This window comes from Natronococcus sp. CG52 (genome assembly GCF_023913515.1).
Lineage (GTDB): Archaea > Halobacteriota > Halobacteria > Halobacteriales > Natrialbaceae > Natronococcus > Natronococcus zhouii.
In genome coordinates this window covers 346,028-392,952 of record NZ_CP099392.1, presented here as the reverse complement: position 1 = coordinate 392,952, position 46,925 = coordinate 346,028, and the positions used below count along the sequence as shown (strand labels likewise).

Sequence of the window (46,925 nt, the reverse complement as noted above, 5' to 3'; positions counted from 1 at the left end):
TTCGCCCGTCGCGATCGGGATCGTCGTATGTTGAGCGATCTCCGGCAGCGCGTCGTTGTGTTCGGGGAGTACCGGTTCCTCGACGAACATCGGCTCGTACGGCTCGAGCGCGGCGACGAGGCGCTTCGCCATCGTTTTGCTCGCTCGGCCGTGAAAGTCGACGCCGATATCGATTTCGTCGCCGACGGTCTCGCGAACTTCGGCGAGCCGATCGCGGGCCGCGTCGACCGCTGCTGGAGTGTCGATCCGTTCCAGCTTGGGCGTCGCGTTCATTTTGAGCCCGGTAAAGCCCGCTTCGACCTTCTTTGCGGCCGCTTCCCCGACTTCGGCGGGCCGATCGCCGCCGATCCACTGGTAGACGCGGATGCGATCCCGGGCTGCTCCGCCGAGGAGTTCGTACACGGGTGCGCCGAACCGCTTGCCCTTGATGTCCCACAGCGCCTGATCGATCCCGGCGATGGCGCTCATCAGCACGGGGCCGCCGCGGTAGAAGCCGCCGCGGTACATCGTCTGCCAGTGATCTTCGATCCGGGCAGGGTCCTCGCCGAGCAGATAACCGTCCATCAGTTCTTCGACGGCGGTTCGGACGCTCTTCGCGCGTCCTTCGACGACCGGTTCGCCCCAGCCGACGGTGCCGTCGCTCGTCGTCACCTTGAGGAACAGCCAGCGCGGCGGGACCTCGAACAGTTCGTACTCGGTAATGACGGAATCTCCGGAGCCGTCGGGTTCTGCCGCCGATTCGCTCAGTTTCTCAGTCATACGCGTTATATCGTGATTTTGCTATAATAAGATACTGCATCGCGATCGACCGTCAGCGACCGATCGCGAGAGGTAATACTCGCGGCGTCAGACCCCCTTTCCACCGGTGTTCGACAGGCCCTCGACGAGCCACTTTCGAACCAGTGCGAACAACAGGACGACCGGAACCGCTGTTACGACGGCGGCCGCGGTAACCGCGCCCCAGTCAACCTGCTGTGCCGTCTGGAAGAGCTGCAGTCCGAGCGGCAAGGTTCGCGTCCCCGTCGATTGTGAGAGGATCGATACGAACAGATAGTCGTTCCACGAACCGACGAAGGCGTAGAAGCCCGCGACGGCGATCCCCGGCAGCGATAGCGGAACGATGATCCGGTACATGATTTCGAGATGCCCGCAGCCGTCCATCTTTGCGGCCTCGTCCAGCGCTTCGGGGATCGCGTCGAAGTACCCCTTCAACAGCCAGACGACGAACGGCAGCACGCCGACGGCGTGGGCGAAGACGAGTCCGACTCTGGTATCGACCAGTCCCATACGGAACATGACCGTAAAGAACGGGATCAACACCAGCACCAGCGGCAGCATCTGGCTCGAGATGAGTCCCAGTACGACGTAGTCGCGGCCCGGATAGTCGAATCGGCTCACCGAGTACGCCGCCGGGATGCCGACGCCGAGCGTCAACACCGTCGTGGCAACCGCGATCATCATGGAGTTGACGAAGTACATCCGGAACGTCCCGCTGGCCAGCACCGTCGCGTAGTTTTCGATCGTCACGTGTGCGAGCGGGAGGAGGTTGATTTCCCGCGCGCGCAGCATCTCGTCGGTGACGATCGAAGACCTGAGGAGCCAGAACAGCGGGATCAACAGGAACCCGTAGTACAGCAGGAGCATCGCGTAGACGAACGCCGCGCGCCGGACGGTCATCTCGTCGTCAAGGCGCATCTCGAATCGGGTGACGAGCGTGTTCAACATCAGTCGAGATCCTCCAGTTTAACGTAGACGACGGTAAACGTCATCATGATGATGAGCATCACGACGCCGATACTGGCCGCGTAGCCGAGCAGGTACTGGTCGAACGCCTGCTTGTACACGTACGTCGGCAGGACTTCGGTGGCTCGGAGCGGACCGCCGCCGGTCGAGAGCCAGACGAAGTCGAAGTTATTGAACGTGTACAGGACGTGTAGCACGATCATGATCATCGCGACGTACGAGATGTTCGGCAGGGTGATGTAGCGGAACTGCTGTACCGCGGATGCGCCGTCCATCCTCGCGGCTTCGTAGAGTTCGTCGGGAATCGACTGCATCGAGGCGAACAGCGCGATGGCGAAAAACGGGGCGTTCTTCCAGACGTGCATCAGAACGATCAGCGGGAGGGCCCACGTGGTGTTCGAGAACCAGTAGTCCGTCGGGAGTCCGAACTCCGCGAGGACGAGGTTAACGAGGCCGTATCCGGGCTGGACGAGCCAGTTAAAGACGATGACGATCACGATAACTGGCAGAACCCAGGTGACCATCGTGATGCTCCGGAAGATCGTGATCCCCGGGACCTTCTGTTTGAGTAACAGCGCTAGCCCGAGACCCAGCAGAAACTGCAGGGCGACCGATACGCCGGTCAGCACCGCCGAGTTCCACAGTGCGGTCCAGAACACGCCGTCCTGGACGAGCATCCGATAGTTCGACATGAAGACGAACTCGCGAGCCTCCGGCCGCAGGAACGACCGCATCTGGAAGCTCGTTAGAACGCCGTCGACGATGGGATAGAGGATGATGACGCCCATCAACAGTCCTGCCGGTAACAACAGTCCCCAGCCGAGCCACGTCTCCGTCGAGAGGGAGACGAACTGCTTTCGGTACGACGAGAGTCGGTCCGTGCTCACGGCCATATCGGACACCCTCCGGAATCCGCCTTCGGGCGCCGGTTCGGAACTTGTCCGTCCTTCATCGAATCACTCCGCGTCCGGATCGAGGTCCACGTCGGCCGCTTCGAGCGCCCGTTCCAGCTCGTCGGCGGCCTCCGCGGGCGTCTGCTCGTCGAAGATGACGTTCTCGATGGCGTCGTAGATGCCCTCGCGAACCGATCCCCACGCGATCGGCGCCGGGGCGACGCCGTTCTCGAACGCGTCGACGAACGCCGTGTAGTCCTCGTCTTCGAGCGTGGATTCGACGTCCTCGTGGACGGGTGTCGCGACCGCACCCGGGTTGATCTCGGCCATTCGCTCGAGCGCTTCCGGACTCGACCACGCCGACGCGACCGCCATCCCGCTGTCGAGATCGTCCGAGTGCGCGTTGAGCATCACCGGTTTGACCTCCATGTAGGTCGCGTCCGACGCATCCGCGTGCTTCGGCAGCAGCGACACTGCCGCGTTCTCCTCGACCATCTCCACTTGCGCGTCCGTGTCGCGGAACCCTTCGATCCACGGCCCGCAGTGGATCATCGCGTGCTCGCCCTCCGTGAAGCCGACGTCGTTGGTCTCCCAACCCGCGCTCTGATACTCGGAGCCGGCCGTCGGTTGGTCGCCGTGGAACAGCCGGTAGTAGATGTCGCCGAGGATCGCCTCGAACGCGTCCGAATCCGCCTGCAGCGCCCAGCCGTCGCCGTCCCACTCGTATAGCGATCCGTCGGTGTGCTGGTAGACGTGGGAGAGGAACTCCTGCGTGGCGCGCACCTCGCCGCGCTCCGTTGTCAGGTGAAACCCGTTCATATCGTCGCGATCCTCGTTGATCGTCCCCGCGAGTTCCATGAACTCGTCGATGTCCTCCGGCGGACCGTCCTCGTAGCCGTACTCGGCGAGGACCTCCTTGTTGTACACGAGTGCGCGGCCGTTCCCCGTGTAGGGGAGGGCCCAGAGCTCGTCCTGGAACCGGAACGCGTCGAGCGCGCTCTCGTGGAAGCCGTCGAAGTGGGGAATCTCGTCGGTTCGGTCCGTCAGCGGTTCGATGATGTCGGCCGCGACGTAGTCGCCGGGGTGCTCGATCACGCCCTCGATGACGTCCGGCGTTCCCTGCCGACCGCCGGTCAGGACGTTCTGGCGCAGGTCGCTGTAGGCGTAGCCGGTTATCTCCAGTTCTCGGTCGGTCTCCGACTCGACGGTCTCCGCGAGCCACTCGTTGTGATCCTCGTAATCGTCGCTGTCCCCGTCGATCCACCAGAAGGTCAGCTGATCGTCACCGCCGCTCCCGAGACAGCCGGCGACCGAGGCGGCTGCCGCCGCTCCGCCGGCTCTGAGAAGTTCACGTTTGCTAATCTCTCTCATCGCTATACTCCGTATGTTCGCAACGACTATTATAAAAGTTTCCATCCGGTAGCTCTCGCGGAAGCGATCGACGAGAGAACGGTGCAGCAGCTGGCCGAGCCGGATCGACGCCGCGGGACGCGTTCAGCTGAGGGCCGGCAGGTACGCTTCGTTAGCCGCGATGAGTTCCTCGGTCATCTCGTGAATCTCGTCGAGATCGAGTTCGGCCGCCGTCAGCGGATCGAGCTTGATCGCCTGGTGGACGGCGTCGCGGTTCCCTTCGAGCGCCCCCTTCACTGCGAGGCGCTGAACGTTCACGTTGGTGCGGTCGAGCGCGGCGAGCTGCGGCGGGAGCTTTCCGACCGAACACGGCCGGATACCCGTTCCGTCGACCAGACACGGGACCTCCACACACGCGTCGTTCTCCAGATTCCGGATGTGACCCGCGTCGTTTCGCACGTTCAGGTTGAGTCGTCTCGGCGTGTCCGTCTCGAGCGAGTGAATGAGCCGGGAGGCGTACTCCTCCGAGCGTTCGATCGAGACGTCCTCGGAATCGACGTCGGCGAGCGCGTTGTCCCGCTCCTCGGACCGCTTCTTCCAGCCCTCGAGGTACGTCGCGGTCGGCATGCGCTCGGCGTAGTTCGTCCCGGTCAACTCCTCGATTACCTTCTCGTCCGTGCGGAAGTAGGGGAGGTACTCCGAGTTGTGATGGCTCGACTCGGTGACGAAGGCTCCGAAGTGTTTCAACAGTTCGAACCGAACCGTGTCCTTCCGGTAGGTCGTTTCGTCCTCCATCGCTTCCTCGAGCAGCGGATAGACGTCCTGCCCGTCCCGCGTACACTCGAGGAACCACGCCATGTGGTTGATCCCGGCGACCCAGTAGTCGAGTTCCGCCTGGGGAACGTCGACGTACTCCGCGATCGCCTCCGCGGTGTGGGGGACGCTGTGACAGAGTCCGACGATCTCGACGTCCGTGGCCTCGTCCACGGCCCAGCAGACGATCGCCATCGGGTTCGTGTAGTTCATGAGCAGCGCGTCGGGACAGAGTTCCTCCATGTCTCGAGCGACGTCGAGCATCGTCGGGATCGTCCGGAGCCCCCGGAAGATGCCGCCCGGGCCAAGCGTGTCCCCGATCGATTGCTCGACGCCGTACTCCTCCGGAATCCGGATCTCGTTCTCGAACGGTTCCGTGCCGCCGACGTTGATCATGTTGAGCACGTAGTCGGCGCCGTCGAGCGCCTCCCGTCGGTCCGTCGTCGACTCTATCGTCGCCTCGACTCGACCGTTCTCGACCATCTTCTCGGCGACCTCGGTCGTCTGTGCGAGGCGGTGCTCGTCGATATCCATTAGCGCGATCGTGCTGTCCTCGAGCGCTTCGAACGACAGGATGTCCCCGACCAGGTTCTTGGCGAAGACCATACTCCCCGCTCCGATGAACGCGATCTTTGTCATACGAGTACTCGTGGCCGGCGAGGTTATAAAATTACCGAATAGTATGGGTAGAATAATACCGCGAGACGTCTCTCTCGGTGTGATCGTACGAGTTCCGGCTGCGTGGATTCCTAACTTGTGGCGTGCTCGGAGCGATTACGCGGGTACGTCCACCGACCGTTCTCCGGTCTCGATCGCTGCGTTCTTGACGGCCTCTCCGGTATCGGCCGCGAAGAGGTGCACATTCTTTTCGGGGAATTTGACGTGAATCTCCCGCCCGGGGTCCCAGCGCGGCGTTCCGTCGATCGACGCAGTGTACGATCGGTCTCCGATATCGACGTTGACGTGGGCGACATCGCCGAGCGGTTCCACGACGTTGACGGTCGCCTCGATCGCGTTCGGGGTATCCGCCGTGACGACTTCGATGTCCTCCGGACGAATTCCGAGCGCGTACTCCGTTCCGTCTACTTCCAGGGACTCGTCGGTCTCCGCAGACAGCTCGTAGGTGAATTCCTCGTGGACGAGCGTGCCGTCGCTGAGGCTCACGTCCAGAAAGTTCATGCTCGGCGAGCCGATAAATCCGGCGACGAACCTGTTAACGGGTGTATGATAGCATTCCAGGGGTGTCCCGATTTGCTGGAGTTCGCCGTCGTCGAGGATCGCGATTCGATCGCCCATCGTCATCGCCTCCGTTTGATCGTGCGTGACGTAGATCGTCGTCACGCCGAAGTCGTTTTGCAGGTTCTGGAGTTCCGTTCGCATCTCCCCGCGGAGTTTGGCGTCCAGATTCGAGAGCGGCTCGTCCATGAGGAACACTTCCGGATCACGAACGATGGCCCGACCTAACGCGACGCGCTGTTGTTGTCCGCCGGAGAGCTCTCCCGGCTTCTGGTCGAGGTTTTGCTCGATTCCAGTCATCTCGGCGACGTTCTCGACCCGTTCGTCGATCTCTTCCTCGGGAAGGTCGGTCGTCATCTTCAACCCGAAGCTCACGTTCTCTCGGGCGGTCATGTGCGGGTACAGCGCGTAGCTCTGGAATACCATCGCCATGTTCCTGTCTTTCGGTTTCGCGCGGGTGACGTCCTCGCCGTCGAGGACGATTTCCCCGTTCGTCGGCGTCTCCAGCCCGGCGATACAGCGCAGCGTCGTCGACTTGCCACAGCCGGAAGGACCGACGAGCACGAGAAACTCTCCGTCTTCGATGGTGAAATCGAGGTCCTCGACGGCGACGAGTTCGTCCTCGCCGGCGTCGAATACCTTTCTGAGATTTCGAACCTCTATACGACCCATGTGAACAGAGCTCGAGCCCTCCATTATTAAGCTTTTGGTCACCGGAGGAAGCCGCAGGGCGACGAGCGCTCCAGACCGGTGTCTCAGCCGAGAACCCCGATAAGGCACAGCCCAGCCGCTCAGGCTGGTAGCCGCGCATCGGCGATCGTCCGTAGGGGGACTGCGGGTCGTCGATCGGATCCGCCGATGCCGTTCACGACTCGTGAACGGAACCGTCGCGAAAAGATCGATCGGTTTCGGTTTAGGCGGGGAACCGTACGCGAGTTCGCACCCGACAGTGGCGATCGTTCGGCGGGCCCGATACCGCGTTCATGGTGTGTGAACAAGTTATTTGTAGGTGGCCTACGGCTACCCGTGTATGGGCTCGATGGATATTCCGGCGGCGGAAGATGGCGGCCCGACCGCGTCGACGACGGTTACGAGCTTTCGCGTGATCGAGGCGCTCAAGGACCGTGACGCCGCGGGAGTAAGCGAACTGGCCGACGAACTCGACCTCGCGAAGGGAACGGTTCACAAACACCTCAACACGCTTCGACGACTCAATTACGTCGTCAAAGACGGACGCGCCTACCGGTTGAGCGTGAGCTTTCTCGGACTCGGCACGAGCGCCCGCACTCGCCTCCCGATCTCCGACGCGGCGGCGCGACCGCTCGAGAATCTCGCGTCGGCGACCGGCGAAATCGCGAGCCTGATGGTTCCGGAACACGGGTACGGAATCTACATCAACCGCGAGAGCGAGCAAAAACGGCCGGAGACGGCGGCGAGAGTCGGTGATCGTCTCCCGATGCACGCGACCGCAGGTGGAAAGGCCATTCTCTCGTACACGCCTCTCGAAGAGCGCGAGCGCATCCTCGACCACCGCGGACTGTCGAAGCTGACCGAAAACACCGTGACGGACCGGGATGCGTTCGAGGACGAGCTCCAACTGACCCGGGATCGTCGGATGGCCTACGATCGGGGCGAGTACCGCGAAGATCGACACTGTATCGCCTATCCCATCACGAATCCGGACGGTCGAGCGATCGGGGCGGTCACCGTCTCCGGACCGGCCACCCGAATGAAGGAGAAGGACGCGAGCACCGACTTCGCGAGCATCGTCGGCAGCACCGTCAGTTCGATCCAAAACGCGTTCTTCCGCGATCGGTAGTCTATTACAGATGTACATCTGTAATTCTTCACTCGAGCGCGTCGGTCGAGCGTTCACGAACCACGAATAAGCCGCGTTCGAACCGATCCCCCGTCAGGAATGAGGGTAAATATAAGGCCCCGGGAGGGCGACAGGGAGTAATGACCGACGACGACCACGACCGGCCGAACGTCATCGCGGTGATGACCGATCAGCAGCGCTGGGACACGGTTGGCGTCTACGGGTGTCCGTTGGATCTCACTCCCGCGATCGATACGCTCGCGAGGCAGGGCACCGTCCTGACACAGGCGATTACGCCGCAACCGCTCTGCGGGCCGTTCCGGGCGACGTTCCAGAGCGGAAAGTACGCGAGCGAAGTTGACGCGTGGCGTGACACGATGGGGCTCTCGTCCGACGAGTTGGGCCTCTCTCAGCGGTTCAAGGGCGCCGGCTACGATGTCGGATACGTCGGGAACTGGCACGTCGCCGGCACCTTCGACAGTCCCGTGCCCGAGGAGCGTCGCGGCGGGTACGAGGACTTCTGGATCGCCGCGGACGTCCCGGAGTTCACCTCACACCCCACGGAAGGTCGCCTGTTCGATGCCGACGGAGAATCCGTCGAGTTCGAGCAGTATCGCGCGGACGCCTTCACCGAGTACGCGCGCGAGGCGATCGAATCCCTGTCGGAGCCGTTCTTCCTCGTGGTCGCGTACGTCGAACCCCACAATCAGAACGATATGTGGACCTACGTCGCGCCGGACGGGTACGCGGAACCGTACGAGAAGCGGCCGTACATTCCTGAGGACCTACAGGACCGACCCGGCGACTGGTACGAGGAACTGCCGGACTACTACGGGATGGTCAGGCGGATCGACGAGTGCGTCGACGACCTCCTAGGTGCGCTATCCGACCGCGGCGTACGGGATCGGACGATCGTCGCGTACACGTCCGACCACGGCTGTCACTTCCGGACGCGTCCGGGCGAGTACAAGCGCACTCCTCACGAGTCCGCCGTCCGGGTGCCTGCGGTCCTCGCCGGTCCCGGCTTCGACGACGGGTCCGACGTCGATCGACCGACGAGTCTCGTCGATCTCCCACCGACCCTGCTCGACGCCGCGGATATCGCCGTTCCCGACGAGATGCACGGCGAAAGTTTCCTGCCGATCGTCCGCGGAGACGCTCCCGATACCGACGGCGAGGCGTTCATCCAGGTCAGCGAGTCGCAGGTCGGCCGGGCGCTCCGAACCGATCGGTGGAAGTACGCCGTCGCCGCCTCGTCACCGACGGGATGGCGCGGCGGCAGCGCCGAAAAATCGAGCGACGTCTACGTCGAACGCTACCTCTACGACCTCGCACGGGATCCTCACGAGCAGGTCAACCTCGTCGGCCGGCCGGATTTCCGGACCGTCGCCGACGACCTTCGCGATCGGCTCGCGGCGCACGTTCAGGAAATCGAAGGTAAATCGCCCGAAATCAAGCCCTACGAGAACGGATACAGCGCGTTTTGAGATCTCAAACGAAATCGATAGTTCGTCCCGAATCGTCCGCCACTGATCTCGATCGAGGACTGACCTTGATCTGAATCGATCCCACGCCGCGCAGTGTCTCCGTTACGCACGATTCGACCGGCGGTGCTCTCGTGGCCGTTTACCCGCCGTCTCTTCGTACGAAATAGGTCGTGTCTTAATGAGAAACGGAGTCCGATTCGCCCTAAATTAGGGCTAGGCGATGAAAAATCGGTGGTAACCACCGTCTCGTCGCTCGATTGACGCGCTGATCTGTTCGTTCTCAGTAGGTAGCCGACTGATCCGGAAGTGGACTGGTATTTACAATAATATGGCTGTAATTGGTTGGCGGGACGGATCCGTCTTCTCCACGACACGGTCGTGTAAGGCGGGTCGCTGCTGGGCCAATCCCGTTGTCCTTCCGTTACCTCGCACCCAGCTTTGTTTCCTAATAAGATACAGAGCTACTGCGGATCGAATGCCACCCGAGTCATCGGGTTATCCGCGCAAAGTCGACTCAGAACGCGGAGCGGCAGCGTAACGGAACTGCTGGAGGCGCGAATAGTTCGGGACAGGTACCGTGTTCGCCGTCGCAATTCGACTGGTAGCCCCGATTTCCCGATTCGAAACGACGGGCGGGATCGAGTATCGGTACTCGAGGCGTCAGCGTTCGACGACCGGCGCGCCGGCCTCCTCGCTCGGAACGCCGTCTTCGATCGTCGGCCAGCCGTCCTCCCACCGGATTCGATCGATCAGTAGCGCCCGACGCGGCGTGTCGTTGATCCAGACGTCGTCGGCGTGATACGCGTGGTACACGAGCCAGTCGTCGCCGTCGTCGTCTCGGATGACCGCGTTGTGCCCCGGACCGAGAAACGCCTCGCCACCCTCGAGAATCGTCGTTCCCGGGTAGTTCTCGATCGAATCGCCGTTTCGGTTCACGTACGGACCGTCGAAGGATTCGGAGCGACCGACGACGACGTGGTAGGTGCTTCTCCCCCCGTCACAACAGGAGCCGTTCGAGCCGAAGAAGTAGTAGTAGCCGTCGCGCTCGATGATCCACGGCGCTTCGAAGTGATCGTCGGCGGCGATACGGAACGGTTCACCGGCGACCTCGAGACCATCGTCGGAGAGTTCGACGCCCCAGATACCGTACCAGCTCCCCCAGAAGAGGTACGGCGTCCCGTCTTCGAGCATGAAGAACGGATCGATGGAGTTCTCGACGCCGATTTCCTCGCTGTCGAACAATTTGCCGCGGGCGTCGAACGGCCCCGCGGGGTGATCGGCGGTGGCGACGCCGATCGCCGGATTCTCGTCGCCCCACTCCGAGTAGGCGTAGTACAGGTAGAACTGGTCGTTGTACTCGGCGATATCGGGTGCCCAGAGGCCGCCGCCCTCCTTCCAGTCGGGTTTCGTGTCGAACACTTCGCCGACGTACTCCCACTCGACGAGGTCGCGGGATTTGGCGATCGGAATCAGCTGTCGTCCGTGCGTATCGTGTCGATCCGACTCGTGATACCAGTGGTCTTCGGTGCCGTAGACGTAGAAGACGTCGCCGTCGTCCGCCGAGTACCGGATGATCGACGGGTCGGCCATCGTGGGTTCGAACACCGAGTTTTCGTACGTTTCCGTTTCGGCGATCGTCTCGAGGCATCCCGTAAGGCCGAAGATCGTGGTCGTCGCTAAGAATCGTCTCCGATCCATATCTTCCCTATTCACCTGCGGTAACTTTATCTCTTACTTGAAAATTTCAGCCAAACGCCCGTGAGCGCCGTTCACACCAAAGGAGATATATAGGGGGATAAGTCAATAGTAACAGTGTATGACACTGAATAACAGGTGTTGCGACGGTAGAGGTACCTCCGTAAACCGACGGCGGTTCCTGCAAACCACGGGTGCTATCGGAGCGGCCGGGATCGCTGGCTGTACCGGTCTCATGGGAGGCAGCCAGCAAGACGGCGTCGAGTACTGGACGCTCTTCACCGGCGGGGACGGCGATGCTATGGAGGGTATGGTGACCGAAATAAACGAGAGCGACGATCACGATGACCTCCACATCAATCGGCAGCGCGTTCCACACGGCGAGTACTACGATCGCCTCTATACGTCCTTGACGGGCGATGAGTATCCGGATGTGGCCGTCCTCCACGCGGATATGATCCGCGAGTACGAAGATCTGGTTACGCCGCTCACCGACGAAATCGGATCGGATCCGTACGTCGATGAAGTTGCGGAGGCCGTCGTCGTCGACGGAGAACAACTCGCCGCACCCCTCGATACCCACCCCTCGGGCTGTACTATAACAAGGAGATATTCGAGGAAGCGGGACTCGATCCGGAGGAGCCGCCGAGCAACTACGAGGAGTTCGAGGAGGCTGCAAACGCCATCACCGAAAATACGGACCACTGGGCGGTGAATATCTTCGAGGGGGGGCTCGTAACGATGAACTTTCGGATGGCACTCTCCAGCTTGGCGGGTGAACCGACGCCGGAACTGGACGAAAACTTCGAGCCGACGTTCGATAACGACGAGGGACTCGCGGTTCTGCAAGAACTCCACGACTGGGTTCACGAGCGCGAATGGATGCCGGAGGACGGCGACGTGGGAGACGACGCGTGGAACGCCGGCGAGTTAGGAATGGACATCAACGGAACGTGGCACGTCAGTCCCACCCGCCGGAACGACTTCGAGTTCGGTATGACCGAGCCGGCGGTTATGCCGAATTCGGAGGCCACGTTCACTAACCAATCCAGCCACGTACTGGTCATACCGAAGAACGAGGAGCGAGATACCGAACGTCACGAGGAAGCGGTCGAAACGGTCCGCCTGCTGACTCAGACCTACAATGACGCTTGGGGGTACGAAGCCGGACACATGCCGGCCAGTTTGGAGGCCCTGGAAAGCGACGAACTCCGCGAGAGCGATACGTGGAGCGATACGCTGGAAACGTTCACCGCGATGATCGACGATGGTCGCGGCGTAGCGCCGCCCGCGACGCCGAACAATACCGCCTACAAACAGCAGCTGTATCAACCGATAGATGATATGCGAAGCGGCAATCTGAGCCCCGAAGAAGCCTTGGACGACGCCGTGGAAGGTATTCGGGAAACCTTCGAGTAGTGTCCACTATGCCTCAAACAGACAACGAGTCGAGCACGAACGAGCGGGTGCTCGGTATCGATCCGACGTCGCGAGAAACGCGCGAGCAGATTGCGGGCATCGGTTTCGCGCTCCCGTACCTCGTTATCGCCGGCGGATTTCTTTTCGGCCCGTTGCTGTTGGGTCTGTACATGAGCTTTCACGACTGGAACGCGACGACTCCAGCTCGATCGGAGTTTATCGGGTTTCAGAACTACCAGTCGCTCTTGACCGACCCGCAGTTCTGGTCCGCGATGTGGAACACCGCGTACTTCGTCACACTCACGGTGCCGCTGCTCGTCATCGGGTCGCTCCTGCTTGCGCTCGGAGTCAATCGAGAAATAAAGGGGAAGTGGTTGTTACGAACGATCTTCTTTAGTCCGTACGTCCTCACCGTAGCCGTAATCGGTATCCTGTGGGGAGACCTCTTTGGCGGAAATGGACTGATCTCCTACTATACTACGGGTGGGAGCTGGTTGAATAGCCACACGCTCGCAATGCCGGCGATAGCCATCGCGACGGTTTGGTGGACGATCGCGTTCAACTTCATCATCTTGCTGGCAGCGCGCCAGAACGTCTCGAACAGGCTCTACGAGGCTGCGAAACTAGACGGGGCCAGTTCGTGGCGAATGATGCGAGATATCACGATTCCTCAGATGAAGAACCCCCTCATCTTCGTCGTAATCGTCTCGTTCATCACTTCGTTCCAGGTGTTCGGCCAGCCGTTCATCATGACCGACGGTGGACCGAGTTTCCAGACGACCACGATCGTCGTGTACCTGTACAACACGGCCTTTGCTGGTCGGGAGTTCGGTTACGCAGCCGCAATCGGGTACGTTCTGTTTCTCATCTTGGTCGCCGTATCGTCGGTCAGCTACTACCTGCTAGGAGGAACCAAAGAATGAGTACACGATCGCGACGGTTGATAGAGGGTGTATCGTTTGACGCGGATCTTCGAACGGTCGGCGTATACGCCGCCGTGTACGGAGCGGCGTTCCTGTTTGTTATCCCGTATTGGTGGATGTTCGCGACGTCGGTTATGCCCCGCGGACAAATTTACTCCAGTACGCCGCACTTGATTCCGAGAGACATCACGTTCCAGTGGTACGAAGTGCTCTTCGAGGGCACGCTGATCGTCCAGTGGACCATCAACACGTTCATTCTGGCGCTGGTAACTACTGTCATCGTGCTGTTGATCGACGCCATGATCGCCTACTCGCTCACCCGACTCGAGTGGCCGGGTCGCTCCGTTCTCTTTTCGCTGATCGTGGCGAGTTTCATGGTGCCCACAATCGTGAATCTCGTTCCCGTCTACGTGATCGTGAACGAACTCGGCCTCATCAACTCCTTGTGGGGTGTCGTTCTTCCGGCCGCGGCCGGTCCGCTGGGCGTGTTCATGCTCGTCCAGTTCTTCAAGGATATCCCCGTCGAGGTCGAGGAAGCAGCCCGACTCGACGGGTTTTCTCGAATCCGAACCTTCACGACTATCATCTTACCGATGATGCGTTCCGCACTCGCTTCACTCGGGCTGTTTATCTTCGTCTGGACGTGGAACGCATTTCTCTGGCCGCTCGTCATCCTTCAAAGCGAGGGGATGTACACGCTCCCGATCGGAATCGTGACGGTCCAGGAGGGAATGGGCACTACCGAACCGGGAATCGAAATGGCTTCGGCGGTCGTTGCATCGCTGCCGCTGCTCCTGGTCTTCCTGCTCATACAGAATCACCTCGTAAAAGCGGTCGAAATGCAGGGGACGACGAAATGAACGCTCCCGACGATATCGATCCCATGTACGCGACGCTCGAGCGAACGGTCCGCTTCGTCTGGGTCAACCTCGTCTCGATCGTCAAGATTAGCCTCGCGTGGTTCCTGGTATCGTTGCCGATCGTCACGATCGGCCCCGCCACCGTCGGCGCCTACCGTGCCGTGCTCTCGCTTCGAGAGGCGGGCGCTGAAGGCGTCGATTGGGGCGCCGTCAGCGGGATCTTCCGAGCGCAGTTCATCCATGCGACGCTCGTCGGACTCGTTCCGCCAATATTGCTAGCGGTTTCGGGAATGTACGCACTCGCGTACCTCGCCGACGGGACGGTTCTGGCGGGCCTGCTCACGCTCGGTGCGGCTTACGCCGGATTGTACGCCTGGCTCGTGTCAATCCCTGTTCTTCTGGGACTGGCCGAAGGAAAGCCCGCAGCGGACGCGATAACCGACGGGTATCTGTGGACCGCACGGCACGCCATCGGCGCCGTCGCGCTGGGAATCGTAACCACCGTGCTGTTGACGGTGACGTCGCTGCTGACCGTTGCTGTAGCACTTTTGTTCGCCGGCGTCGCCTTCACGCTTCACATCGAATTCATTACCGAAACCGACCAACTTACGACATCAGTTCCAGAACGATGATAGACAGTACGAGATTCGATCGATCACGCACCGCGCCCCCGGAGACGGGTGAGATGAGCCCCTCGGAAGCAATAGCTACGAAAGCGTGCGAGCACGCGCGGAGGGTACTATGACGAGTTCGAACGACGGAACGGCATCGATTACGTTCGATGACGCGAGAAAGGTGTACGGCGATGAGTTCGTTGCCATCGAGGGGGTTGACGCCCACATTGAACCCGGCGAGTTCATCACGATCGTCGGACCATCCGGATCGGGCAAGTCGACGTTGCTTCGGATGATCGCAGGTCTCGAGAAAATATCCGATGGCGACATCCAAATCGGTGGCGAGAGCGTCAAGGGCGTCGAACCGCAGCACCGTGGCATCGCTATGGTGTTCCAGAACTACGCGCTCTATCCGCATATGTCGGTCCGGAAAAACATGTCCTACGGGCTGAAGCTGACGACGGACCTTCCGGATAACGAGATCAAACAGCGAGTGCAAGAGACGGCTGAAATGATGGGTATCGAGGACCAGTTGAGCGCTAAGCCGAGCGAGCTCTCCGGCGGACAACAACAGCGCGTCGCGACGGGACGAGCCATCGTCCGCGACCCCGAGGTCTTCCTGATGGACGAGCCGCTGTCGAACCTCGACGCGAAGCTCAAAGTCCACATGCGGACCGAACTCCAGCGTCTGCAGGAGGATCTGGGAACGACGACGATCTACGTCACCCACGATCAGCACGAGGCGCTCACGATGAGCGACCGCATTATCGTTCTGAACGCGGGCGAACTCCAGCAGTTCGCGACACCGGACGAGATATACGACCGACCCGTGAACCGATTCGTCGCGGACTTTATCGGAAGTCCGTCGATGAACTTCTTCGACGTCGAGTTGAACGAGCGGACGCTCGTCGGCGACCACGTCGAGTACTCGGTTCCCGAACCGGTCGCTGAGGCGATCCGAGAGGGCCAGACGGGAGACGGTCTCGAGCTGGGGATCCGACCCGAGAACATCTCGCTCGGTTCCGACGGCGCCAACGCCATCTCCGCGACGGTCGAGGTGGTCGAGGTTGCGGGAAGCGACAACTTCGTCTACCTCGACGTCGGCGGGAACGAGTGTCGAGTTCGCGTCCCGAGCGACGTGAAACCGACGGTCGGCGAACCGGTTCAGTTCACGTTCGACCCGGCGGACATCCACGTCTTCGACAGACAGACCGGACGGAACGTCCTCAGAACGCTCGAGTCGAGACAACAGGTTTCCGAGGAAGCGTCTCCCTGATCCGACTCGATCGAAGCGGAGTACTCGTATTAACAGACGATCGCTACAAGATACACTATGGAACGACTGACGGAAGACTATCGACGGCAGAGAGCACTGAACGGACACTGGCAGTTCGTAACGGATCCCGAATACGACGGGCGGTCTGACGACTGGTACGACCCCGATGCGGACTGGCCGAATCGCACGCACGCGGTCGAGGTGCCGTGTGCGTGGCAGGAGGACGACGCATACCGGGAGTACACGGGCGCAGCGTGGTATCGACGGACGGAGACCCTCGAGCTACCGGCCGAGGAGCGCGTACTGCTCCGATTCGGCGCTGTCGACTACGAAGCGACAGTCTGGGTCAACGGCGAGCGCGTCGGCGAGAACCGCGGCGGCTACCTCCCGTTCGAGCTGACGTCACCGACGCGGTCGTGGAGGAGAGAACGCGATCGTCGTCGAGGTCGTCGACCCGGCGGACATCAGCGAAATCCCGCACGGCAAACAGGGCGCGCCGTGGTACCAGCGGATCAGCGGGATCTGGCAGGACGTCACGCTCGAGTTCGTCCCCGAGACCCGCGTCGAACGGCTCCGCGCGACGCCGGATCTGGACGACGACAGTGCGCGCATCGATTTCGACGTCGCGGGCGTCGACGACTCGTCGTCGGTGACGGCCGCGGTCCGGATCACTCGCGACGGCGACGACGCGGCTCGCGGCGAGACGGCGATCGACGCCGACGGCTCGGGGTCGCTGACGGTTTCGATCGAGGACCCGACGTACTGGACGCCCGAAACGCCGGCGCTGTACGACGTCACCGTCGACCTGCGCCGCGACGGGCAGGTCGTCGACCGGTACGAGGACTACTTCGGGATGCGTTCCGTCGAGGCTCGAGACGGACGGCTCTACCTGAACGGTGAGCCCTACTACATGCGGGGCGCGCTCGATCAGGGATACTATCCCGAGACGCTCTATCGACCGTTCGACGAATCGCTGTTCGAGGAGGAGGTTCGGACGGCCAAGGACCTCGGATTCAACCTGATCCGGAAGCACATCAAGCCCGCCCACCCGGACTTCCTCGAGTGCGCCGACCGGCTCGGCATCCTCGTCTGGGAGGAGCCCGCGAACCCGACCGTTCACACCGACCGCTCGAAACGCGAGGTTCGCGAGCAGATCGAGGGGCTCCTCGAGCGAGACTACAACCGGCCGAGCGTGATCGTCTGGAGTCTCTACAACGAGGAGTGGGGGATCGGGAACCCGCAAGGGCTCGACGAGGAGACGTCGCTCTGGGAGGACGAGGCGAAACAGGAGTACCTCGCGGATCTCTACGACGACATTTCGGCGCGAGATCCGACCCGGATCGTCTGCGACAACTCGGGCTGGGCACACGTCGCGACCGACGTCAACGACTACCACCGCTACTTCGTCAGTCCGGACCGCGCGGGCGCGTGGGAGACCGACATCGACGCGATGGCCGACGCCCCCGAGGAGAATTACGGCGCGACGGAGACCGATCCGGACGACGCGCCGATCATCGTCTCGGAGTTCGGGACCTGGGGGCTGTGCGATCTGCCCGCGGTCGAAGCCCACTACGACGGAACGCCGCCCTGGTTCGATTACGACTTCTTCGACGATCCGATCAAGCGTCCGGAAGGAGTCCACGACCGCCTCGAGGAGACGACGCTCCCGGACGTGTTCGACGATTGGGAGTCGCTCGCGGAAGCCTGGCAGTGGCGCGAGTTCCGCTCGATCAAGGACGTGATCGAGCGGATGCGCGCCCGCGAGGGGGTCGCCGGCTACGTCATCACGGAGTTCTCCGACATCGAGTGGGAGTTCAACGGCATGCTCGACTACCGGCGCGAGGAGAAGGTCTTCACGGACGATTTCGCCCGCATCAACGACGACGTCCTCGTGATGGTCGAACCCGACTCACACGCGGTCGGTGCGGGAGACACGCTAACCGCGGACGTCGTCGTCAGCAACCACACGAACGAACCTCTCGAGGGCGAGGTGACGTGGTCGTTCCGCGGGCGCGAGGGGGCGGTCGCGATCGATCGCGACGGGTTCGGCGTCACGCGCGTCGAGGACGCGATCTCGATAGCCGTCCCGGACGTCGATGACGCGACGACGGACGAACTGACCGTCTCGCTACCCGGCGCGAGTTCGAACGCCGAATCGATCACCGTCGTCCCCGATCCGTCGGTCGACACCGACCTCACCGTGGCCGTCGACGACGACGAACTGGCGTCGACCCTGACGGCGATCGGGTTCGACGTCGAGCCGTCGATTACGGACGCGACCGACGTCGCGCTGGTGGCGGATCCCGACGTCGACGCGAGAGCGTACGTCGAGGGCGGCGGCGCGCTCGTTCGGCTTCCGGACGCGACCGGTCACATGAGCGACGACGCGTTCTTCGAGTACCGCGACCTCCCCGAAGACGAGAGCTGGAACCTCGTCGCGTCGCTGTTCTACCGCGACGACGGACCGCTCGCGGAGTACGTCGACACCGTTCCCGGCTGGGAACTCGAGGGCCTGTACCCCTACGACGTCGTCGCGGACGTCGACCGAGACGTCGACGACGTCGGCGTCGGATACGTCGAGGGGTGGCTCGCGAACTGGAGCGCCGCGGTTACCGTCCGCGATCACGGAGACGGGCGCGTCGGCGCGTTCACCTTCAGAGTCACCGACGACGGCGCGCGCGCGAACAATCCGGTCGGCGTCGCGGCGCTCGCCGCGTTCGTTACCGACCTCGCTCGAGACCAGGACCGAACGACCGAAGACGATTCACGACACACGCCACTCATGCACATCACAGACTACGAACTGTTCGAAGTACCGCCGCGCTGGCTGTTCCTCAAGGTGACGACGAGCGACGGCACCGTCGGCTGGGGCGAACCGGTCGTCGAAGGACGCGCGAAGACGGTCAAGACCGCGGTCGAAGAGCTGATGGATACCTACCTCGTCGGCGAGGATCCGGCACGAATCGAAGATCACTGGCAGACGATGTACCGCGGCGGCTTCTACCGCGGCGGGCCGGTCCTGATGTCGGCCATCGCCGGGATCGACCAGGCGCTGTGGGACATCAAGGGCAAGACGTACGACGCCCCGGTGTACGACCTGCTCGGCGGGCGGGCCCGCGATCGACTGCGCGTCTACCAGTGGATCGGCGGGGACGATCCGTCGGACGTCGCCGACCAGGCGCGCGAGAAGGTCGACGCCGGCTTCACCGCCCTCAAGATGAACGGGACGCCGGCGATGGAGCGAATCGACTCGCCGGCGACCGTCGAGGCCGCGACCGAGCGGATGCGAGAGGTTCGCGAAGCCGTCGGGAGCGAGGTCGACGTCGGCGTCGACTTTCACGGGCGCGTCTCGAAGTCGATGGCCAAGCGGCTGGTCGCGGCCCTCGAACCGTACGAGCCGTTCTTCATCGAAGAGCCGGTCCTGACGGAACACCTGGACGAACTCGCGGGGATCGCCCAGCACACGACCACCCCGATCGCGACCGGCGAGCGGATGTACTCGCGGTGGGATTTCAAGCAGGTCTTCGAGGACGGACACGTCGACCTCATCCAGCCCGACCTGTCCCACGCCGGCGGGATCACCGAGGTGAACAAGATCGCGTCGATGGCCGAAGCCTACGACGTGGCGGTCGCACCGCACTGCCCGCTCGGCCCGATCGCGCTAGCCTCGTGCATCCAGGTCGACGCCTGTTCGCCGAACGCGCTCATCCAGGAGCAGAGCCTCGACATCCACTACAACGAGACCAGCGACGTGCTCGATTACCTCGCGGACCCCTCCGTTTTCGACTACCGGGAGGGGTACGTCGACATCCCCGACGGACCGGGGCTCGGAGTCGACATCGACGAGGAGTACGTCCGGGAGCAGGCCGGCGAGGTCGACTGGCACAATCCCGTCTGGCGCCACGACGACGGCAGCGTCGCGGAGTGGTAACGATGGTGGACGAGTACGAGGTGGAGTGGAGAGCTGAGACGGCCCGCGTCGAGGGCTGACGAGCGTCGCTTTCGGTCCGAACTACCGGCTCAACAGCACGGTCTCGATCGACTTGCTCGCGTTCACGAGGAGTCTGGCGATCTCGTCCTCGAGTCGGCGACCGTAGAGACTGTCTTTGGAGCCGCTGACCTCGATCGCGGCGATGGCGTAGTTGTCGGCGTCTCTGACGGGAACGGCGACGCTGTGGAGGTTCTGGTAGGGTTCGCCGTGGCCGACGACGTGGCGGTGGCCCATGAAGGATCCCGCGCTGAAGGTACTCTCCTGCGGACCCTCGCGTTCGATAACCATCCGCTGGTTCCGAAGCGTCCGTAACTCCGAAACGAGCTGATCCGCGCGGTCGGTCAGCTCCTGTTCCGCGAGCAGCGCCTCCACCTCTTCGACGGGACGGTACGAGAGGATCGCCTTGCCGCCGACCGAAATCGGCGCCGGAATGCGGTCGCCCTCGCTGACCGGTCCGACGGGTTGCTCGCGCTCGCTCGTCTGGGAGAGATAGATCGCGTCTCCGTCCTCTTCGACGACGAGCGAGACCGTCTCCCCGGTCTGCCGGGCCAACCGGTTCAGTTCCGTCCGCGCGACCTGGAAGACGTCGCGGCGCTCGCGAACCCGACGACCGATCTGGAACCACCGCAGGGAGAGCGCGTACGAGGACCCGGTTTTCGTCACGAATCCGAGGTGGTGGAGCGTGTCGAGATACTTGTAGACCGAGCTCTTGGCGATCCCAGTCTCGCGCGCCAGTTCCGTGATTCCCGTACTCTCGCGCCGTTCCAGCGCCTCGATGATCCGAAAGAGCTTGCGGACCGATTTCACGTGGTGGCTCGTCCCCGACATGTGTCGTAGACGACTGGCGACGATCACCAAAACCGTTTCTCATTGTGACACGGAGTCGTCTCGTTCACGGCGCGTACTCGCTTGCGTCGGACGGAAGATTTATTCGCCGAAACGAACGTTACTACGAAAGTGACCGAACATGCGTCCTGCACCCCCTGAGACGACCGACACCCTGCCTCAGTTCCGCCGAGACGTCCTGCGTTCACGAGCCGATCTAGCCGCTAGCGACCGGGAATATCGGTGGGAGTCGTGACCGGGTCACCGACGGGAGCGTCCGAGGAGGACGCGAGCGACCGACGGCGCTCGGTCGCGCTCGACGGCGAGTGGGAGTTTCTCATCGATCCGGAACGCAGCGGCCGAACGAACCGGTGGTACGAACGAGACGCGACGTGGCCGGACCGTGCACACGCGGTCGAGATTCCCCGAGCGTGGCAGGAAGACGACGCGTATCGAGAGTACACTGGGACGGCGTGGTATCGTCGATCGATCGACCTGGACGCGGCGGTTCCGGCGGGAAAGCGGGCGTTTCTCGTCTTCGGCGCCGCGGACTACGAGACGACGGTGTGGGTCAACAGCGAGCGCGTCGGCGAGAACCGCGGCGGCTACCTCCCGTTCACGATAGACGTCACCGACGAACTGGAGCGCGGAGCGAACGCGATGGTGGTCGCGGTCACCGATCCCGCGGATCTCTCGGAGATTCCGCACGGAAAACAGGGAGATCCGTGGTACACTCGGGTCTCCGGCCTCTGGCAGTCCGTCAGCCTCGAGTTCCGTCCGGAAACCCGAATCGTCGACGCACCCGTCACTCCCGACCTCGAACGGGATCGTGCCGTCGTCGATCTCGAGTTCGCGACGGGATCGGCCGACGTCGAGGCGTTGCGGGCGACGGTGCTGGCCGACGGAGACGGCGATTCGGAGGCGAGCGCCACCGTCTCGCCGGCCGCCGACTCGACGGCCGTTCTCGAGTTCGACGACCCCACCTACTGGTGTCCCGACGAGCCGGCGCTGTACGACCTCACCGTGATCCTCGAGCGCGACGGGACGGTCGTCGATCGGTACGAGGACTACTTCGGAATGCGGAGCTTCGAGACGGCGGACGGGGAGTTCCTGCTGAACGGCGAACCGATTACGCTTCGCGGCGTTCTCGAACAGGGATACTACCCGGAGACGCTCTACCGGCCCCGGGACGAGGAGACGTTCAGCAGCGAGATCGAACTGGCCGCCGACCTCGGGTTCAATCTCATCCGGAAACACGTCAAGCCCGCTCATCCGGACTTTCTCGAGTGTGCCGATCGGAACGGGATGCTGGTGTGGCAAGAGCCCGCAAACCCGATGCGGGACACCGAGCGCTCGCGTGCGGAAGTGAGGGCACAGGTCGAGGGGCTCGTCGAACGCGATTACAACCGGCCGAGCGTCGTCATCTGGTCGCTGTACAACGAGGAGTGGGGTCTCGGTCACCACGACGCCGACGAGACGCTCTGGACGGATGCGGAGAAACAGCGGTTCCTCGCCGATCTCTATCGGTCGGTTCGCGAACGCGATCCAACGCGGATCGTGTGTGACAACTCCGGCTGGGCGCACGTGGCGACCGACGTCAACGACTACCACCGCTACTTCGTCAGTCCCGATCAGGCCGATAGCTGGGCCGCCGACCTCGAGCACATCCGCCACTATCCGGGCGACAACTACGCTACGACCGAGTTCGACGATCCCGACGCGCCGCTCGTCGTCTCGGAACTCGGGACGTGGGGGCTGAGCGACGTGGACGCCCTCCGCGATCGATACGGCGGGGATCCGCACTGGTTCGACCACGACTTTCTCGTCGAGGCGCTCAAGAAACCGGACGGGATCGACGAGCGGCTTCAGCGGACGACGCTCCCCGACGTCTTCGACGACTACGCCGATCTCGCAGCGTCCTGGCAAGAGCGGGAGTTCACGTCGATCAAACACCTCATAGAGGAGATGCGCGTTCGAGACGAGATCGCCGGCTACGTTCTGACCGAACTGTCGGATATCGAGTGGGAGTTCAACGGCCTGTCCGACTACCACCGAAACCCGAAGTCTTTCGCCCCCGGTTTTCGACGGTTAACGGCCCGCTCACGGTCGTCGCGAGGCCCGAGTCGCACGCCACGTGGGCCGACCAGTCCGTCGAGGTTTCGCTCACCGTCGTCAACGACACCGATCAGTCGGTTTCGGGGCCGCTCGAGTGGTCCCTGGATCGACAGCGAGGCGGTGAGACCGTCTCGGTCGCTGCTCACGACGCGACCGCCCTTACGACGACGGTCACAGCACCAACGGAGACGGACGAGGTGGCGCGAACGACGGAGTTGACCGTCTCCTTCTCGCCGCGAGACGAATCGATCTCGACGGCGGAACCCGTGACGATCGTCGACGGTGACCGTGGCGCGACGCCGTCGATGACCGTGTACGCGGACGGTGCGTTCGCTTCGCGACTCGCCGAGGAGGGCGTGACCGTCACGCACACGCTCTCCGATGCGGTCGACGTCGCCGTAACCTCCGAAATCACGAGTCGTATCGATCAGTTCGCGACCGACGGCGGTGCCGTCGTCCACGTCCCGGATCGAGACGGCGAGATGAGAACCGGCGGGCCGTTCACCTACCGCTCGCTACCGCGCGCCGAAAGCTGGAATCTCGTCGCCGGGTTCTACTACCGGGACTCGGCACTCCTCGAGGATATCTGTCCGAATCGCCACCTCGGCTGGGAGTTCGACGGACTCTATCCGTACGCGGTCGCCACCGATCTGAACCCGTCGGTCGACCGCGTTCACGTCGGCTACGTAGAGGGATGGCTCGCGAACTGGAGTAGCCCCTTCGTCGTCCGCGGGTACGGAAGTGGATCGATAACGGCGCTGACGTTTCGGGTCTGCGATCGGTACGGACGCCACCCCGTCGCCACCGTTCTCTGTAATCGTCTCCTCCGATGGCTCTCCCAGAACCGTTGAATTTCGGACGTACAGATACTACTTCGCTATAGTAGCCACTGAAAGTCAGTACACGCCCGATCGCACAGCCGTCGTGCGATCGGTGTGGAACCCGTTTCAGTTGGTACTATAGTATCTCGACTCGAAACTCGCTGCGACCGTTAACGGTACGCGAAGGAGAGTCTTTAAAATAGCTACAATAGGTAGCTTAGCTGAGGTAGCTACCGTAGGTATCTTATCCCAACGATATCGCGAACCGGTACGATCATAACCGTATACATATCATAACTAGAGTCATATATACGGAAAAGAGAGGGACGAGATCCAGTCGAATTCCGGGCGATCGCACACGAGTCCGTTCCTCGCGAGCGATACAATATTTTTCGTTCGCCCGTAACCGCGCTAGAGGCGCTCGTGCGGGATACCTGATTCGCGTACGTGCTCCTGAGGACACAAGTAAGACACGATTAGAGGCGTCAAATATACCGTTTTCGAGTTCTATAAAACGCATTCCGAATCAATCAATTCGGTGCTGGTGTCGAATCCGTAATCGGATTGACGACGTTGTCGATCGTCGCTCCCTTACTGTCGGCCGCGATCGAGAATGCCCCGGCGGAGCTCACGAGACTCGAGACTGTGTGCCTCGTTGGAATATTCGAAGAGCGCAATCCGATTGCCGGGAACAGCTCTTTGTCGTTCGTTACCGTACTACCGGAAACGCGCGGCGCGTTGGTGATACTGCCAATGAAGAGTACCAATCCAGCGACCGACGAGGTAATCGAAACGTACGACGACCACACGGCGGACGACGTCGACTCCATTCTCGAGGACGCGGTTTCGGCCTCGGAATCGTGGGCGGAGACGAATATCACCGAACGTCAGCAGCTTCTCGAGAACGCCGGCGAGATCCTTCGCGACCGGCAGGACGAGTACGCCGAGTTGATGAGCCGAGAGATGGGTAAGCCGATCGACGAATCCCACTCCGAACTCGAGAAGTGCGCGTGGGTCTGTGACTTCTACGCCGAGCGTGCGGACGAGTTCCTCGCCGACCGCGTAATCGGCAGCGAGCCGAACGCGAAGACGTTCGTCTCCTACGAGCCGCTGGGAGCCGTCCTCGCGGTGATGCCCTGGAACTTCCCGTTCTGGCAGGTGTTTCGCTTCGCCGCGCCGCACCTGACTGCCGGCAACGTCGGCCTGCTCAAACACGCCTCGAACGTACCGGGCTGTGCGCTCGCGATCGAGGAGATCTTCCGCGACGCGGGCTATCCCGAGGGCGTCTTCTCGACGCTGCTGGTCGGCTCCGACGCGATCGAGGACGTCGTTCGAGACGACCGTCTCGACGCGCTCACCCTGACGGGGAGCGAGGGTGCCGGGCGCGCCATCGCCGAACAGGCCGGCAACGAACTGAAGAAACACGTCCTCGAACTCGGCGGGAGCGACCCGTTCGTCGTCCTCGAGGACGCCGACCTCGACGCGGCGGCCGAAACCGCGGCCACGGCGCGGACGATCAACTCGGGGCAGTCCTGTATCGCGGCCAAGCGGTTCATCGTCGCCGACGAGGTCTTCGACGAGTTTCTCGACCGCTTCGTCTCGGAGATGGAGGCCCTCGAAATCGGCGATCCGATGGAGTCCGGCACCGAAATCGGTCCGCAGGCGCGCGAAGATCTCATGGAGGACGTTCACGAGCAGGTCGAGGCGAGCGTCGAGGCGGGGGCGACCCTCGAGTGCGGCGGCGAACCCCTCGACCGCGACGGCTGGTACTATCCGCCGACGGTGCTCGCCGAACCGCCGATGGACAGTCCCGCGGCCGAGGAGGAGGTCTTCGGACCGGCCGCGGCCGTCTTCCGCGCCGCCGACGAGGAGGAGGCGATCGAGATCGCGAACGACATCCACTACGGACTCGGCGGCTCGATCTGGACCGAGGACCTCGATCGCGGGGAGCGGATCGCCCGCGAGATCGAAGCCGGCTGCGTGTTCGTCAACGAACTCGTCAAGTCCGATCCTCGACTCCCGTTCGGCGGCGTGAAGGCGTCCGGGTACGGTCGCGAACTCGCCAAGGAGGGGATCCACGAGTTCGTCAATCGAAAGACCATCTGGGTGCAGTCCGCCGGCGAGGGCGACGACGTTCCCGCAACCGAGTAAGCGTCTCGAGCGGTTCGATCCCGTTTTCTGGAGGTGTTTCATCTCGCCGATCGAGACCGTTCTGCTCGCCGCCCCATCCGGTAGCCGGCTCCGTGGCCGATTTCCGAGGGATGACTCCGCTCGGGGTACAGGTAGGAAAACTCGTCCTCTCGACTCTCGAGCGGGTGGTAGAATCATGTACCGCAAGGTAGTCGAGAGAAACGTGCCACTAGCATCCGATCTACTCGTCGACTGCCTCGAGGTCGAGGGTGTCGAGTACGTCTTCGGTCTCCCGGGCGAAGAAATCGAGGAACTGCTGTTCTCGCTCCGGGACTCTCCGATCACCTTCGCTCCGACCCGACACGAACAGGGAGCGGCGTTCATGGCCGACGTTTACGGCCGGCTGACCGGCGACGCGGGCGTCTGCCTCTCGACGCTGGGGCCCGGCGCGACGAACCTCATCACCGGCGTCGCCGACGCACAGCTAGACAAGAGTCCGCTCGTCGCGATCACGGGCCAGGGCGGTCGCGAACGGCTGCACAAGGAGAGCCACCAGGCACTCGACGTGATCGACGTGTTCGAGCCGATCGTCAAGTGGAACGCCCAGATTGCAGACCCCGAGATCGTCTCCGAATCGGTCCGCAAGGCGTTCAAGCTCGCCGAGTACGAGAAGCCGGGCGCGACCCACCTCGAGTTCCCCGAGGACGTCGCTCGCGAGGAGACCGACGCCGAGCCGATTCCTATCCGCGATCAGGTGCGCCGGCCGGATCCGGATCCCGAGTCGGTCGAGCGAGCCGCGACGCTACTCGAGGAGGCCGAGCGACCGATTCTGCTCGCGGGTAACGGCGCAGTGCGAACCCGCGCGGCCGACAGCATCCGTGCGCTCGTCGACCGCCTCGAGATCCCCGTCGTCGCGACGTACATGGGCAAGGGCGCTATCTCCGACCGCGAGCCGACCTCGCTGATGACGCTCGATTCGGGTCCGGACGGCGAGGCGGCTCGCGCGGTCGAGCGGGCGGACTGCGTCGTCGCGGTCGGGTACGATATCGCCGAACACGATCCGGAGGGATGGAATCCGAACCTCGAAAAGACGATCGTTCACGTCGACCACGAGCCCGCAGAGGTCTACCGCCACTACAACCCCGACGTCGAGATCGTCGCGGACGTCGGCGCGACGCTCAGGGCGATCGACGAGCGGCTCTCGTCGGACGCCTCTGCACTGTGGTGCCGCGAGCTACACGACCAGTTGCTCGAGGCGGTGACGAAGCCGCCCGAAGAGAGCGATCCGATCACCGTCAGAAACGCGCTCCCGCTGTTGCGGGAGGCCATGGCCGACGAGGACGTCCTCGTCTCGGACGTCGGCAGTCACAAGATGGCGATCGCACAGTCGTTTCCGGTGTACGATCCGAACACCTGCATCGTCTCGAACGGACTGGCGAGTATGGGAATCGCCGTTCCGGGTGCGCTCGCGGCGGACCTCGCGGTCGACGCCAACGTCGTCGCGGGAACCGGCGACGGCGGCTTCCTGATGAACGCGGCGGAGATCGAAACCGCGACTCGACTCGACTGCGGCTTCACGGTCGTCGTGTTCAACGACGACGATTACGGCCTCATCTCCGAACAGCAGGTGACACACCGTGGCGAGCATACCGGGACCGAACTCGCGAATCCGGATCTCGTGACGTTCGCCGAGAGCTTCGGAATCGAGGCCTATCGTCCCGGAACGTGGAACGAGATCGAACGGGCCTTCTCGGAAGCGGTTCCATCGGACGAACTGGCGCTGATCGAACTCCGCCTCGGAGATTGAGGGCCGCTCCGCGGGGAGGATCGAGCGGTAGGCACACCGAACAGGAGCGTCACTCCGTGGGCGCCGAGCAGGAGGAACCCTAGCGCGATCGTAACGCGTTCGCCGTCGGGCGTCAGTCGTTCGAGTGAGCCGATCAGCTGTTCGACTGCGAACAGGTGGCGTCGACGAGAAGTTAGACTATCAAACTCTTGGCTGATGGCGGTCGTAGGCGGGGAATACGGCACTTACGGTCCAGTCGAAACCGACGAACGGTTAGCCGCTCGCCACGTACGTACGACGAGGTGAGAAACGTGAGTACTAGCGCGTGGATCGTCCGAGATACGGGGAGCGGAAAAGAACGGGAGTTCGACTCCCGAGGCGAGGCCGAGGGCGCGATGGACGAGCTCGAGGATCTCGGTATGGACGTCGAACTCGTGCCGCCGAGTCCGTCCGATCCCGATCCGGTAACGCCCGAGGTTATCGATGCCGACGCGGCTGCTGATACCGACGCCGTCGACCCGACGGCGTACGAGCTTCGGACCGGTCGATCTCCGACGACCCGCTCGAGTGGGTTCCCGGCGAATTCATCGACGAGATCGACGGCACGCAGGCGATCAACCGGAAGGGTTTCGAAGTGCTCTCGCACTTCTACGATATCGACGTCGAGACGGACGTCCTGGTCTCGCCCCACGAAACGGAGTTCACCTACTGTCAGGTGAAGGCCGCCGCCACGATGCCCGACGGTCGTCGGTGCGAGGCGCTCGGCAGTGCACACGTCGACCGGGGCGACGACTCGGTCTTGCTGCTCGAGTTAGCCGATACGAGAGCGCGCAAGCGGGCGCTCTCCATCGCAACCGGCGTCGGTGCCGTGGCGGTCGCGGAGCTCAAGAACGAGTTGGACCGGTGAGCGACTCACGCCGCCGCACACTCCTTTCGTCGGATCGGCAGCGTGCGACGTTGGACGTCTCGCCCGGCGTCGCTCGATAGCGATCCGCCGCGCCCTGCACGGTGTCGTACGCCCGTCTGACTGACGTTTTTGAGGCCGAGTCTGGATACGGACTCTATGGAGGCACCATCGACCACACCCGTATCGTCCCTCGTCGATCACCGACTACCGCCCTTCCGGAGGCGATAGCACCATGCTCACGACACAACCCGCGGTGAGCCGTTCGCTCGCGGTCGTCGCACGCGTGAAGACGTGGCCAGCGTACCTTCTGGCGGTGTGTTTTCCGGGCGTCGGACACTGTTACACCCGTCAGTGGATGCGCGGTCTCAGCTGGGCAGTACTGTACGCGGCTGCGCTCGTCTTCCTCAGCACCGGGACGCTCCTCGTCGACGGCACGGTCGTCGAACCGCTCGTGATCACCATCGTTCGGCTCGAGGGCGTGACGTTCATCGACGTGGCCGTTCCACTCGCCGTGCTCGTCTGCAGTGTGATCGACCTCTATACGCGCGTTGCACTCGTCGACGCCGCTCCGGTTTCGCAGTGATGGCGTCGCGTCCGCTCGCGATAGGCGGCTGGTGAGTTCCGAGTGATCACTCGATCGAACGACTGATGTATCGGACATTCCTCCAGCCGAGTAATGGACGCTGGTGTCGGCTTTGCGATCGTTGCAGCCTTCGTCTGGGGCTTCTACATTTACGTGCTGAAGCGGTCGTTTTCCGGCTATCCGCCGGCGGCACTAACTGTGCTCCTCAACGCGTTCGCGATCACCTGGTACCTTCCGGTCGTGATCACGCAGACGGAGTTCTCGAGGAACCTGTTCGATGGCATGGGTCTCTTCGAACTGGGTATCGTCGCCCTCACAGTGGTCATGACCGCCGTCGCGTTCGTGTTGTTCCTGCAGGCGATCGACGACGGAGACGTTTCGTACGTGGCGCCGATCAACAAGATCGTCCCGATGTTCGTCCTCCCGCTCGAGATCGTTTTGCTCGGCCAATTTCTCACACGGCTACAGGTCGTCGGTGTCCTCGTCGCGACGCTCGCGGTGTACGTCGCGAACTACGACCCTGGCGGGTTCTTCCAGCCGTTCATCAAGGCTGCACGCTCACGGCCCGCACAGCTCGCGTTGCTGAGTGCGATGTGCTACGCGGTCAGTGACCTCGGAAAACGGGTCTCGCTACAGGAACTCGCCATCCCGGGAACGCTCTGGGTCCCGATACTGCTGTTCGGCGTCGCGGTCGTTCTCTTCCCGAGCGCGGTCAGAAATCCGCCGACGGCGATTCGAGGGGACCTTCCCAAACTGGCCGCCGGGGGCGCGATCGTCGCGCTCGGCGAGCACGTAACGACGCTCGCATTTGCAGTGCTGCCGGCGAGTATCGCCTCTCCGATCATCAATACGCAGGCGATCATCGCCGTCGTTCTCGGCGGGATCCTCCTCGGCGAGCGATACTTTCGACTTCGGCTCGTCGCTGCCGTCCTGGCTGTCGTCGGAGTAGCGCTCATCGCAGTTTGACATTCCTGTGGTCCGGCGGCCGCGGTACGTTTAACGTCAAACCCACGACTCTTCACAGGATCGCTGAAGAACCCGACGCTTCCGTTATCTCCGTCTCGAATCACCTCCCAGTTCCGAAAAACTGGACGTTACTGAGGGATCTATGATCTCGTTGAAATCCCCTTGCACAGCCGTGATTTTGTCCGAAGCAGATATTTCATGCGCGCGCGTACCTTTTTCGCCTCGGGATTCCTCGTGGTTCGAGAGACCTTCGGTCTCTCGTCATCACGAGACGGCTTCGCCGTCTCGAACGACTTCGATCGGAACCTCGGTTCCGCGCTGGGCCCAAAAATCTACGCTAAAAGGGCCGTCTTCGCGGACTTTGTCCGCTTCGGCGGGAAGCCACTCACTTTGTTCGCGGATGCTGGCTGTGGGGCCTCTCTTGTAGTCGCCACTGAAAGTCGGTGCACACCAAATCGCACGACGGGAGCGCGGGTCGGAGCGAGCGAAGCAAGCGAGAACCGCGGACAGTGCGATCGGTGTGGAACCCGTTTCAGTGGTTACTATAGCCGTCCGTAACACGACCGGTGGATAACCGTCACCACCAAAGAGGCTCGACTCTGCTGTTGAGCCCTCTCCGCGCTCGATCCGCGGACCGGACCGCTCGAGGGGATACAGTTCTCGAACGACACCTCGGTGAACACGCATCGATTCTCAGCGAGCGTGCGAGCGTCGAAGCCGGCCCGGTATCGTCTCATAGACGGATTTAAGTAGGATCAACAGTCTCATTTTATCGGTATAGAAGCCGTGCGTATTCAACTCTTTACCTGGCCGATTGCTCCAAGTATTTAACCGTCTCGGGCGACTTTCTACAGTTGACTGATGAAACGCCCGACTCGCCAGCGGGAGAAGGAGGATGAGACAGAACGGGAAACAACTGAGCAGAAGGGTGTTCAGACCTGTCCAGAATGTGATTCGAGCACACTCATTAGGAGCTCGGACGGGAGCGAAATTAGCTGTGAAGACTGCGGGCTGATCCTCGAGGAGGAGGCTATCGATCACGGACCCGAGTGGCGGGCGTTCAATCAATCGGAGCGGGACAGCAAATCCCGCGTCGGGGCGCCAACGACCCAGACGATGCACGATAAGGGTCTCACCACGACGATCGACTGGAAGAACAAAGACGCCTACGGACGCTCCCTCTCCTCGGAGAAACGGAATCAAATGAGTCGGCTGCGCAAGTGGCAGGAGCGCATTCGGACGAAGGACGCTGGCGAGCGAAACCTTCAGTTTGCGCTCTCCGAAACCGATCGAATGGCCTCCGCCCTGGGCGTTCCCCGGTCCGTCCGAGAAGTTGCGAGCGTGCTCTACCGACGCGCGCTCAAGGAGGACCTCATCCGTGGACGCTCGATTGAGGGCGTTGCCACGAGCACGCTGTACGCGGCCTGTCGTATGGAGGGGATCCCGCGGTCGCTGGACGAAGTCGCGGCGGTCTCGCGCGTCGATCGGATGGAGATCGGTCGCACGTACCGATACATCTCGCAGGAGCTCAGTCTCGAGATGGAACCCGTCGATCCGAAGAAGTACGTGCCTCGCTTCTGCTCCGAGCTTGAGCTTTCCGAAGAAGTACAGTCGAAAGCGAACGAAATCATCGAGACCACCGCCGAACAGGGGATGCTGTCGGGCAAATCACCGACCGGATACGCCGCGGCTGCAATCTACGCGAGCGCACTCCTGTGCAACGAGAAAAAGACACAGCGGGACGTCGCCGACGTCGCCCAGGTAACCGAGGTCACCATCCGGAACCGATATCAGGAACAGATTAGCGCGATGGGCATTCACGAGTAACGCTAACCAGTTGTTCGGACGACAGGAATCGACGGAGAAGACAATACCTTTTTGAGATGGCCGTAAGGTCTGGAGACGATGGGCAACGACACCGATGATCGGGTCTATTACGTAATCAGTGACCTTCACATCGGCGGTGACGAACAGCTCGAAGAGGTCGAGTTTATCGAAGAACTACTCGCGTTTCTCGAGCGCCTGGAGACAACTGACGAGAACGCCGAGTTGATCATCAACGGTGACGCGTTCGGGCTCTGGGAGTTTACGAAGTCCCAGGGTATCGAGAAGTTCGACGTGCTCGAAGAAACGTATCCGAAGCTGTTCGAACAGTTCCGTGCGACCGGCGAGAATATTCCGATCACGCTGTTGCCGGGCAATCACGACCACGAACTCGCGGCTTACGACGAGTACGTGGAGCGATTCGCTGCGTACAACGTCGATCTCATCCAGGACCAGTCGATCTCTCGGCCGGTCGGCGAGCAGGCGATCCACTTCGAGCACGGCCACCAGCAGGATCCCAACAACCAGATCGAGGATTGGGGGAATCCCCACGCGACGCCGCTCGGCTACTACTACAACACCCTCGTGACGAGCCGGGCGGGCCAAGCCCGATCGCGGGCGGTACAACTGGCTGAAGGACGTTCAAGCGGTCACGCCGACCGAACGGATGCCGGTCTGGCTCCTCTCGAAGTACTTCTACCGCGAGATGAACCCGCTGCTGCGCTACTCGCTGGTTCCCTTCTTGCTGTTGTTCAACGTGAGTGCGATCCTCGCCGTGCTGGCGGGATTGGACGTCCTGGGTATCTGGTCGGCGCCGGTCGACCGAACGGAAGCGTTTCTCGGCCAGTTCGGCAGGGCCGGCACGGCAGCCTGGTTCTTCCTCGCGCTCAACGCGTCCGTCGCCGGCCTGCTGTTGCTCGTGGGCATCCCGTTGTACTTCATCCGACGGGACATTCGGAAGACTGTCGACCGCTTCGGGATCTTCGAGACCGATCTGACCGTCGATCCCGAAGCACCGTACGAAGAATCCGCTCGCGAAACCTTCGCCGATCAGCCGGAGACGACGATCTTCTGCTACGGTCACACCCACCGACCGTCGATTCAGGAGACCGACGGGGGGATACTGGTCAACACCGGAACGTGGCTGAAGCGACTCCACCGTCGGGACGGGATTATCGGCATCCTGCCGCCCGTGTTCTATCCGTCCTACCAGCTTGCTGCCGTTCGCATCGCCGCCGAACCGGCGGGTGTGACGGTGGACTACGAGCGGATCACGAAGCCGAGTCCTGCAACGGAGGAACTCACACGCACCGAGCGCTTTTTCACCGTCGGCCGGGAGCCCGAACCGGAACTGCCCGACCGCTACGTCGTGGAAACGGAGGAGAGAGTTCCCGTTCCAGAAACTGCCGAGTGAGCGGTCGATGTCGGTTGAAAACCGCTCTTGCCGGCCGAGATCGGACTGCCCTCACGAAATTCAACCGTTCGATCTTCCCTTCAAACCGGAAAATGCGCAATTCAAGCGCTTCAAAAGACCGTTTTGACGCGATGAGGCGCTCAAACGCGCTCCTCCACTCCGTCCGAGGAGTTAGTCGTCCTCGAACCCGTCACTCACTGGCGTTGCGTGATCTCCCGCGTCGATCTCCGGCTCCGGGTCAGCTCCTTCCTCGATCACGCTGTCGGTCCAGGTTCCCCGGAGGAGGTACAGCCCGGCGAGAACGACGATGACGACGTTCGTCAGGGCGTCGCCGATGAAGACGCCGGTGGCGCCCATTCCCAGGGGCTCGGCGAGACCGTAGGCGAGCAACGGGCGGAGAACGATGAAGCCGATAATCGCGAATCCCATCGCGATCCGGGTGCTGCCGCTGCCGCGGAACGCGCCCTGCACGATGTAGAAAACCCCGAGGAAGACGAACGAAAGGGAGATGATACGCAGATACTCGGCACCGATCGCCGTCACTTCGGTTGCACCCGATCCAGTGATGAAGACACCGATAATCGGATCGGCGAGAACGTAGACGAAGACGCTGAAGAGGAGAAAACAACCGGCGACGAGTCCGGCCGCGGCGTACACACCGCGTTTGGCGCGGTCGGCCTGCCGGGCGCCGAGGTTCTGTCCGACGAGAGTCTCGACGCCGCGGGCGAGTCCGAGCGCCGGCAGCACGACCATCGACGTGATGCGGGTCCCGATACCGTAGCCGGCCACCGCCGTCGGGCCGGCCAGCGCGACCAGCGCGGTGAGGATCGTCACGCTGAACGCCTTGGTGCTGATCTCGATGCTCGCGGGCGTCCCGATCGTAACGAGCTGTTTGACCGTCTCCATCCGGAGCCGAAAGTCGCTCCGGGTGAGCTGGATGCCGACCGATCCCGAGAGCAGCAGCCAGATTCCGATCCCAGCGGCGAGCCCGCGCGAGAGAATCGTCGCGAACGCCGCGCCCTGCACAGCCCAGCCGTCGAACCCCGTGAGCGCGAACAGGAGGCTTCGAGCGCCTCGAGGCCGAACCACGCGAAGACGACGTTATCCTGGAATCCGAGGATGAAAAACGGATCGATGACGACGTTGAGCGCGACGCTGAACGTCATGAGGTACAGCGGCGTCCGCGTATCACCCCAGCCCTGAAGCAGCGACTGAAAGACGAAGAACGCGAAGATGAACGGCATTCCGACGAACTCCGTCCGGGTGTACGCGAGGGCGTACTCGTATTCCAGGGTCCCCGATTCGGCACCGATGAGCCGGAGCATCGAGGGCGTGAGGAAAAACCCGACGACGGCGATGAGCATCGAGAGCAGGAAGACGAACGTGACCGTCTGGCCGGCGACCCGGCTGATCCCGTCGAGGTTGCCGGCGCCCTTGTTCTGGGCGACGAGCACCGTCCCCGCGACGTTGAAGCCGATCCCGAAGCTGATCACCAGGAAGATGATCGCCCACGAGAACGACAGCGCGGAGACGCCCGCCTGACCGAGGCGCCCGACCCAGAACGTGTCGGCGAGGTTGTAGCCGACCATCAGCAGGTTGGTGAGGACGATCGGCACCGAAAGGACGATCAGCGGCCACACTAACCCCCCGTCGACGACGTTGACCGAGCGATCCCGGCTCACTCGATCGCCTCCAGTTCGACGTCCGGTGCGAGTAGACGAGACTCGACGTAGGCTCGCAGCTCTTCTCGGACGGCCGCGGTCCGCTCGGTGTCGGTCGTCGCTTCCTCCTGCATCGCGCCGTGGATCGACGAGAGCACCATCGCGGCCGCCCGTTCCGGATCGACGTCCCGGAAGACGCCCTCTTCGATTCCGCGGCGAACGACCGTGGCGAGTCGCCGACGGAAGAATCGGTCGTTCCGGGTGAAGTGCTCGCGGTAGGCCTCGTCGGTCGCAGCCTGCGCTCGCAGCTCGACCATCGCGGCCCTGAACTCCGCCCGCTCGGAATCGAGGTCCGTCGGGAGCGCGTGGTCGAGGATCGCCTCGAGGTGTTCGCGGGCGTCACCGTACTCGCGATCCGGGATCGTCGCCTCGAAGCGCTCGAGCATGAACGAGAGGAACTCGAGCAAGAGCGCGTCCTTTCCGTCGTAGTGGTGATAGAGGAGCGACTTGCTCTTCGGGAACTCGTCGCCGATTCGCTGGATCGTCAGCCCGGCGTAGCCGTGTTTACGGAGCGCCCGGTAAGTGGCCTGCATGATGGCCTCTCGGGTGCTAGCTGGCTCGTCCTCGAAGAGGTCCATCGATCCCATTGGTTGAACGTTCATTCACCTCGGACGGGCAAGACGGTTGTGATCGTTCCACGCGTCAACAGAGCCTCGATCGGGTCGGGTCAGTTTCGACCGGGAACGCTGACGCTGTACTGATCCCGATTGCGTTTCGGTGTGCAGAGGACATCAACCGTCTCCGTGGCCCAATCGTTTTTCCGATTTGCTCGATCACCTGTCTCAGCTAATTCCCCAGTTCCGTAGCCTGTGACGTTCCACTCCGTAGTTCGTTAGTCGCTCTGTCCACGTCCACGGCAGCCTCCCCGATCAAACCCGACGGTTTGACCGTCACGGGCCGGGTCGACCCCCGATTAACTCGTCGCCGTCGGTCTTGATGGTCTGGGCGTTTCCGTGGGTCTGGGCGTTGCCTCAGACCTGTCCCACTCCGCCGTTTGCTCGCGCGCAGCGTCGGGGACGCCCGTTTCGTATCCGATCGGTGGGTAGTCAGTCGTGTTGATACTCGGCTCCTCGATTGCGTCCAACGGATCGAGGTCGTAGGCGATCCCGTGGAGAATGGCGTGGGCAGTCGTTGTAATGATCTGGAGTCCGCCTGGCGAGCCGGCGGTGTTGACCGGTTCGCCAGTCTGCATGACGATGGACGGACTCATATTGCTTAGCGGCCGCTTCCCCGCTTCAACCGTGTTTGGCCCTCACCAATGCGGGAGGCAGTTCACCTGGCCCGCGAACGCTGACGGCCGCGTCCGTCGACCGCAGCGAACGGGTTCGCCCGGCGGCCAGCAGTGACGGAGTCGGATCACCGAAATGAGCATCGAGCATCGAAGCGCAGGGATTCCATGACTGAGCCAGCTACCGGCGGTTCGAAACCGATTTCATCGGGGGAGCGGAGACTGGCGACTGCCGTTCTGATACTCGCCGCGCTCGGCGCGGTCGTCTCCTTCATCGTAACGGCGTCGTCCATCCGCGTTGCGGACCCCGAGACGTTCGTCATCGAGAGCTGGCAGCTGTTCGGGTTCCTAGTGTTCGCCGGGATCTACCTGTTGTTATAGCCTACCGCCCCGGACAGTATCCCGGGATCTGGGAGCTGGTGATCTTCCACAAAGCGGCGGTCGAGTCTTCCTCCTCGGCGTCGGTAGCGACGCAGTCGGTGCCACGTCGGTCGCCGTCGTCGACGGCGTGCTCGCGATCGCGCTCGTCGCTGCCTATCTGCTCGTCGGGGGTATCGGAACTGGGGCCGGCTCCTGAACCAGACGTCTGAGCCGAGGTTCGGTCATCGTGGACTCCTCGGTCATACCGACCGCCTCGAGACCAAGTGTGCGGTACCGCGTCGATCGAGCGGAACGGCCGTCAGCCATTCGCGAGCGAACGCCACGTCGTCGCCGAGGGAGACGAGACACAGGGCGAGTGATCCGGCGAATAGCCACCGTTCAGCGGACGGCAACGGATCGGTGAGGTGGAAGACCGACGAGACGCGGATATCGAGGGAGAACCCCCTCAATCGTCCGAGAATTCCGCTACCACGGGAGCGAGGGCGTCCGGTGTGACCTCGTGAGTTTGCCCCTCCAGAGAGCGGTACTGCGAATCGGGTAGGGCGTTCGCGAGCGCTTGCGCCGCGTGACGCGCCCACGCCGGACTCTCCGTTCCGTCCATCACGAGCGTCGGCGCCGCGACGGATTCCAGCCGGGCGGTCGGCAGCGAGCCGTCTCCGACGACGGTGAGATCATAGACGAGTGTCGGTGCGAGTTCTTCGAGGGCCGGCCACATCGGTCCGTTCCGCATCCCGCCGACGCCGTCGGCGGGCATCCCGACCGCTTCCGTCAGGAAGCGTTCGACCGCGTCTCCCCGTCGACCGTCTGCGAGACGGGCCTCGAGTTGCGTCGCGAAGTCCGGCGGCGGTCGGGGTGCGCCCTCGTCGACCCGGTACGGCGGTTCGTACAGTGCCAGTCGTTCGATGGCGAGGCCGCGAACCGCGGCCTCGAGGGCGAGTATCGCACCGGAGGACATCCCGAAGACGAACGCCGAGCCGCCGACTTCGTCGATGATCGCCTCGAGGTCGTCGAACTCGCGTTCGACCGCGTACGGTTCCGTGTCACCGCTCTCTCCCCGTCCCCGTCGGTCGTAGGTGTACACGGTAAAGTGCGGCGCCAGATGCGCTGCCAGCGGCGCGCCCGCCGACCGATCGGTGAGTGCGCCGCCGACGAGGACCAGCGGTGGACCCTCGCCGGATCGCTCGAAGGCGATGGATGTGCCGTCGTTCGAACGCACGATACCCGTTCGATCGCTGTGTACGTCGGTTTTCGTCATGTGATTTCGTCGCCAATTCCGGCGGCTCTTCGCGATACCGACCCGAGTTGATCTGATACGTTACGCTCGTCCTCGCAGTATCGAGACGCTAGCAAACGGCATAAAAGACGCGTCTCGCGGATCGAACGTAGCCGTTCCCGTTCGATCCTATTGGGTCACATTCCGCCGCCGACGAGGGAGGGTGAATATCTTCACGCGAACCGGCATCGAACTCGACTCCGTAGCTACGCGTGCCGATCCGGAACCGAGAACGCGCCTGTGAACCATCGCGGCGCACGAGAGCCGCGAACGTCTTCGATCGGGAGGAGTGAAAGTGACTCGACGGCGCCCGTATCGCGCCACGTCGGCCGTCTCAGGCCCTCCGAAGACTACTTTCGCACCGCTCTTGGATCCCGTATATACGCTCGAGAGGCGTACGAAACGGTAGAGAATCATGATCGATCGCACCCCAACCGAGAGACCGACTGCGCGTCGCGTCGGTCGCGACCGACCGCGACCCCCCACCGGAGAGGTGGGCGAATGACGGATCACCGATCGTCGAGCACCTCCGATTTCGCGAAAGACGCGGAGCGACCGGAGTCGATCACGGCAGCGGCGAGCCGTGCGGACGCCTCGACGGCGAGCGGCGAAGACGGCGCCGACGAACCGGCTCTCGCGATCGAAACGGACGGCCTCGTCAAACACTTCGGAGACACGAAAGCCGTCGACGGCGTCGACCTGACGATTCCCGCGGGCGGCATCTACGGCCTCCTCGGACCGAACGGCGCCGGAAAGACCACCACCATCCGCATGCTCGCGACGCTGTTGCGTCCCGACGCGGGTGCGGCTCGAGTGTTCGGCCACGACGTGGTGAGCGACGCCGACGACGTGCGCAGCCGGGTGAGCATGACCGGCCAGTTCGCGTCGGTGGACGAGGACCTCACCGGCCGCGAGAACCTCGTCCTGCTGTCGCGATTGCTCGGCTACTCGCGGTCGCAGGCCAAAGCGCGAACGAACGAACTGCTCGCGGCATTCGGCCTGACCGAAGCGGCCTCGCGTCAGGTGAAAACGTACTCCGGCGGGATGCGACGCCGCCTCGATATCGCAGCGAGCATCGTCGTCACGCCGGAGTTGCTGTTCCTCGACGAGCCGACCACCGGGCTCGACCCGCGGAATCGGACCCAGGTCTGGGAGATCATCCGGGCGCTCGTCGCCAACGGAACGACGGTGGTGCTGACCACGCAGTACTTAGAGGAGGCCGACCAGCTCGCCGATCGGATCGCCGTCATCGACGACGGTCGGATCATCGCCGAGGGTACGCCGGGCGAACTCAAATCCTCGATCGGTTCGGGCGTCCTGAACGTCCGTGTGCGCGATCCCGACCAGCGCGAGGAGGCCAGACGGGCGCTGATCCGGATCCTCGACGTTCCAGTGGATCTCGAGTCCGATCCGACGGCGCTGTCGGCTCGAGTCGCCGAGACCGACCGCATCGCCCACGCGTTCGTAGAGCTCTCTCGAGCCGACGTCGCGATCACTGATTTCGCACTCGGCCAGCCGAGTCTCGACGAGGTGTTTCTCGCGCTGACCGATCACCCGGCTCACGAGGACGCGATTGCCGAGGAGGGGTACCGATGACCGACGAGACCACGGCCACCGAGCCGGACGTCGAAATCCTGCGGTCGGCGGTGTCGGATCAGCCGCGGCCGCCGCGAGCGAACGCCATCTCCGCCTCGCTCACGTTCGGCTGGCGAGCGCTGTTGAAGATCAAGCACGTCCCCGAGCAGCTGTTCGACGTCACCGTCTTCCCGATCATGTTCCTGTTGCTGTTCACCTACCTGTTCGGCGGGGCGCTCGCGGGATCGACGAGCGCGTACCTGCAGGAACTCCTGCCGGGGATCCTCGCCATGACGGTCGTGTTCATCACCATCTACACCGGCGTGACCCTGAACGACGACATCGACGAGGGCGTCTTCGATCGGTTCCGAACCCTGCCGGTCTGGCAACCCTCGGTCATCGTCGGCGCCCTGCTCGGCGACGCCGTGCGGTACACGATCGCCTCGACGATCGTCATCGCCCTCGGGTTGGTGCTCGGGTTCCGACCGGAGGGCGGAGCCGTCGGCGTGTTGTCGGCGGTGGCGCTCCTGCTGGTGTTCTCGTTCGGACTGTCGTGGATCTGGACCGCACTCGGATTCGTCATGCGAAGCCCGGAGTCGCTCATGGGCGTGAGCATGATGATCCTGTTCCCGCTGACGTTCGTCAGCAACGTCTTCGTCGGCCCCGAGACGATGCCCGGGTTGCTCGAGGCGTTCGTCGGCGTCAACCCCTTCAGTCACCTCGTCATCGCGATGCGCGGGCTAATGCACGGGACGGCGACGGCCGGCGAAATCGGGACGGTACTGTTCATGTCGGCGGTATTCGTCGCCGTGTTCGGCCCCGTGACGATGTATCTGTTCCGGGCCCAGCAGTAGCGGATACCGCGGCGGTCCCACGAGACCCTAAAATCGCACGCGGTGTTCGCTCTCCGACGCCGTCTCTCGAGTCGGTCGGTTACCACCGAATACCCGCCACACGCGAGCACACTGCTGGAGCGTTCGAACGAGACGAACCTCGCTGTTAAACGACCGCGGACCGGATGGTCTTCGCTTCCGCCCGCCGAAGATGGTCTCCGATCGTTCGACCGTTATCCGGGCGAATCTGTTGCAGTACCCTCTGTTGTTCCTCTCGAGCGCCTTCCTGCCGATCGTCGTCTTACCGGAGTGGATGCAGGTAGTGGCGACGTACAACCCGGTCACGTACGGCGTCGACGCCGTCCGCGCGCTGATGCTCGGCCAGGACGTCCTCACAGTGATCGACGTGACGGCGTTCTCCGGCGTCTGGAACACCGTCGTGCCCGCGGTGGCGGTGCTCGGCGTGCTCGGCCTCGTGCTCAGTGGTATCGCCACCGCCTTGCTGTACCGCGTCTCGAGTTCGCGAGTCAGCTTCGCTCGAGAACGAAACGACTATTCTGTACGCGGCGGCGACGCTCGCGTTCATCTCTCAGGCGATCCACATGTGGGTGCTGCCGAGCGAAAACAGGAGTTCCGCGACAAACTCGACAAGGCGAATGTCAACCACCGGACGCTCTTCCCCGGGCCCGATGGACTCGCAACGTGGCTGACCGAGTACTACAAGCCGATCGGATCGAACGACTCGTAGTCTTCGTCGGATCGGTTCGACGAGCCGGACGCGGACTGCAACGCTCCCGGACGGCGACGGATTACCGATCGTCGATTCGCACGTCGAAGGACGTCGTGAGCAGGTCCCCTTCGGGCTTCGCCTGCAGAAAGAGGCGATATCGACCTGCGGTGGGGAATCGAGCTTCGAACCGGACCGTCCCGCCTTCGGGATCCGTCTCTTCGGGGTGGACGTGTAAATACGCGAGATCCCCCTCTCGGAGGGCGACGAGGTGTCCGAGTGCACCGAGGTACGGATGTAACTGAGCAACCCGCTCGCCCCCTCGTCGAAACTCGAACTCGAGGGCGACGTCTTCCCCGGCCCGGATGTCCTCGGGCACGAGCGTTATATCGTACCCATCCGCCGTCGCTTCGCGCGTGGAATCGGGGCGAGGATCGAGTTCGACCGGGCCGGGTGCGAAGAGATCAACGCCGAGCGTCGTCGGTCGTCCGTCGACGCGGACGTCCACGAACGCTCGGTACACTCCCGGGTCCGGAAGCGCGAGTTGCTGGCTCCAGGTGCCGTCCGCGCCCAGTTCGGGATGCCGGTGCTGGAAGCGAGTGAGGTCGCGCCGGACGAAAATGAGATGGCTCAGCTCGTCGTGGGTCTCCTCGAACTCCGTGACGACGGTCCCGTCGTACTCGCGAATTTGGTACGTGAACGGCTGCTCGACGTTGGGTTCGAGGCGAATCTCCGACGGGGCGAGACGGAGGCCACCGGTAGCGACCGAGAGTCCGCCGGGTAGCGCGTGACGATCGTGGGTTCCGTGGGCATGTTCACCTCCCTCCGCCTCGTGGCTCTCCTCGGTTCTCGGCTCATCGGCGTGGTTGTGGTCTCGTTCTTCCATGACGACCCCCTCGTGCGTGATCTGTCTACCGGCTCCGGCATAGACTAGTAGGGACCTCAGTCGCCGTTTCTTCGTCCGCTCGAGTGGGCCACGATCGTCCGTTGGGACGGCCCGGAACGAACCCCTTAATAAGTTGTCCTTCGGCGCGACGTGAGATGCCGCTGGCGGTCGCTTGTTGACGCCGAACGCCTCGGCGAGGTCGGTGACCGAACAGCGACGCGGTAAGTCGTAGTAGCCCCACTCGATCGCCTCCACGACGAACTCGTGTTGTCGCTCCGTAAGGAGCGTCGAAACGTCGATCGACTGCGTGATCGACGCGATTTCGTAACTGACGCCGGCCGCCTCGAGTTCGGACGTGAATTGCGACAGCTGTTCGTGTGTCACTGTCAAATCGTTGTAGATCTAGCCGTCGCGGACGACCAGCGGGAATCGCGGGAGCGTCTCTGCTGCGCGGGCGGCCCGGTGAGAGTCCGGATTTTCGATCGCCGCCTGAATGACGGTGATCTCGTCGTCCGCGCGTGCGACCTCGTACGAGTCCACTTCAGGCGCGTCGTCGAAGTACGAACGAACCACCTCGTCGTTCGGCGCGTCCGCTTCCGCAATCGACAGGAACCGCTCTCCGTCGTCCCATCCGGCCCGCAATCGGGGTTCGGCATCGGGGTGGTTCGCCGAGAACTCGGCCAAACTCCCGTGCGGCTCGACTTTCGTTCGCACTCTCGGCATAGACGTCTCTCGACGCCGAACCGTCATCAGCACACGGGCGAACGTGTCTGACTCAACCCTGATACGCTTGTGTAGCCGATAGAGAAGTGGAGATCATACGGTGGAAGATCAAGAGCAAACGGAAGCGGAAAACAAGGCGGTAGTGCGCGACTTCATAGATGCGGTCTTCGTCGAGAAGGACGTCGAAGTCGCCGACGACTTCCTGAGAGCTGACTACCACGAATACGCGACGGGAAACGGAGAATCGTTTCGAAGTCGCGAGGAATTTAAGGCCGGTAATGCGGACTTCTTCGCCGCGTTTCCCGACCTCAGCGTCACCGAGAACGGGTGCATCGCCGAAGGAGACATCGTCGTCTACCAGCACACGTTGATCGGAACGCATCACGGAGAGCTACTGGACGCCGAACCGACAGGAAACGAGATCACACTCGAGAACGTCGGCGTTTTTCGTATCGAAGGCGGGAAAATCGCCGAGCTGTACCTGTACGCGGACACCATCAGCTTGCTACGCCGGCTCGGTATCGTCCCTGAGGATCCCGTCGCGGAATGACCGCTTCGACGATTCCAGAACGCGCGCACCGCTCGCGGGACGCCGACGAACGGCAACGGACGATACCACTTCGAGTATGTCCGAAATGATACACAGTCGAAACCCGAAGTTGAAACACATCGTTGTCGGTAGGATCGCACCGCACGCCATCTCGATCCCACTCCTCGTCGTCGCGATCGTCGTCTAGACGTTCGTCCTCTCGTTTCAGGCGCCCGGGGAGTCGATCGACTCGTCATCGAGTCGTTCACCGTACTCGTGAGCACGGTAATCGTTCCAGCGCTGACGATACTGCTTACTGTCCTGGCTGCGGCGTGGGTCGTCCGTCGCGTCGACTCGAGCGCCGCAATCGTACACGGTCTCCTAAGTCGGCGCGGTAGTCGCGGTTATCGGCCTGGCATTCGGACCGCTCGACCCGACAATGCTTGTACAGTTCTCGCTTGCGATCGTGGCCGGTTGGCTCGGTGCCAGAGTGTCTCCGATCCTCCTGAGCGAGCTTTCGGACGGCTAATTGCGACGGTACTCGCTGCCGGTTCCGCGAACCGGAATATCAGGCTGTGGGTGTCGTCCGGTCGGTTCCGCGTATTCTGGACCGCGAGGATCAACCCGTTACTTACTGCGCTCCTCGTCTACTGCAGCCTCGAAGGCGCGACGAATCGCATCGCTCGGCTCGAGTCCATCTAGTTCTTTCTCGACATCGATATCGGTTACATCCGACTCCGCCCCCACGTCCTCCTGCAGGGTGGCCACGCGAACGAGGTACGAGAGTCGGAACAGCCGGACGGCGCGGTCGACGTCGTCGGTTGATTCGATGCGGAAGGTCGTCGCAGTTGGGTGCATTGGAACGGCGTGATGTTCCTCGGTTTGGCCTTCAGTAATCAGCTCATCCCGCAGCGGTTTCGGATAGTCGATATCCGCCAGTCTCGGGTGTAGGTGTCCGATCTCCCTGCCCGCTAGTTCGAAGCTCGTCGAATTGAACCGCCCTTCAGCTGCCGTGATGTTCGGCCACGACGCGACCGTTTCGATGATCTGTTCGCTGCCCGTTTTCCGTTGTCGAACGTCTTTCTCCGTCATTGCTCGTACACGTCTTAGTCTTGGTCAGTCGGGGTCGATTCCGCTTCCTGCCATTCCATCGGTGGGACAGCCTCGAGCTGCTGGAACCAGGACAGCGAGTCCATCTGTGCCCATACTTCGACTATTCGCCCGCCGGACAGTCGGCATATCATCATCGATTCGACCGCTACCTGTCTGCCCGTCGCTGCGATACCCAGATACTCACCTCGATGTGTTCCACGCATCGTGGATCGGACTGCAACGGTATTCTCGTCTCCGAACATATCTTCTACGTCAACCGTCAGGTCTGGGAATGCCTTCCGTATCGTCGATTGAACTTCGAGAAAGCGCTCCCTGCCTCGGAGCGTCTGCAGTCCGTGGATGACGAAGTCGGGCGCGAGTATCTCGGTGGCGGCGGTGAAATCACCGTCGTTCAAGACCTCGTCGCAGTAGCGGTTGATGACCTGTGTATCGGAATTTGTTAACATGGGATCGTTCTTTCGGTCGAGACGGGTACGCTGCGTACCGCCGCTTTGAACCGGTCTTCCGAGACCAGTCTCGTTCCGGCATACGTTGTGTAGTATGCCTGTGAAGTTTACTAGGCGATCTGACACCATAGCGATTCGCGTGAAAATATTCACCACGACGGTACCAAGCCGTCAGGGAACGAAGACGGAATATGCCCAGAGTCTGGCTGAAAGTTAAACTGCCGCGTGATTCGTTGGTGAGATTTTCGATCAATTATCCGGACGACGAGTTTCGAATCCTTACCGCTCACCGCACAACGGGCAGCTTACAGGTGGTTGTCGACGCAGAGACGTCCAATTCGGAGGCTCTCGTTCAGGCGCTCGAAGAAGCACCTGAGGTGCGCTCGTGTGAGGTACTACGCACTGATCAGCGGGGAGTGTTGTTTCAGATCGAAACCTCGGAGCACGCGCCGCGATACGCGGCACGTACCGCAGGAATGTTACCGCAATACCCGATGATTTTGCGTAACGGCTGGCAAACGATTGAAACGATAGTGTCGTGGGAACGATTGTCGCAGCTCAAAGCTGAATTCGAACGGGCTGACGTATCGTTCGAACTCATCTCGATCACCCAGCCGGTCGAGGTGACCGACCTATTGACTGACCGTCAATGGGAGGTCCTCACTGAAGCCATTGCGCGTGGATACTACGATAGCCCGCGCGGTTGTTCACTCACTGAGCTTGCGACCGGGCTGGACGTTAATCCGTCGGCAGTGAGCGGCGTTCTCCACCGTGCCGAAGAGCAGGTTATCAAAGCGTTCGTCGCTGAGGCGGGACAGATCGACGGTCTCGACGCGCTCAACTAAGTCCTGATCATATCGTGACTGTCAGTTCGTAAGCGGCAGCACGATCTTCCAGCGGGTTGGTGACTCGAGGTCGGCCCGCTCATCTGATACTGCTGCCGTCGCTCTCGCCGCCAGTGTGGCTGGCTTAGGGCCAATCTGACATCGGCTCTGTTCGGCGAGTGTCTTCCACAGTGTTCTGTGATCGTGACTGTAAAGAACGAGTATCGTCGCTCGATGGCCTACAGGTACTGTGCGGCGGGTACACCTGAAATCAAACCCGATCACCACGGACTCGCCGCGCTATCGACCGACAATCCCGAGACCGAGTTCCGAATCCTGGCCGGCTACACCCGGTCGAGGAGGAGCTTCTCGTCCTGGTGGGGGAAGAGACGACGGAATCTGAGTCGGTCATTCGACGCGTCGACGAACTAGAGCGGGTACGATCCCACGAAGTGCTGTACGCAGACGATCAGACGTTCTTGGTCATGTACGGTCGCCCCGGAGCCGGAACCGTACCGGGCGGCGCGCGAATCCGGAACTCTTCCGCGAACGCCGCCCGTCCTCCGAGACGGCTGGATACACAGCGAGACGCTGACGACACCCGGACGGCTGGCCACGCTCAGAGCAGGATTCGACGCCGCCGGCGTCACCACCGACGAACTCGTCTCGGTTTCACAATCGCTCGAGCCGTCGGTCGTACTGACCGACCGACGGTGACGATTCGTCACCGAAGCGGCCGCTCGAGGGTACTACGACAGTCCACGCCGCTGTTCGGTCACCGACCTCGCCGAGGTCTTCGAGGTCAACGAGGCGACGGCGATCGGAATTCTCCGCCGTGCAGAATGAACGATCATCACGGAATTTCTCGAAGATCCCGGCGCGTAGACGCTGGTTTCGAGCGTGGAGGCTCCGTCAGAGATCGGTAGCCGGGATCGCGCTCAGTTCGGGACTGCCACTCAGGTGAGTTGTCGATCCCACTCGACGCGATACCCGAACAGCCAGTCCATCGAGTCCGTTCCGAACCTCAGAAAGACCGGCAGCATCCGGTCCCGGACCCAGCGTTTGACGGGACTGGTCATCGTCTTTTGCTTCCCGATACGTCTCGCCTGCGTAGATACCTTTTCGACACGCTCCGTTCTTAGCTCCTCGAACTGCTCGAATGCGCGCTCGAGGTCG

36 protein-coding genes and 8 pseudogenes (1 of these 44 cut by a window edge) are annotated in these 46,925 nt (G+C 62.5%); 27 read left to right on the top strand and 17 right to left on the bottom strand.

Going from position 1 to position 46,925, the window contains the following annotated elements:
* The 6 genes and pseudogenes from dgoD (NED97_RS21435) to NED97_RS21410 all read right to left on the bottom strand — a co-directional run.
* Window positions 1–759: pseudogene (gene dgoD, locus NED97_RS21435) on the bottom strand (galactonate dehydratase); the annotation flags it as partial.
* Between the two features lie 87 nt (window positions 760–846).
* Window positions 847–1,725 (bottom strand): carbohydrate ABC transporter permease, encoded by an 879-nt coding sequence (locus NED97_RS21430; RefSeq protein WP_252490820.1) that lies wholly within the window; start codon window positions 1,723–1,725, stop codon window positions 847–849.
* Entirely contained in the window at window positions 1,725–2,636 is a 912-nt protein-coding gene (locus tag NED97_RS21425; RefSeq protein ID WP_252490819.1) for a carbohydrate ABC transporter permease, read from the bottom strand. Before NED97_RS21425 ends, NED97_RS21430 begins: the two co-directional genes overlap by 1 nt.
* A gap of 63 nt (window positions 2,637–2,699) precedes the next feature.
* On the bottom strand, window positions 2,700–4,007 hold the full coding sequence (locus tag NED97_RS21420) for a sugar ABC transporter substrate-binding protein (protein ID WP_252490818.1): 1,308 nt from the start codon (window positions 4,005–4,007) through the stop codon (window positions 2,700–2,702).
* 123 nt (window positions 4,008–4,130) lie between these two features.
* Complete coding sequence (melA, locus tag NED97_RS21415) at window positions 4,131–5,438, bottom strand: alpha-glucosidase/alpha-galactosidase (protein WP_252490817.1); 1,308 nt, start codon at window positions 5,436–5,438, stop codon at window positions 4,131–4,133.
* Between the two features lie 135 nt (window positions 5,439–5,573).
* Window positions 5,574–6,707: an ABC transporter ATP-binding protein gene (locus NED97_RS21410; RefSeq protein WP_252490816.1), complete on the bottom strand. Its 1,134-nt coding sequence runs from the start codon at window positions 6,705–6,707 to the stop codon at window positions 5,574–5,576.
* A 358-nt stretch (window positions 6,708–7,065) separates the two neighbouring features.
* On the opposite strand from NED97_RS21410, the gene NED97_RS21405 reads away from it, so the two are divergent.
* Window positions 7,066–7,854 (top strand): IclR family transcriptional regulator, encoded by a 789-nt coding sequence (locus tag NED97_RS21405; RefSeq protein ID WP_252490815.1) that lies wholly within the window; start codon window positions 7,066–7,068, stop codon window positions 7,852–7,854.
* A gap of 140 nt (window positions 7,855–7,994) precedes the next feature.
* A complete protein-coding gene (locus NED97_RS21400; RefSeq protein WP_252490814.1) occupies window positions 7,995–9,341 on the top strand; it encodes a sulfatase-like hydrolase/transferase in 1,347 nt (448 codons plus the stop codon).
* A 660-nt stretch (window positions 9,342–10,001) separates the two neighbouring features.
* Here the strand turns inward: NED97_RS21400 and NED97_RS21395 are convergent.
* Window positions 10,002–11,039: a family 43 glycosylhydrolase gene (locus NED97_RS21395; protein WP_252490813.1), complete on the bottom strand. Its 1,038-nt coding sequence runs from the start codon at window positions 11,037–11,039 to the stop codon at window positions 10,002–10,004.
* Window positions 11,040–11,157: 118 nt separating this feature from the next.
* Between NED97_RS21395 and NED97_RS21390 the strand changes: the two genes are divergently transcribed.
* The 9 genes and pseudogenes from NED97_RS21390 (at window position 11,158) to dgoD (NED97_RS21350) (ending at window position 20,059) form a co-directional block, all read left to right on the top strand.
* Window positions 11,158–11,751, top strand: coding sequence for a twin-arginine translocation signal domain-containing protein (locus tag NED97_RS21390; protein WP_252490812.1), 594 nt, complete (start codon window positions 11,158–11,160; stop codon window positions 11,749–11,751).
* Window positions 11,646–12,455: a type 2 periplasmic-binding domain-containing protein gene (locus NED97_RS21385; RefSeq protein ID WP_252490952.1), complete on the top strand. Its 810-nt coding sequence runs from the start codon at window positions 11,646–11,648 to the stop codon at window positions 12,453–12,455. The genes NED97_RS21390 and NED97_RS21385 overlap by 106 nt, the downstream gene beginning before the upstream one ends.
* 8 nt (window positions 12,456–12,463) lie before the next feature.
* A complete protein-coding gene (locus NED97_RS21380) occupies window positions 12,464–13,378 on the top strand; it encodes a carbohydrate ABC transporter permease (RefSeq protein ID WP_252490811.1) in 915 nt (304 codons plus the stop codon).
* Complete coding sequence (locus NED97_RS21375) at window positions 13,375–14,238, top strand: carbohydrate ABC transporter permease (RefSeq protein ID WP_252490810.1); 864 nt, start codon at window positions 13,375–13,377, stop codon at window positions 14,236–14,238. The genes NED97_RS21380 and NED97_RS21375 overlap by 4 nt, the downstream gene beginning before the upstream one ends.
* A complete protein-coding gene (locus NED97_RS21370; RefSeq protein ID WP_252490809.1) occupies window positions 14,235–14,870 on the top strand; it encodes a hypothetical protein in 636 nt (211 codons plus the stop codon). Before NED97_RS21375 ends, NED97_RS21370 begins: the two co-directional genes overlap by 4 nt.
* Window positions 14,871–14,979: 109 nt before the next feature.
* Window positions 14,980–16,128, top strand: a complete 1,149-nt coding sequence (locus tag NED97_RS21365; protein WP_252490808.1) for an ABC transporter ATP-binding protein — start codon at window positions 14,980–14,982, stop codon at window positions 16,126–16,128.
* A 57-nt stretch (window positions 16,129–16,185) separates the two neighbouring features.
* A pseudogene (locus NED97_RS21360) lies at window positions 16,186–16,467 on the top strand (beta-galactosidase); the annotation flags it as partial.
* A gap of 94 nt (window positions 16,468–16,561) precedes the next feature.
* Window positions 16,562–17,599 (top strand): annotated as a pseudogene (locus NED97_RS21355) (glycoside hydrolase family 2 protein); the annotation flags it as partial.
* A 1,311-nt stretch (window positions 17,600–18,910) separates the two neighbouring features.
* A complete protein-coding gene (gene dgoD / locus NED97_RS21350) occupies window positions 18,911–20,059 on the top strand; it encodes a galactonate dehydratase (RefSeq protein ID WP_252490827.1) in 1,149 nt (382 codons plus the stop codon).
* An 81-nt stretch (window positions 20,060–20,140) separates the two neighbouring features.
* Here the strand turns inward: dgoD (NED97_RS21350) and NED97_RS21345 are convergent, their stop codons facing one another.
* Window positions 20,141–20,947 (bottom strand): IclR family transcriptional regulator, encoded by an 807-nt coding sequence (locus NED97_RS21345; protein WP_252490807.1) that lies wholly within the window; start codon window positions 20,945–20,947, stop codon window positions 20,141–20,143.
* Between the two features lie 240 nt (window positions 20,948–21,187).
* Here NED97_RS21345 and NED97_RS21340 point away from each other — a divergent pair, with 240 nt between their 5' ends.
* From NED97_RS21340 to NED97_RS21300, 9 genes and pseudogenes are all read left to right on the top strand, one after another.
* A complete protein-coding gene (locus NED97_RS21340; protein WP_252490806.1) occupies window positions 21,188–23,278 on the top strand; it encodes a glycoside hydrolase family 2 protein in 2,091 nt (696 codons plus the stop codon).
* Entirely contained in the window at window positions 23,257–23,910 is a 654-nt protein-coding gene (locus tag NED97_RS21335; protein WP_252490805.1) for a hypothetical protein, read from the top strand. Before NED97_RS21340 ends, NED97_RS21335 begins: the two co-directional genes overlap by 22 nt.
* 723 nt (window positions 23,911–24,633) lie before the next feature.
* Window positions 24,634–26,031: an NAD-dependent succinate-semialdehyde dehydrogenase gene (locus NED97_RS21330; protein ID WP_252490804.1), complete on the top strand. Its 1,398-nt coding sequence runs from the start codon at window positions 24,634–24,636 to the stop codon at window positions 26,029–26,031.
* 175 nt (window positions 26,032–26,206) lie between these two features.
* On the top strand, window positions 26,207–27,817 hold the full coding sequence (locus NED97_RS21325; RefSeq protein WP_382207849.1) for an acetolactate synthase large subunit: 1,611 nt from the start codon (window positions 26,207–26,209) through the stop codon (window positions 27,815–27,817).
* A gap of 613 nt (window positions 27,818–28,430) precedes the next feature.
* Complete coding sequence (locus NED97_RS21320) at window positions 28,431–28,703, top strand: class I SAM-dependent methyltransferase (protein ID WP_252490802.1); 273 nt, start codon at window positions 28,431–28,433, stop codon at window positions 28,701–28,703.
* A 232-nt stretch (window positions 28,704–28,935) separates the two neighbouring features.
* Window positions 28,936–29,286, top strand: coding sequence for a hypothetical protein (locus NED97_RS21315; protein WP_252490801.1), 351 nt, complete (start codon window positions 28,936–28,938; stop codon window positions 29,284–29,286).
* Window positions 29,287–29,379: 93 nt separating this feature from the next.
* A complete protein-coding gene (locus NED97_RS21310; protein ID WP_252490800.1) occupies window positions 29,380–30,252 on the top strand; it encodes a DMT family transporter in 873 nt (290 codons plus the stop codon).
* Window positions 30,253–31,113: 861 nt separating this feature from the next.
* Window positions 31,114–32,079 (top strand): transcription initiation factor IIB, encoded by a 966-nt coding sequence (locus NED97_RS21305; protein ID WP_252490799.1) that lies wholly within the window; start codon window positions 31,114–31,116, stop codon window positions 32,077–32,079.
* Window positions 32,080–32,157: 78 nt separating this feature from the next.
* Window positions 32,158–33,490 (top strand): annotated as a pseudogene (locus tag NED97_RS21300) (metallophosphoesterase).
* Between the two features lie 171 nt (window positions 33,491–33,661).
* Here NED97_RS21300 and NED97_RS21295 read toward each other — a convergent pair.
* The 3 genes and pseudogenes from NED97_RS21295 to NED97_RS21285 all read right to left on the bottom strand — a co-directional run.
* Window positions 33,662–35,172: pseudogene (locus NED97_RS21295) on the bottom strand (MATE family efflux transporter).
* Complete coding sequence (locus tag NED97_RS21290) at window positions 35,169–35,813, bottom strand: TetR/AcrR family transcriptional regulator (RefSeq protein WP_252490798.1); 645 nt, start codon at window positions 35,811–35,813, stop codon at window positions 35,169–35,171. The pseudogene NED97_RS21295 and the gene NED97_RS21290 overlap by 4 nt, the downstream one beginning before the upstream one ends.
* A gap of 311 nt (window positions 35,814–36,124) precedes the next feature.
* Window positions 36,125–36,448: pseudogene (locus tag NED97_RS21285) on the bottom strand (gamma-glutamyltransferase); the annotation flags it as partial.
* Between the two features lie 159 nt (window positions 36,449–36,607).
* Here NED97_RS21285 and NED97_RS21280 point away from each other — a divergent pair.
* Window positions 36,608–36,820, top strand: a complete 213-nt coding sequence (locus NED97_RS21280; RefSeq protein ID WP_252490796.1) for a hypothetical protein — start codon at window positions 36,608–36,610, stop codon at window positions 36,818–36,820.
* A gap of 445 nt (window positions 36,821–37,265) precedes the next feature.
* Here NED97_RS21280 and NED97_RS21275 read toward each other — a convergent pair whose 3' ends face one another.
* A complete protein-coding gene (locus NED97_RS21275) occupies window positions 37,266–38,075 on the bottom strand; it encodes an alpha/beta fold hydrolase (protein ID WP_252490795.1) in 810 nt (269 codons plus the stop codon).
* A gap of 519 nt (window positions 38,076–38,594) precedes the next feature.
* On the opposite strand from NED97_RS21275, the gene NED97_RS21270 reads away from it, so the two are divergent.
* The 3 genes and pseudogenes from NED97_RS21270 to NED97_RS21260 all read left to right on the top strand — a co-directional run.
* Window positions 38,595–39,689, top strand: coding sequence for an ATP-binding cassette domain-containing protein (locus NED97_RS21270; RefSeq protein WP_252490794.1), 1,095 nt, complete (start codon window positions 38,595–38,597; stop codon window positions 39,687–39,689).
* Complete coding sequence (locus NED97_RS21265; RefSeq protein ID WP_252490793.1) at window positions 39,686–40,522, top strand: ABC transporter permease; 837 nt, start codon at window positions 39,686–39,688, stop codon at window positions 40,520–40,522. Before NED97_RS21270 ends, NED97_RS21265 begins: the two co-directional genes overlap by 4 nt.
* Before the next feature lie 205 nt (window positions 40,523–40,727).
* A pseudogene (locus NED97_RS21260) lies at window positions 40,728–41,030 on the top strand (ABC transporter permease); the annotation flags it as partial.
* Between the two features lie 280 nt (window positions 41,031–41,310).
* Here NED97_RS21260 and NED97_RS21255 read toward each other — a convergent pair.
* Entirely contained in the window at window positions 41,311–42,498 is a 1,188-nt protein-coding gene (locus tag NED97_RS21255) for a helix-turn-helix domain-containing protein (RefSeq protein WP_252490792.1), read from the bottom strand.
* A gap of 18 nt (window positions 42,499–42,516) precedes the next feature.
* Window positions 42,517–42,837, bottom strand: coding sequence for a hypothetical protein (locus tag NED97_RS21250; protein WP_252490791.1), 321 nt, complete (start codon window positions 42,835–42,837; stop codon window positions 42,517–42,519).
* 100 nt (window positions 42,838–42,937) lie between these two features.
* Between NED97_RS21250 and NED97_RS21245 the strand changes: the two genes are divergently transcribed.
* Window positions 42,938–43,387, top strand: coding sequence for an ester cyclase (locus NED97_RS21245; protein ID WP_252490790.1), 450 nt, complete (start codon window positions 42,938–42,940; stop codon window positions 43,385–43,387).
* Between the two features lie 606 nt (window positions 43,388–43,993).
* On the opposite strand, the gene NED97_RS21240 is transcribed toward NED97_RS21245, so the two are convergent.
* Together NED97_RS21240 and NED97_RS21235 are read right to left on the bottom strand one after the other, a co-directional pair.
* A complete protein-coding gene (locus NED97_RS21240; RefSeq protein WP_252490789.1) occupies window positions 43,994–44,458 on the bottom strand; it encodes a luciferase domain-containing protein in 465 nt (154 codons plus the stop codon).
* 14 nt (window positions 44,459–44,472) lie between these two features.
* Window positions 44,473–45,054, bottom strand: coding sequence for an ester cyclase (locus tag NED97_RS21235; protein WP_252490788.1), 582 nt, complete (start codon window positions 45,052–45,054; stop codon window positions 44,473–44,475).
* Window positions 45,055–45,116: 62 nt separating this feature from the next.
* On the opposite strand from NED97_RS21235, the gene NED97_RS21230 reads away from it, so the two are divergent.
* Window positions 45,117–45,770 carry a helix-turn-helix domain-containing protein gene (locus NED97_RS21230; protein WP_252490787.1) on the top strand — a complete coding sequence of 218 codons (654 nt, stop codon included), beginning with the start codon at window positions 45,117–45,119 and terminating at the stop codon, window positions 45,768–45,770.
* A gap of 711 nt (window positions 45,771–46,481) precedes the next feature.
* Window positions 46,482–46,595 (top strand): annotated as a pseudogene (locus tag NED97_RS23380) (helix-turn-helix domain-containing protein); the annotation flags it as partial.
* A gap of 110 nt (window positions 46,596–46,705) precedes the next feature.
* On the opposite strand, the gene NED97_RS21225 reads toward NED97_RS23380, so the two are convergent.
* Window positions 46,706–46,925, bottom strand: partial view of an FAD-dependent oxidoreductase gene (locus NED97_RS21225; RefSeq protein WP_252490786.1) — the end only. The gene runs 1,001 nt beyond the window's last position; only the last 220 of its 1,221 coding nucleotides appear in the window; its start codon lies off the right edge, out of view; the stop codon is at window positions 46,706–46,708.

Bases quoted from the DNA above. Each gene is read 5' to 3' on its own strand.
- NED97_RS21430 (WP_252490820.1), bottom strand. From the start codon at position 1,725: ATGTTGAACACGCTCGTCACCCGATTCGAGATGCGCCTTGACGACGAG.
- NED97_RS21425 (WP_252490819.1), bottom strand. From the start codon at position 2,636: ATGGCCGTGAGCACGGACCGACTCTCGTCGTACCGAAAGCAGTTCGTC.
- NED97_RS21420 (WP_252490818.1), bottom strand. From the start codon at position 4,007: ATGAGAGAGATTAGCAAACGTGAACTTCTCAGAGCCGGCGGAGCGGCG.
- melA (WP_252490817.1), bottom strand. From the start codon at position 5,438: ATGACAAAGATCGCGTTCATCGGAGCGGGGAGTATGGTCTTCGCCAAG.
- NED97_RS21410 (WP_252490816.1), bottom strand. From the start codon at position 6,707: ATGGGTCGTATAGAGGTTCGAAATCTCAGAAAGGTATTCGACGCCGGC.
- NED97_RS21405 (WP_252490815.1), top strand. From the start codon at position 7,066: ATGGGCTCGATGGATATTCCGGCGGCGGAAGATGGCGGCCCGACCGCG.
- NED97_RS21400 (WP_252490814.1), top strand. From the start codon at position 7,995: ATGACCGACGACGACCACGACCGGCCGAACGTCATCGCGGTGATGACC.
- NED97_RS21395 (WP_252490813.1), bottom strand. From the start codon at position 11,039: ATGGATCGGAGACGATTCTTAGCGACGACCACGATCTTCGGCCTTACG.
- NED97_RS21390 (WP_252490812.1), top strand. From the start codon at position 11,158: ATGACACTGAATAACAGGTGTTGCGACGGTAGAGGTACCTCCGTAAAC.
- NED97_RS21380 (WP_252490811.1), top strand. From the start codon at position 12,464: ATGCCTCAAACAGACAACGAGTCGAGCACGAACGAGCGGGTGCTCGGT.
- NED97_RS21375 (WP_252490810.1), top strand. From the start codon at position 13,375: ATGAGTACACGATCGCGACGGTTGATAGAGGGTGTATCGTTTGACGCG.
- NED97_RS21370 (WP_252490809.1), top strand. From the start codon at position 14,235: ATGAACGCTCCCGACGATATCGATCCCATGTACGCGACGCTCGAGCGA.
- NED97_RS21365 (WP_252490808.1), top strand. From the start codon at position 14,980: ATGACGAGTTCGAACGACGGAACGGCATCGATTACGTTCGATGACGCG.
- dgoD (WP_252490827.1), top strand. From the start codon at position 18,911: ATGCACATCACAGACTACGAACTGTTCGAAGTACCGCCGCGCTGGCTG.
- NED97_RS21345 (WP_252490807.1), bottom strand. From the start codon at position 20,947: ATGTCGGGGACGAGCCACCACGTGAAATCGGTCCGCAAGCTCTTTCGG.
- NED97_RS21330 (WP_252490804.1), top strand. From the start codon at position 24,634: ATGAAGAGTACCAATCCAGCGACCGACGAGGTAATCGAAACGTACGAC.
- NED97_RS21325 (WP_382207849.1), top strand. From the start codon at position 26,207: ATGTACCGCAAGGTAGTCGAGAGAAACGTGCCACTAGCATCCGATCTA.
- NED97_RS21315 (WP_252490801.1), top strand. From the start codon at position 28,936: ATGCTCACGACACAACCCGCGGTGAGCCGTTCGCTCGCGGTCGTCGCA.
- NED97_RS21310 (WP_252490800.1), top strand. From the start codon at position 29,380: ATGGACGCTGGTGTCGGCTTTGCGATCGTTGCAGCCTTCGTCTGGGGC.
- NED97_RS21305 (WP_252490799.1), top strand. From the start codon at position 31,114: ATGAAACGCCCGACTCGCCAGCGGGAGAAGGAGGATGAGACAGAACGG.
- NED97_RS21290 (WP_252490798.1), bottom strand. From the start codon at position 35,813: ATGAACGTTCAACCAATGGGATCGATGGACCTCTTCGAGGACGAGCCA.
- NED97_RS21280 (WP_252490796.1), top strand. From the start codon at position 36,608: ATGACTGAGCCAGCTACCGGCGGTTCGAAACCGATTTCATCGGGGGAG.
- NED97_RS21275 (WP_252490795.1), bottom strand. From the start codon at position 38,075: ATGACGAAAACCGACGTACACAGCGATCGAACGGGTATCGTGCGTTCG.
- NED97_RS21270 (WP_252490794.1), top strand. From the start codon at position 38,595: ATGACGGATCACCGATCGTCGAGCACCTCCGATTTCGCGAAAGACGCG.
- NED97_RS21265 (WP_252490793.1), top strand. From the start codon at position 39,686: ATGACCGACGAGACCACGGCCACCGAGCCGGACGTCGAAATCCTGCGG.
- NED97_RS21250 (WP_252490791.1), bottom strand. From the start codon at position 42,837: ATGCCGAGAGTGCGAACGAAAGTCGAGCCGCACGGGAGTTTGGCCGAG.
- NED97_RS21240 (WP_252490789.1), bottom strand. From the start codon at position 44,458: ATGACGGAGAAAGACGTTCGACAACGGAAAACGGGCAGCGAACAGATC.
- NED97_RS21235 (WP_252490788.1), bottom strand. From the start codon at position 45,054: ATGGTGTCAGATCGCCTAGTAAACTTCACAGGCATACTACACAACGTA.
- NED97_RS21230 (WP_252490787.1), top strand. From the start codon at position 45,117: ATGCCCAGAGTCTGGCTGAAAGTTAAACTGCCGCGTGATTCGTTGGTG.